This is a genomic window from Mesorhizobium sp. M0751 (genome assembly GCF_040320265.1).
GTDB lineage: Bacteria > Pseudomonadota > Alphaproteobacteria > Rhizobiales > Rhizobiaceae > Mesorhizobium.
In genome coordinates, this window is record NZ_JAMYPH010000032.1 from 1 (window position 1) to 45,006 (window position 45,006).

Consider the following 45,006-nt stretch of genomic DNA (forward strand, 5'->3'; position numbering starts at 1 on the left):
GAACGCCCAGGCAGCGCTCTCGGCGCTCAAAAAAGCATATATCTCTCAAATCGCATATCTATGCGCCTTCTCTGCAAAGGCCTCCTTGTGGGAGAAGGTGGCCGAGCGAAGCTCGGTCGGATGAGGGGTGCTCCAGCTTGGCAAAGGCGGTGCTCCGTCCAGCACCCCTCAACCGTCTCGGCGCTGCGCGCCGATCCACCTTCTCCCACAAGGGGAGAAGGGAAGCTCCTACCGTCCTGGCCGACCAGTCTTGCCGGGGTGGCGCTTTTCGCGGCGAGAGTCGGCGGGATCTTCGTAGGAGCCGATGCCGGTGCGCTGGCGGACAATGGGTTTTGCAGAATCGTCGCGATCCTTCGCGCCCCCCTCTGCCCTGCCCTCTTTGCCACCACTTGGCATCTCCCCCACAAGGGGGGAGATTGGCTGCGGTTTCGCCGGCACTTTTCCCTCGACCGGCTTCTCGGTCCGCCGCACCGTCATCTCGTCCAGTGAGTTCTTCCTGAACAGCGGTTTGGTCGGTTCACCCGGTATACCGAAATCCGAGCCGTGCGCCTCCTGCGCCGACTGTTTCTTGAACAGCGAACGGGACACCGCGCCTGACGGTGTCGGCATATCGGTGCCAGGCCCCATATCGTCCAGCGACGGCTTGGCGAACAGCGGCTTCTTGACCGGCACAGCGCCGTCGGCGCCCATTTCGTCGAGCTCCGGCTTGCGGAAGAGGTTGGGCCGGGCAGCCTTGGCCGCCTCTTCGGCGGCATGTGCCTCATCGAGCTTGCGGAAACGCTCCTGTTCCTCTGCTGTACGATGTTTGGCCACGCCCTTGTTGTGCTTGCCCTTCTCGCGGCCCGAGACCGGACTTTCCATGTCGGCATATTTGGCCAGCGGGTCGTCGGAGATGGAGAGCTCCATCTCGCGCAGCCGCTTGATCTCGTCGCGGATGCGGGCCGCCTTTTCGAAGTCGAGATTGGCGGCGGCGTCGCGCATCTGCTTGTCCATCGCGTCGAGATGCGCTTTCAGATTGTTGCCCATCATCGCGCCGGCGCTGTCGGTGAACTGCGAGATGTCGGCGCGGACATGGTCCTTCTCGTAGACTGAATCCAGGATGTCCGAAATGCGCGACTTGACCGATTCCGGGGTGATGCCGTTGGCCGCGTTCCACTCCATCTGCTTTTCACGACGGCGGTTGGTCTCGGCCATCGCCCGCTCCATAGAGCCGGTGACCTGGTCGGCATAGAGGATAACCTTGCCGTCGACGTTGCGCGCGGCGCGGCCGATGGTCTGGATCAGCGACGTCTCGGAGCGCAGGAAACCTTCCTTGTCGGCGTCGAGAATGGCGACGAAGCCGCATTCGGGAATGTCGAGGCCTTCGCGCAGGAGGTTGATGCCGACCAGCACGTCGAAGGCGCCGAGGCGCAGGTCGCGCAGGATCTCGATGCGCTCCAGCGTGTCGATGTCGGAGTGCATGTAGCGCACGCGAATGCCTTGCTCATGCAGATATTCGGTCAAATCCTCGGCCATGCGCTTGGTCAGCACGGTGACCAGCGTGCGGTAGCCTGCCCTGGTGGTCTCGCGGATTTCGCCCACGACATCGTCGACCTGCGTCTTGGCAGGGCGCACTTCGACCGGCGGGTCGATCAGGCCGGTCGGGCGGATGACCTGCTCGGCGAAGACGCCGCCGGACTGCTCCATCTCCCAACCGCCGGGCGTTGCCGAAACCGCGACGGAAAGCGGGCGCATGGCGTCCCACTCCTCGAAGCGCAGCGGCCGGTTGTCCATGCAGGACGGCAGGCGGAAACCGTACTCGGCCAGCGTCGCCTTGCGGCGAAAGTCGCCGCGATACATGCCGCCGATCTGCGGTATGGTGACGTGGCTTTCGTCGACAAAGACCAGCGCATTGTCGGGGATGTATTCGAACAAGGTCGGTGGCGGATCGCCCGGCTGGCGGCCGGTGAGATAGCGCGAATAATTCTCGATGCCGGCGCAGGAGCCGGTCGCTTCCAGCATCTCCAGGTCGAAGCGGGTGCGCTGCTCCAGCCGCTGCGCCTCAAGCAGGCGGCCGGCCCGTTCAAGCTCTTGCAGGCGATACTTCAGTTCTTCCTTGATCGACTTGATGGCTTGATTCAAGGTCGGGCGCGGCGTCACATAGTGCGAATTGGCGTAGATCTTGACGCTCTTCAGCTCGCCGGTTTTCTGGCCGGTCAGCGGATCGAATTCGGTGATCGCCTCGATCTCGTCGCCGAACAGCGAGATGCGCCAGGCACGGTCCTCGAGGTGGGCTGGGAAGATCTCGATCGTGTCGCCGCGCACCCGGAACGAGCCGCGGACGAAGTTGATGTCCTGGCGCTTGTATTGCTGGGCGACGAGGTCGGCGAGCAGCGCGCGCTGGTCGAGCCGGTCGCCGATCTGCATCTGGAAGGTCATCGCCGTATAGGTCTCGACCGAGCCGATACCGTAGATGCAGGACACCGAGGCGACGATGATGACGTCGTCGCGCTCGAGCAGCGAGCGCGTCGCCGAATGGCGCATGCGGTCGATCTGCTCGTTGATCGAGGATTCCTTCTCGATGTAGGTGTCGGTCCGGGGCACATAGGCCTCGGGCTGGTAATAGTCGTAGTAGCTGACGAAATACTCGACGGCGTTTTCAGGGAAGAATTTCTTGAACTCGGAATAGAGCTGCGCGGCAAGCGTCTTGTTGGGCGCCAGGATCAGAGCGGGGCGTTGCGTCTCCTCGATTACCTTGGCCATGGTGAAGGTCTTGCCCGAGCCGGTGACGCCGAGCAGCACCTGGGTGCGGTCGTTGCTGCTGACGCCCTCGACGAGATCCTTGATCGCCGTCGGCTGGTCGCCGGCCGGCTCGAAATCCGAGACCATCCTGATGGCGATGCCGCCTTCGGATTTCTCCGGCCGGGCAGGACGGTGCGGCGTCCACAGCACGCCGTCCTTGTGCAGCGGATTGCCGGATTCGATCAGCGCCGACAGCGCCGCGACGGTGGCGGTGACGCCGCCCGAGGCCATGGTCTCGGCGTCTTCGAGAGAGATATCGAGGCCGGCGACAGGGTTGAGACCGGCCGCAGTGCGCTCCCGCGCCGAAGCCGCGCCGCCCATCGAGGTGCCGCGTGCCGTACGGGCGGGGGAAGAGGAGCGCTCCGGGATCTTTTTCGCCGGCTTCGCTAATTTGCCGCCGACTTTGCCGGAAACGCGCCCTTCCTTCTCGGCTTCCTGCTCGATCTGCTCGGCCCAGTCGGCGATCGAGCCGGTCAGCGGCGCGCCGCTGAACTCGGCCTGCGGCGCCTCGGCAAAGCCGCCCTTGTATAGGGGCTCCGAGGCATCGAGAAAATCGGTCAGCGGACTGCGTCGCTTGGGCGGCGAAGCGCGCTCGTCATTCGCCGGCGGCGGCGTTTTCTTGTCGGAGAGTCTGGCCATGGCCCGAATATGGGAGGTATCGGCCAAAATGGAAAGAGCGGAGTGGCGGGTGGCGCGAGGCGCAATTTGGCTGCTGACAGCAGGCTGTCAGGAGTGACGTCGAACCACGCCCTCAATTAAACCACAGCGCAAACGTCAGAAACCCGGCGCCGCCGAACTGGCGCTGGATCTGGTTGAACTCCTCGCTGGTGAGAACCTTGCCGCGTTCGAGATAGGGCGCGATGGCCGGGCCGGTGATCGACAGCACCAGGTCGAAGGGTTTTGGCTCGTCGAAGAAGCGCTTCATGTTGATGCCTTTGTCGGCGATGCGAAAATGCGGCAGCAAGCTGCGGCCTTCCAGAAGATCCTCGGCCATGGCCAGGGCGGCGAGCCAGGCCTGCACCTGCTGCTCGCCGACGTCGAGGCCGGTCAGCGGGCTGGCGCCTTTCTGCTGCGGCCCGGGCAGCCATTCGCGGTCATTGTCGGTTTCGGCGCGGATGGCTTTCCAGTCCTCGCGCGACAGCCGGATCATTTCCATGAGATGGCGGCGTGCCGCTTGCCGGCGCTCAGGCTCGACCACTTGCCAGTTGATGAGATGCACCAGGGAGATGAAGTCGGCGAGGCGCCATTCGGACGTCAGAATGCCGCCGCCCATGCCGCCGTCCAGCGGCACGAGCGTGTCCTGCAGCGGCAGTTTTGCGCGCGGGAACAGCATGTGGAAGGAGCCGTCGAACGTGTTCCTGAAATCATGCGCCAGCCAGAAGTCGGCCTGCGCCATCAGGAACTCGGCATAGCCCTGCAGCCAATAGCCGTCGGCGCGGTCGAAGCGGAAGGTGAGGGCGGGTGCGGCCACGTCTGGCGCACCGCCGCCGCGTGACAGAGACGCCATGATCGCGGCGGCGCTTTCGTCCGGCGCGATCGTGCCGTCTTCGTTGAGGTCGATGCCGAGGCGGGTGAGGTCGATGACCATACCGATGTCCGCGTCGGCGGGCACCGAACCCAGCGTGGCTGCGGATTTCTCCAGCCGGTCGCGGAAGGCAACGAGAATGGCGCGGAATTGCTCGTAGGTCAGCGGCTCGGGATTGGCATTGTCCGGCACCGGCAGCCGCATCAGCGGCAGCATGAAGGATTGCGGGCTTTCGAAACCGTGGCGGTGCAGGCCGCCGGCCAGGATCTCCAGCGCGGTGAAGAATTCGCCGGCGCCGGCGGCGTAGGCAGCTGCCGGATCGCCGGGCGCTGCGGTTTCCAGCGCGGCAAGGGCGCTGTCGCGTTCGGCTACGGTTTTTGCCTCGAACAGGGCCGCCGCTTCGGGAGCCGCGGCGCTGGGTGAAGCCAGCGGCAGGAGAAAAATGATGGCGCACGCCACCAGCCTGGAAAAACGCTTCATCGTGATCGCCCCTTTTTTCGCTCCGCAGTGGATCATACACGCATTTGGTTCGCTGCGCCTGTGGCCCTGTGGTTCACCGATGACAGTCGACGCTTCAATCAATCCGGCGGACGGTCTACACAAGGCAAACGATTGGGCGTCTCGTGTCGAACTATCCGCTTTCCTACAAGCTATCCTGGCTGCCACGCTTCCTCTGGCCTTCGCTCGATGGCGACGCGCGCGGGTTTGCACCGGCGGCCGCAGTCCTGCTCGAACCGCTGCCGGCGCAGACGGTGCGGCTGGCTTTCGTTGGCGATATCTCGGCGGTGGCCAATCGCCGCGCGCCGGACTGCGATCCGGCGATTGCGGCACTGCTTGCCTCGGCCGATCTAGTGGTCGGCAATTGCGAAAGCCCGGTGGTGGAGCGGCCGAGCGCTGTTTTGGGTACAAGGTTTGGCACGCATCACGCGATGAGCGAGCGGTTCCTTGCCGAGGCCCTGGCCGCCGTCGGCATCCCGCGTGAAAAACTGGTACTGTCGCTGGCCAACAACCATGTGCTCGACCAGGGTATTGCCGGCTTCGACGAGACCGTCGCCGCGCTGGAGCAATTAGGCATCCGCACGATCGGCACTGCGGCTCCGGTCGAGCGGTTTGCGGTTGGTTCGCTGACCATTGGCCTTGCCGCCTTTACCTTGTGGCGCAATACGGGCGCGGCTCAGTTCGCGGGCCGAGTCTCGATGCAAGGCGATCCGACGCAATGGCCGCGCGACGCCGCTTCGGGTGTCGACCTCCTCTGCGCGGTGCCGCATTGGGATTGGGAATTCCGGCATTTTCCGCGTGCGAAGACGCGGGCACTGGCGCGGCTTCTGGCCGAACATGGCGTCGGCCTGGTCGCCGGACATCATGCCCATGTCGTGCAGCCGATCGAGCGGATCGGCAAGACGCTCGTTGCCTATGGGCTCGGCGATTTCATCGGCACCGCCTTCGCGCGGCAGCCATGGCCGGGCCGCATCGGCGCCATTCTCGTCGTCGACATCAGCGCCGATTCCGGCACGCGCGGGGCCATCGCCGCCTACCGGCTGCATGCCTTCATGCGGCTGCGCGCCGGCGATCACGAGCGGCTGGTCCCGGTCGAAGCGCTGGCGGGAAAATCGAGGCAAAGGGTTCTGGCCCGCCTCGATGCGATCTTCGGTGCCGTGCGCTGACGGCCGCGCTGACGCGGTCCACCAAACCGGCTATCATGCTCAACGCGGGCAGGCTTGTGGCGGCGGTGGGTGATGGAAACTGCGGATTGCATGCCGAGCGAAGCGGTGATCGCCGGCCTCAGGAAGAACATCGAGGCCTATGAGGCCGAAAGAGCTTCGGCCCATCGCCGGACGCGCTGGCGGGTGCCACTTTTCATCGGGCTGGTGCTGGTTTTCGTGGTGTTTGTGGCCTGGCTCTTCAACGGGGTTGCCGACCCGAACGAGCAGTGGTTCTCGACCCCGCATGTATTCCTCTATATCGGCGGATTCCTGGCGGCGATCCTGCTCTATTTCCGGGCGATCAAGCCAGCGAGCAAATTGCAGCAGTCGTTTCGCAACAGTTTGCTGCCGATCGTCTTCGGCTTCATCCAGGACGTGCGCTATCAGCATGGCGTAACGCCGAACTCCTTCGATCGGCTACCACGCGAGACGATTGGCGCGTTCAACCGTTCATATTTCGAGGACATCGTTTCCGGTCGGTACGAAGACTTTGCGTTCGAGCTCTATGAGGTGACGCTGCTGGAGAGGAACGGCAAGACCACATGGCAGGCCTTCAAGGGCGTCATTATCGCGTTCGACACCATTGCGCCGTTCCCGGGAATATTGGTGGCGGCGCGCCGTGCCAATATGGTGGTCGGTTTCTTCCGAGGCATGTTCGGCGGCAAGACAGAACAATTGTCATGCGGCGTACCCGAACTCGACGCCGCCTATGAGTTCCACACCGACAACATCGAAGCGGCGCGGCCGCTGGTGACCGGCCGGCTGGCGCAGGCGCTCGAATGGCTCGGCGAAACATGGCCGAAGGAACCGGCACGCGTCGCGCTCAACGGCAGCGACGGCTTTCTGCTGCTTCCGCAGACGAAGAACTTCTTCGAACTGCCGGACATCTCTGTGCCGCTCGACTATGCCAAGCATGTTGCGCCGATGATCGCCGACATAGCCACCATCCTGGCGACCGCGGCACTGGTGCGCAAGATCGGCGTGAAGGACGAGGAGGCGGGTTAGTCCGGCTGGGCGGTCAGCAATCGAAGCCGCGTTGGCTACGCATGTAGTCGACTTCTTCCTTCGACATCGACCTGAACATCACACAAACGGTGAAACTGCCAACCTGGTGACCGTTTCTGGTGTATCCCCAGTCGGAAATATCGTCTCGGTTGAATTCGATATACTGGCCAGCCACGACGTTGTGGACACTATGTGGCTCATTCGCCAATATCCCCACGAATCCGTTTTCGGTCCGCTGGAACGGGATGACCCAGAAGTGTTCGGTGACGTTTCCGTCCTTGATCATCACCTTCAGTTTGAATGTGTCCGTTCCAGGTGGCGGTTTCTGGGATAATGCCAGGAATTCATCCAAGCTGGCACGTGCCTGTGCAGTCGCCGCCGCCATATCTGGATCGTCAGGCGCGACTGCGACGACGCTGTCGTCGCCCTGACTGGAATCCTGAGCCTCGGCGGATATCGGAGCAAGCGCTAGCATCAGGGACAGAATCGCGCGGGACAGGTGCTTCATGGAATGGCGCCCTTACAATGGTCAGCATCATCATGGATCCGTTCGTATTTTCAATCATAGCGCGAAAAATACATTCACTGCAACCATAAGAAAATGCTCCTGATGCCGCAACTGCCGCTCTAGTTCTGCTACGCACTCCGGCTATGGTTTTTGCCGGAAGCTCGCGCTATCTCTGAGGCGGCGAGGGGTAGCATGATCGAAGAACGCAAGGGGTTTCGCCTATCGCGGCGGCTGCTGCTGGGTGCGGCGGTGGTCGGCGGCGCGATGCTGTGGGGCGGCACGACCGTGGCGCGGCTGGCGCGCGGTCCGTCCGGGCAGAAGAATTCCGGACGCATCGCCGACATTGACGGAATTGACCTGGCGCAGAAGCCGCTGGAGGGCCCGCCAGCCTACGATCCGTTGCTGCCATGGCTGACCAAGGGCGGCAACATCAACGATGCCAGCGGCCTGTCGATGACGCCGGTCTACGGCGTCGTTGAAGTCAGCGAGGAAGACCACATCGCGAGCGCGCTGGCCTTTGCCCGCGCCAATGGCCTGAAAGTCTCGGTCGCGGCGGTGCGCCATTCGATGGGCGGCCACGCCTTCGACGATAATGCACTGGTCCTCGACATGCGCAAATTCAACAAGGTCAGCGTCGATGCGGCGGCGAAGACGATGACCTTGCAGCCGGGCGCGCGCTGGCACGACATCCAGAACCTTTTGCACCCGCGCTTCGCGGTGAAGGCGATGCAGTCGACCGACATCTTTTCGGTCGGCGGCTCGCTGTCGGTCAACGCGCATGGCATGGACCACCAGGCCGGCTCGGTCGCCGGTTCGATCCGTTCGATGCGAGTGATGCTGGCCGACGGTTCGGTGACAACCTGCTCACTGACCGAAAACACCGAGTTGTTCCGCCACGTCGTCGGCGGCTACGGCCTGTTCGGCGTGGTGCTGGAGGCGACACTCGACATCGTCGACAACGCCGTCTACCGGACCTCGCGCGAGATCATCAAATCGGACGACTTTCCAAGGTTCTTCGCCGAGGTTCTGGAGCCAAACAGGACGATCGGTCTGTTTTATGGGCATCTGTCGACTGCGCCGGGTAATTTCCTCGAGGATATGATCGTCTACCGCTATGACAAGGTGGCCGACCAGCCGCCTTCCGACCAGCCGGCAATCGGCGAACCGGGTTCGGTCGGGCTCAAGCGGGTGATCATCAACCTGGCGAAATGGGGCAGCCTGTTCCAGGAGCTGAAATGGTTCACCGAAAAGACGCTGGAGCCGCAATTCGAGAGCTGCACGGTGGCGCGGACGACGGCAATGGCCGAGGGCGAGGCATGCCTCGTCACGCGCAACAATCCGATGCACGATTCAGTGCCGTATCTGTTCAACGATCTGCTCGACGAGACCGACATCCTGCACGAATATTTCATCCCGCGGGCGGCCTATAACCCGTTCATCGCGGAAGCGCGCGAGATCCTGCGCAACCAGAGCCTGCCGGTGCTCAACGCGTCGGTGCGCATCGTCCACAAGGAGGATGTGGCGCTGAATTATGCGCCGGAGCCGGCCTATTCGCTGGTGCTCTACATCAATCAGCCGACAGACGCCGACGGCAATGCCAGGATGCGGGCGCTGACAAGGGCGCTGATCGATGTGACGATCAAGCATGGCGGGCGTTTTTTCCTGCCCTATCAGCTGCACTACACAGGCAAGGAACTGCTTGCCTCCTATCCGGAACTGCCGTCCTTCCTGGCGAAGAAGCGGCAATACGATCCGGGCGAGCTGTTTTCGTCGATTTTTTATCGCGCCATCAAGGCATTGATCGGCACGGCCTGAAGCGCCGGTTACAGACCGTCAGGCAGCTTCGCCGCCAGCCAGTTCGCCGAACGCCTGGCGATGCCGATCGTTGCCGACGCGGCGCGGCCGAGATCGGTCTTGACCACGGCGTAGCCGGCCTTCGTGCGGTAGAGCACGGCGCGGCCGCCATCAACCGCCGCTTCATAGGCGACCGGCCGGGCGGCTTCCGTTTCCGTCGCCGTTGCCTGCGTTCCGACCGCAGCACTGGGCCGATGGCTCAGCTCCGGTGGCAGCGGGTCTGTCGCGGCCGTGCTGGCCGTCGTCAATTCAGGCTCGGAAGCGGTCGCCGCGAGCTGCGATGACGAAGACGAGTTCTGTGTCCGGCAGATGCCGGAGACCAGCGGATAGTCGAAATTGCGCTCGTGCAGCATCTGGCTTTTCATCGCCGCTTCGCATTCGGCGATGGTCGACCATTTGGCGGGCGTCTCGCCGATATATTCGCAAAGCCTGGCGTCGCAATCGCAGCCGACGATGATGGTCATGGCGACAAGGGCGGTCTTGATCACGGTCTTGTCCCTCCGAGTTGCCCGGCGCATGTGCGCAGGACAAATTGCTGCGGCGTCATCAATCGTTGCGGAACAAGGCGGGATTTGGCCGCGATTGTGGAATGAGCGTGGCGGAGCCTCACGCAACGTCTTGCCGGGGCGGGCTGTGACCGAAAGGCCTCAGTAATCGTAGACGTGCTCGAGCCTGGCGCCCGCCGTCATCAGCGCCGGCAGCACGAGGTGCAGCTTGCGCACGGCGACGGTCAGGCCGGTGCGGCGCGTCGAAGGTTCCGCCGGAAGCGGGTAGCTGAACAAGGTGCGTGCGCCTTCGGGAACATTGATCTCGTCATTGGAAAGTATGGTGATCATGATCTCGTCATTGCCGCCGATCTCGACGAAGGAGACGCCCTTGCCGATCAGGCGCGGGATCATGTCGGTGAACACCTGGTAGCGCCTGGTGACGAAGACCGTGCCGTCGGCGCCGAGATCGCGCTCCAGCAAGGTGTCGGGCTCGTTGCGCGTCACCTCGCTGACCGGACCCTTGGCCCAGACGTGAATGTCGAGCAAGGCCGGGTCGGTGGTGGCGGCGAGCGCCGACTTGATCAGATCGGCGTAGCCCTGCTTGATCGTGTCGGCGAGGCCGAAGGCGAGCTTGCGTTCACTGGTGCGGCCAGCGCTGTCGTCCGCTGCCGGCTGGACGGCAAACAGGCCGGCACGCTTTTCGGCATAGGGAAACTGGTACCACGGCACCTGGTCGAGAAAACCGGCATAGTCCGCCGCCACCTTCGCCTGGTAGATGTCGACCGCGGTGCGCTTGCCGGCTGTCGCTTCGGTGACGCGGCCGACCGTATTTTCATAGGCCCACTGGATGGCGTGCTCGATCGTGTGGCTGGTGCCGATGATCACCAGCATCTGGTGGTTGTCGAGGTTGAACTTGTAGGTGGAACTGGCGCGGATGACCATCGCATAGTCCTGCCAGAAGCGGCCGATATAGGAGAGATATGGAAAACCGCTCGGCTGGTTCTTGTCGACGAAGCCGGCATATTCGCGGGCGGCGTAGACGATGGCCCATTCCGGATAGGTGAGAAAGGTCGATTCCTCCGGCCGCTGGTAGCCGGGGATCTCGGCACGGACCTTGTCGGCCAGCGCCTTCGGCGGGGCACCCTCAGTGACGCCCGGCAATGGTGTTGTGTCCAGCGACGGCGTCGTGAGAAAGCCGTAGGCCAGCCCGGCGATCGGGATCAACACGACAATGACGACGACCCAGAGGATCGCCTTGATGATGCGCTTCAGCCAGCGGAACAGGAACATGGCCGGTCAGGCCGTGGCGAAATGGTCGTACACACGTTTCGACAGCCAGAACCCGACATAGACGGCGAAGCCGCCGATGACGATGTGCGGCAGGTTGGCGAAGAAGCGAGCCGGGAATTCGATGTCGTTCAGGGAGCGGAAGCCGTTGATGAAAATGCCGCCATCGAGGCAGCCGGAACCGGTGACCAGGCCGAGCACGCCGTCGAACAGATAGACCGAGCCGAACAGCTTGAAATAAAACACCGCCTGGCGGTGCGAGATGAAGGCGGCGGCCAGCGCCCAGACGCCGGAAAAGGCGTGCAGCAAATCGTCATACCATTGCAGCGAGAACAGGCCGAACAGATTGCCGCCGGCATCGTTGAAGGCCGGCACATAGCCGATGGCAACAACGCCGAAGAACAGGAAAGCATAGGCAACGGCAAGCTTCTGGATGAGCGTCATGAAATGTCCCCCTGCCGTCAGCCCTTTTAAACGGCCCCCGACGGCAAATGGATAGTAGCTGATTTTGGCGCAGGGTGAAGCGTCGCCGGCAAAATCGTCAGGCGGGGCCACAAAGACAGTCGGCGCCGGGATTTCTCCCAGCGCCTCCCTGTCAGATCAGGACACGGTCGCGGCAGCAACTTCCGAAGGATGTCGCGCCATGCCGGCCTTGATTTTGACGGTCCTGCCAGTCGCCGCCCGAGGGCAGCGTCCGTTCCGGACCCCGCCGGTCTCCGCTCTTGCGAGCTTTGCCCAGCGCGCCATCGAAGGTTTTTGCCGTCCTTCATGGCAGCATCGGTCCGCCGTCGGCGTTCGCACGCTTTCCGCGGCCCCGTAGGTCTCGGCGTCCATCCCTCCAACAAGCAAGCCTGTTCTCGTTCAGGGCCGTACGGGCCTCAGGAAATCCGCCGTTCCGCTTTGCCTTTCGGCGTGGCGATCGGTAGCCGCCTGAGATGGGTTTAATGTACGTCGGATAAGTGTTTAGCGGAACTGCCGCATGCCTGTGGATAGCGGGATTATCGGGGACTGACCCTGCCACGATAGCGACTTTGCGATCTCTGCCGCCGCCGGCCGGGATTTGCCGCCTCGATCCTGAAACCGGGGTGTCGGGCAATCGACCCTTGCCCCGCGGGCCGGCGCGGGCTTCAATGCCGGCAAATAATTGGAAGGCGTGTTCGATGGCCTTGGGGAGGGCGGGCTTGAAGGTCGCGGTGGTTCTCAATCCGATCGCCGGCGGCGGAAGGCTCAAGCGGCATTGGCCCGAGGTTGCGGCTTCGCTGAAAAGACATTTCGGCGATTTCGAGCTGCGTGAAACGCAGGCCGAGGGGGATGCCGAACGGCTGGCGCTCGACCTTGCCGCCATCGGCTTCGAGCTGGTGATCGCGGCCGGCGGCGACGGCACCGCCAGCGAGGTCGCCGACGGGCTGCTGAAGGCTTTCCGGGAAAGCGGCCGGACGGCCGAACTCGGGCTGCTGCCTTGCGGCACCGGCATCGACTTCGCCCGCGGGCTCGGCCTGTCGAACGATGTCGATCTGACGCTGAAGCGGATTGCCGAGGCCAAGCCGCGCAAGGTCGATGCCGGCTGCATCAGCTATGTCGACGACCACGGCGCGCTGGCCAGCCGCCATTTCATCAACATCGCCAGCCTCGGGCTTTCCGGCGCTACCGACCGCGCGGTCAATGCCGACAAGCGCAAGGGCAAGGTTTCGGCCAGGGCGCTGTTCTACTGGCGCACGGTCTGGGAATTCCTCCGCTACCGCTTCCAGGAGGTTGCGATCACCATCGACGACGGTGCCCCGGTCGAGGCGCGCATGGCGCTGGTGGCGGTGGCCAACGGCAAATTCTTCGGCGGCGGCATGATGATTGCGCCGGACGCCGAGCTTAACGACGGCGAGTTCGACATCGTCATCCTGCGCGCCGCCGGCAAGCTGAAGCTGATCTGGGACATCCGCCTGCTCTATGGCGGGCGGCACCGCAACCATCCGGCGATCACCATCCTGCGCGGCAAGAAAGTGGTTGTCGAGCCGCTCGGCGATGTGCAAAAGAACGCCGCGCTGATCGACATAGACGGCGAATCGCCAGGTCGCATACCGGCGACCTTCGAAATCCTGCCCGGTGCCTTGACGCTGAGATATTGAATCAAGTCGTTGAGACTTTGAATCAGGTCTTCCCGGCCTTGCTTCCGACGATCTGTCCAATCAACTGAAATCAATTGATAATCTGGCTAATCTCAGCTTCGAGCTTAGCCGGGAAACCAGATGCGCGCAGCTCGGTGCCGACCGCATCCTCGAGCAGCTTCACGATCATGGTCGACCAGGCGCTGCCGCCATAGGCCTGCTTGCCCTGCTGAAAGATCGCATCGATATGTGATGCAAGCGCGAGCGGCACGCCGAATTTTTCGCCCATGCCGAGCGCGAAGCCGAGATCCTTCAGTGCCAGGTCGATGGTGAAGCCGATGTCGTAGGAGCCGTTCAGCACCAGCTGGCTTTCGGTCTCGTGGACGAAGCTGTTGCCCGAGGAGGCGACGATGGCGTGATAGGACTGGGCAAGGTCGAGCCCGCTTTTCTTGGCCAGCATCAGCGCTTCGCCGGCGGCAACGAGATGGATGAAGGCCAGCATGTTGGTGATCACCTTGATCGCCGCCGCCGAGCCGACCGGACCCATCAGGAAAGACCGGGCGCACATCGCCTCGATGGCCGGCCGGTGGCGGGCATAAAGCGCTGCCTCGCCACCGACCAGCGCGGTAATCTTTCCGACAGCCGCCAGATGCACGCCGCCGGTGACCGGGCATTCGAGCGTCTCGACGCCTGCTGCTGAAGCCAGTGCCGCGAGCCACACGATCTCGTCCTGGCCATTGGTCGACATCTCGATCCAGCTGCCGCCGCTGGGCAGGCCTTCGAGCAATCCGTCGGGGCCGGCCAGTACCGCCTCGCTGACCTTCGGCGAGGCCAGGCAGGTGATGGCATTGCCGGCGCGGGCGGCGGCGTCGGCCGGGCTGTTGGCGGCTTCGGCGCCGAGCAGCACAAGGCACTCGACGGCGGCGGGGTCGCGATCGTAGACGCTGACGGCAAAGCCGTTGCGGATCAGGCTGGCGGCGAGCTGGCCGCCGAGATGGCCAAGACCGATGAAGGCATAACCCTGACGCGTGCTCACGGCATCAGCGGCGTCTGCATCATCTGCAAATGCAGGTCTTTGCCGGTCCAGGGATGCGCTTCGCAGACGGCTTCGTCGAGCTCGACGCCGAGGCCGGGCTCCTTCGACGGGATGACGTTACCGTCCTGCCATTCGATCTTCTTCTTGAGCAGCTTCGCGTGAAAACCGTCCCACTGCTTCAGCGATTCCAGAATGAGGAAGTTGGGCAGCGTCACCGCGAGCTGAATGTTGGCGGCGCCGACGATCGGTCCGCAATAGCAGTGCGGCGCGATCTGGATGTGATAGGCTTCGGCCATGGCGGCGATCTTCTTGGTTTCGAGAATGCCGCCGGAGCGGCCAAGATCGGGCTGAAGAATGGTCGCCGCACGGTTCTCGATGACGCGGGCAAATTCGAATTTGGTGGTAAGTCTTTCCCCTGTTGCGATGGGGATCGAAGTGCCCCTTGCGACCTGAGCCATGACCTCGGGCATGTCGGGCGGCACCGGCTCCTCGAACCACAGCGGATCGTAGGGCTCGATAGCACGGGCCAGGCGCAGCGCACCCGATGCGGTGAACTGGCCGTGCGTGCCGAACAGGATGTCGGCTCTGGTGCCAACCGCCTCGCGGATCGCTTTGACCATGCGGGCGGAGAGGTCGATGTCGACGAGGCGCGGCTGGTGGCCGTCGAAGGCGGTGTAGGGGCCGGCCGGGTCGAGCTTGACGGCGTTGAAACCCTGCTCGACATATTCGAGCGCGCAGGCTGCAGCCAGATCGGGATCGTTGTAGACGTTCTTGCCGCGGGCGTCCTCGGAGTGGACGCTGCCGCTGTGCGGGTAGAGGTAGGTATAGGAACGCAGCGTTTCGTGCACCTGGCCGCCAAGCAGCTTGTAGACCGGCTTGCCGGCCTCCTTGCCGATGATGTCCCAGCAAGCGATTTCGAGCGCCGAGAAACAGCCCATGCCGGACACGTCGGGGCGCTGGGTGAAGCCGGATGAATAGGCGCGGCGGAAGAAGGTCTCGACGTCGTGCGGATCGCGGCCGACGAGATAGCGCTCGGCCATGTCCTCGACCATTTTTGCGGTGACATGGGCCGAGAAGGTGGCGTTGTAAGCCTCGCCATAGCCGACCACGCCGCCATCGGTGGTGAGCTTGACGAAAATGAAATACTTGCCGCCGATGCCGGGTGGCGGATTGCCGACCACCCAGGTCTTGACGTCGGTGATCTTCATTTCTGATCCTCCAGAACCAGTTCGGCGCCCTTCCATCCGGTCATGATCGCGGCGGCGTTGGTGTTGCCGGTGATGTTGTCGGGAAAGATCGAGGCATCGATGACACGCAAGGCGTCGATGCCGTGCACCCTGAGGCGCGGATCGACGACGGCGCGTGCCGCGTCAGGCCCCATACGGCAGGTCGAGACCGGGTGATAGACGGTGCCTGAGCGCTTCCTGAAATCCTGAATGAGATCCGGATCGGAGGTGATCGAGGGACCCGGCAAAACCTCCTCCTCGATGATCTCGGCCATCGCCGGCATCGAAGCAATCTTCCGGACGAATTTCACCGCCGCCAGCATTTCGGCGACATCCGCCTCGGTCGAATAGGCGTTGGCGACGATCTTCGGATAGTCATGCGGATTGCTGGAGCGGATCATGATCTCGCCACGGCTCGATGGACGGCAGTTGGACAGGCCGATGGAAAAGCCCGGCCACGGATCTGGCGTCAGGATCGGGCGCTCGCCGCTCTTCGGGATGACGGTCGAGAACGCCTGGAAATAGAGCTGCATGTTTGGCCGTGCCGCCGCCGGGTCGGTGCGAAAGAAGCCGCCGGCGTTGTTCATCGATAGCGACAGCGGACCGGAGCGCATCAGGATGTATTGCATGCCGACCATGAGCTTGCCCCACCAAGGGCGCAGGATCTGGTTGAGCGTCGGCAGCTTGCCCTTGAAGGTATAGTTGATGCCGACATGGTCCTGCAGGTTCGCCCCGACATTCTCATTGGCATGGACGACGGGAATGCCGAGAGCGCCAAGCAGGGCCGACGGGCCGACCCCGGAAAGCTGCAGCAATTGAGGCGAGTTGATCGAGCCACCCGACAGGATGACCTCGCGGCCGGCGCGCGCGGTCTTCGTCTTGCCGTTCTGGAGATACTCGACACCGACGGCACGCTTGCCCTCGAACAGGATTTTTGTCGCCAGTGCATTCATCTCGACGCGAACGTTTTTGCGCTTCATCGCCGGGCGCAGGAAGGCGCGCGCCGCCGACATGCGGCGGCCGTTCCTGGTGGTGATCTGGTAGACGCCGACGCCTTCCTGCGAGGCGCCGTTGAAATCCGGGTTGAGCGGCAGTCCGGCCTGGTTGGCGGCGGCGAGATAGCGCTTGGTGAGCGGATGGACGGAGGTCGAGCAATCGGTGACGTGCAGCGGCCCGCCGACGCCGCGCCACTGGTCGGCGCCGGCCTGGTTATCCTCCAGCGCCTTGAAGGCGGGCAGCAGGTCGTCGAAGCCCCAGCCCGGGTTGCCGGCCGCTGCCCAAGCGTCGAAATCCTCACGCGCGCCCCTGATCCAGACCATGGCGTTGATTGAACTCGAGCCGCCGAGCAACTTGCCGCGCGGCCAGTGGTCGGCATTGCCGGCAAGGCCCGGATCCGGCTCGGTCTTGTAGTTCCAGTTGACCGCCGGGTCGAAGAAGGTCTTGCCATAGCCGAGCGGCATCTGCACGTAGAAGCGGCGGTCACTGCCGCCGGCCTCGAGCACCAGCACCGAGAAGCGGCCGGAAGCCGACAGCCTTTCGGCCAGGACCGAGCCGGCCGAGCCGGAACCGACGATGATGAAGTCATAGGTCTGCATGGTGGATAAAGATGGCCCTAATTTTCGCCCAGCCTAGACGCGGCAGACCGCCGCCATCATCGGAGCATCCGGCATCGCTTGTGAAAAAAGCGACCGGGACCTGACCTGAAGCGGTTCTGCCATCGACAAGCAGGCAGACCCATCACAGTTTGAAATCATAGCGCATGATCGGGCGGGCCGGCGTCCTGCGGGCAACGACCTTGAACCCGGCGCGCGCGAAGGTGGAGGCATATCCGCTGCCGGAAGCGCTCGGCGATACGTCAGCGTCGAACGGATAGGCTTCGAGTGCCGGAGCATTTGCGCGCCTTGCGACTTCCAGAGCCTCTGCAATCAGTTGGGATGTTACGCCCCGTCGGCGGTATTGTTTTCGCACGTAGAGGCAGGACACGGACCAGACCGGCCTGTCGTCCACGCGCTTGAGCTGCCACAGCCGATCGAGCCAGGGCAGGGCATCCCGCGGTGTCACCTGGCACCAGCCGACAGCCACATCGCCGTCGAAAGCAAGCAACCCCGGAGGCGGACCATGCTGGACGGCTTGCCGGAACGCTGCCTTGTTTTCCTCGCCGGGCCGCTTTCGATAAGATCGACCGATCCGCGCGTACATACACCAACAACGACTGCAGACGGCGCTGTCACCGAACAGGTCCTCGAGCGCCGGCCACAGATCGGGCGTCAATGGGCGAATGCTGAGTTCCATGTCAGCCGTCATTCGCTATCGATGTTGCCCAGTCTAGCCCGCACTGCGCGCTAGCGCATCATAGGTTGCGGTCCATGCGGGCGATGTTCGAAACGGGGATTCGCTCAGCATCCCCGCGGTCCTCCGGCTCAGCGCAGAAAACCGAGCACGGCCTCTATGAATTCGGCGGGGTACTCGACATTCGACAAGTGGACCGCGGGCAGGACAACCAGTTTTGCGCCGGGCACCGTCGCCGCGATCAGCTCGCTATGGCTGGCGGCTGTCACCGTGTCGTGGCGGCCGGCGATCACCAGCGTTGGCCTGGAAATCAGCGCTACGGTTCGGCGAAGATCCGCATCGCGAACCGCCGCGAACAAACCAGCCAGGCCTTGCCGGTCGATGGCCAGCAGCATGGCGCGAAATTCTTCGATGACGGGCGCGTTGGCCGCCAGCATACGCGCAGGAAACCAGTTGCCCAGGAACGTCTCGGCGGTTTCCGACATGTCCGGCGCCTGCAGCACGGCGGCAATCCGCTCATCGAACTGCTTTGCCGGTCCGAGGTAGGACGAGGTGTTGCTCAGGATCAAGCGCTCGATCCGCTCGGGCGCGTGTATGCCGAGCCACTGCCCGACGAAGCCGCCCAACGACAGGCCGAGGAAGTGCACGCGTTCAATGCCCAGGGCGTCGAGCAACTCGATCACGTCGCGGCCAAGCCGGTCGAGCGAATAAGCGCCGGCCGGAACGCTAGACCCTCCATGGCCGCGAAAATCATAGCGCAGAACACGGAAATGCTTCGACAGATCGTCGACCTGCATATCCCACATCCGCAACGTGGTGGCGATGGAATTCGACAGCATCAGCACGGGTTTCCCGGCGTCGCCGTCGATGCGGTAGGCGATGCGTGTGCCATCGCCGACGGTCACGAAACCCAGCTCATTCATGGTGAATACACCTTCCTCCTTGGAGCGTTGAATGTGGCAAAGCCTAGCTGCGACGTGCTCTTGATGATATTACAAAGATAGGACGATCTCTGTAATAGAAGCTGACATGGCCGAATTCACCCTGCACGACCTGCAATGCTTCGATGCCGTGGTCCGCTGCGGCGGCTTCCAGCCTGCGGCGGCCATGCTGCATCGCTCGCACCCGGCTGTGTTCGCCGCCGTGGCAAAGCTGGAGCGGCAACTCGACCTCGTTCTTTTGGATCGCGGCGGCTATCGCGTGCGCCCCACCGAGGCAGGGCTGTCGTTCCATCGCAGGGCACAATCGCTGCTGCGCGAGTTCGAGGGCTTGCGGCTTCATGCTGCTCAGCTGTCAATGGGCGAAGAAAGCGAGATCCATGTGGTGATCGGCGACCTGTGCCCGCGCCCGCAGGCACTGGGCATGCTCGGACGGTTCTTCGCCCAGTGCCCGGGCACACGCCTGCATCTGCACTTCGAGGCGGTGGGCGGGCCGTGGGAGCGCCTCTTCGACGACGAAGCCGATTTGATCCTGCACTGGATCGACAAGAGCGACCCGCGCGTGGAATGGATCGATCTGTGCAAGGTGCCATTCGTTCCGGTAGTGGCGTCGGGCTTTCTGCCGGAGCGGATCAAGCACCCCATCACGCCGGATCAGATGCACGGGTTCACCCAATGTGTCATGCGCGACACGGCCCGCCATTCACCGCAACAAGACTACTTCATGATCGAGGGTGCGCCTCAATGCATGGTGGCCGATCAGGGCATGAAGAAGGAAATCATCCTGCAGGGTCTCGGGTGGGGCCACATGCCCCGCTTCCTGATCGAGGAAGAGCTGCGCGACGGACGCCTGCAATCCATTGCCGGTCGTCATCTGCCAGGCCGCACCGAGGAGTTGGTGGTGGCGCGCCGCCGCGACCGGCCGCACGGGCCGATCTCGAACCGTCTGTGGGATCATATCGAGCAAGAGGCGCCGACGTTGGGGGCGGTTCCGGTAGAGGGCGAAATGACACCCTAAGCGGCCATGACACGTTTCACATGACAGGGATTTTAGCCGGTTTCGCCACACAACGGTCGCGGGACAAACACCTTGCAGACGGCAGAGTGCGACCCTTTCCGGTCCTCGGCGGCGGACGCGATGAACGGCTCGATTGAGCCCGAAACGAACTTCTGCCACATCGGTAACCTGCCGCCACCTCCTCAGCAAGATATGTGCTATTCTGAGGATATGCCCGCGCCCTCCGACCGATCACCCGACAAGTCGCCGGAAGACGGTGCAGTTGCATCGGATCCGTATGCGGAGCTAGCCAATCGCGGAGATTGGTCCAGGCTTCACCGCGAACTGTCAGACAGAGACCGCCGCAGTGAACTTGGCGGCGCCGAGCTCCAGCGCCTCGGGGAAGCCGCCTACATGCTTGGGCGCGAGGAGGAATTCGTTCGGGACTACGAGAGGGCCTTCGAAGAGCATCTCCGGAACGGACGCGAACGATCTGCAGCGCGTTGCGGCTTCTGGATCGGGCTCACCCTGATGTTTCGCGGAGAATTCGCCCAAGGCAGCGGATGGCTGACCCGTGCCAACCGGCTGGTCGCGGATCATGCGCCGGAATGTGCAGAACACGGCTACCTTCAGCTTCCAATGGTCGAACAATGCCTCGCCGCCGACAGTCCGGACGAAGCATTCGCGCACGCAACACGTGCAGCGGAGATCGGACAGCGCTGCGAAGATTCGGACCTCTTGGCTATCGCGCGCCACCTTCAAGGCCGGATATTGATCCTGCGCGGCGACTATGTGCGCGGCTTCGAACTGCTGGACGAGGTGATGGTTTCGGTCATCTCGGGCCGGCTCTCACCGATCGTTACCGGGCTGGTCTACTGCAGCGTGATCGAGATCTGTCAGAAATTTCATGCCACGAGCCGGGCGAGGGAATGGACATCGGCGCTGGTCGGATGGTGCTCGGGACAGCCCGACATCGTTGCCTTCACCGGCCGATGCCTGATCCACCGGGCCGAAATCCTGATCCTCGACGGCCACTGGGACGAGGCCGGCCGTGAGGCCGGTGTCGCCAGCATCCGCCTTCAGCAGGGGCCCTCGAAGCACCACGCCGGTCCGGCATTCTACCAGAAGGGCGAGGTCTTTCGCCTCCGCGGCCAATGGGACGAGGCCGATGCCGCTTATCGCGCAGCGAGCAGGCTCGGGTTCGATCCGCAGCCGGGGCTGGCGCTTATGCGATTGCAGCAGGGGCACGAGCAGTCGGCCCTTTCGGCGATCCGCCGCGCACTGCAGTCGGTCGACGACATGCCCGGCAAACTCCGCCTCTTGCCGGCTGCGGTGGAAATCACTCTCGCTGTCGGTTCTGCCGATGACGCCTGGGAACTGTGCGAAACACTGCGCGACTGCGCGCGCCAATATTCCGGGGATGCAGTCCGCGCCGCAGCCGCCGAGGCTACCGCGCGGGTGCTGATCCATGCTGGTCGAGCCGCGGAGGCATTGGCCCATATCCGGCGCACAGTGGAGATCCTCTGGGACCTTCGGGCGCCCTATCATCTTGCCCGGATGCGGGTGCTGACAGCGCGGGCCTGTCTCGCAACCGGCGATACTGAAGCGGCGCAGACCGAACTGGACGAAGCGATAAGACTTTTCCGCGAGCTCGGCGCGCGCCCCGACGAAGCCGTTGCCGGCAAGCTGCGGGCGACCATGACGGCGACAGGCAGCGAAGCTCTCACCCCCAGACAGACGCAGGTTCTGCGCCTGATCGCGTCAGGCCTGACCAACCCGGAAATTGCCGGCGAGCTCGGTTTGAGCCAGCGGACGGTAGACCGTCACGTTAGCGATATCCTGACGCGGCTGAACGTGCGCACGCGCGCGGCAGCCACGGCCTTTGCGATCGAGCACGGCCTGATCGGCATGGGCGTATCTGGCTAATCTTACCCAAGCCAAAATTTCTCGCTGCGTGGGTATTTACGCCGAAGCGGGCAACCGTGGCGCGGGTCTAAACTTCATGGTGTGGTAAAGGCCACAGGAGGTTTTCCCGATGCAAACGAATAATAGCAGCATGAGCGGGCCGGGCGGTGTCTGGCTCGCCACCGGAACGCTGCTGCTGGCGGCTGCGCTCGTCTTTCACGGGCCACCGGACGCGGATTTGTCCGTTCAGATGCAGAATATCGCCGAAGGCCATGGGCGATGGGCTACGGTCCATTGGACGGCGGCAGCGGCGCTGTTCCTGATCGCCGGCGCTTCGTTCCTGAACCTGGCGCTCAACCCCCGGGTCCGGCATTCGCCGATGCTGAGTTCCGCCTGGATGGTGATGGCTCTCGGCGCCCTGACCACGTTCTCCACCGCAGTCGCCGAGGCATCGGTGGTCGCGGTCGCGGCCGACCGGGGTGACACCAACGCTTTCATGACCTGGTGGGCGTTTTCCGGCGGCATGGGTAACGGATTCTGGGCGCTGGCCTTGGCGACAGCGCTTGTCGCGTATCACGACGCCCGCGACAACGTCGGGATACTGCCGCGATGGGCCGCGATCGTCGGCTCGGCGTTCGGTATCCTTTCGGCAACCGGGTGGACACTCGGTGAGCAGCTCGGGATCGGCATCGGAGGTCCGATCTGGCTGATTTCCTCGCTTCTCATGTGCCTGTGGCTCGCGTGGTACGGGCTGTCCTCAAGCAGCGTCCGGTCGGGGCAACCCACGGCGTAAAGCGCCTGATCCAGCATCATCTTGAGACAGGAGGAAAAAATGTCCCTTCAAACGAAGGAAATCGAGGCGACGATCCACGACATCCACGAATTCTTCAGCGACTGGGTGGCGGGCCGATGTCCTGGCGACGACGCGACGTTCAAGAAGAACGCGCTCGACCGGATCAGCGACGATTTGGTCGCCATCATGCCAGGCGGCAGGACGTTCGGGAAAAAAGACTTCGCAGGTTACATGAAGAGCATCTACGGATCGAATCCGGCCTTCCGTATCAAAATACGCGACATCCGGACCAGCCATCAAAGCGCCGACCTGGCGATCGTGAACTACCACGAATGGCAGCGCGACGCGAAGGACTCCGATGAACCGAACAATGGCCGGGTCACGACGATGGTGGTCCGCGATCACGGCTACAGCCGCGGGCCCGAGATCCTGCAGGTTCATGAAACCTGGCTCCCAGCCGATGTCGTTCAGTCCGCGGATTTCGCGTTCTGAAAAGCCTCGGTCCGAAACGGGCAGAGAAAGGAATTGCGCTGGCAGGACCATCGGCTCTGCCGGCGTCATGGAGCCAGAACTTTGCTTCTTTTCAGCCCGAATTGATCCACATTCACCTGCCCTTCCAGGCATCGGTCATGCTATCCGCGAAGGCAACGCCTACGCCTACGTCCCGACGCCCTGGCCCGTTTTGTGAAGCACGCCTATCGGCGAGGGCTTGGTTCTGTCGCGCCATCGGGCGCGCCAGCCTTCTCGTTGCAGCCTTTTAGAGAACTGCGAACTTCGGTTACAAGATTGCCGGAGCAGGAGCATGGAACCATGAAATGGAGACGAGTCTTGGCCGCTTCAACTGTGCTCGCGATCGTGCTCGTCGTTGGATATTCTGAAGGTTACACAGGTCGGTTCCTGTGTCGCAATTTCAAGGACGGCTGGTTTGAAAGAAGTGGGTTTATGGCGTGCTATAGAGCGCCATAGCCCACATCGATTTGACCGTTTTCCGCCGATATTGTTGAAAAGTCACCCAGCCAACCGCCTGACACATTCCGTTAGAATCTCGTTTCAGGACGAGGTTGATCGCGTATCACGAATACGCCGCCAGCTCGGCTACGGAATGCAATCCTACTGGTTGCGCTCGTCTAGCTTCGCGCCGCATCTTTTCAACACTGTCGACCGATAGCCGAACTTCAGGCCGCGACCTGTTCAGTGGCGCGTTGACCTGTTCGTGCCATGACGGTACGGGATCGGGACAATCGGCTTCGAGAGGATTGGCCAAATGGTGCATTACGCGGACGGGCGGCCGATCGGCGATCTGACGCTCAGGACGCTGGCCATGCCTTCGGACGCCAATGCGGCAGGCGACATTTTTGGCGGCTGGGTGATGGCGCAGATGGATCTCGCCTGCGGCATCCGCGCCGCCGAGCGCGCCAAGGGCCGCGTGGTGACGGCGGCGGTGAAGGAAATGTCCTTCGCCAAGCCGATGAAGATCGGCGACACGCTGTGCATCTATACGCATGTCGAACGCGTCGGCCGCACCTCGATGACGCTCAAGGTCGAGGCCTGGGCGCAGCGCTATCTCTCCGATCTGATGGAGAAGGTCACCCATGCCGACTTCGTCATGGTGGCGCTGGACGGCGAAGGCAAGCCGAAGGCAGTTCCGGCGGAAGGCTGACCGGCCTGATTCCAGAAGACGGATATAAACAGCCGTCTCTCCCGCGCGGGGGATGCGGGCAGCGATCCCGCGTGGTCTTTGACTAACGGGTTCCCGCATGCGCCTGCAGCGCGACCGGCGGGATATTGGGAGGAAAGACAATGCGTCAACACATGCTGAACGCTGCCCTGACGAGTGCCTTTGCGGCCTTGGTCTGCCTGTCGTCCGCAAATGCTTTTGCCGAGGTCAAAAAAGGCGATCCAGGCGCCACCTGCACGTCGGAAAACCGCACTATCAACGGGCAGGCGGCCAAGTGCGAGATCTGCTCGGCGACGAAATGCGATACCAGCGGCACGACGGTGAGCAATTGCCGCAAGGAGACGACCACGACCTGCACGATTGGCGGGCGGGTGGTCAGTCCCAACCCGAAATGGAACCGGATCGAGAAGCTGCCGAAGAGCAAGATGCAGTTACAGCAGTAGGGCTCGTCCAGGGTTATCCCAGGCAGGTTCAAACCCTTGTAGCGCAAGGGTTCAGCTGTGCATGGCGTCGAACTTCTCGCGCGCGGCCTTGACGCGCTCTGTGTTCTTGCGCGCCCATTCGCCGAGCGCATCGACCGGCACAAGCAGCTCGTAGCCAAGATCGGTCAATTCGTAGTCGACCCGCGGCGGGATGGTCGGGAACACCGTGCGGGTGACGAAGCCGTCGCGCTCGAGCCCGCGCAAGGTGGTGGTCAGCATCTTTTGCGAAATTCCGCCGACGGCGCTGCGCAGCTCGTTGAAACGCAGTGGCCCGTTGCCGAGCTTGCCGACGACGAGCACCGTCCATTTGTCGCCGACGCGCTGCAGGATTTCCGAGATGGCGCGGCAGTCCTCGGTGCGGTGCGGGTGCCTTGGTAACAAAAAAGTGCCTCCTTGCACATTGAGCGGGTAGTTACTCATATAGCTCAGGTATCTAAACGATACCAGTATTCCCGTAAGGAGAGCCCCCTCTATGTCAAAACCCAAAATCGCCATCATCATTGGTTCGACCCGCGCGGCCCGCTTTGCCGACGTCCCGACCCAATGGATTGCCAAGATCGCCAAGTCGCACGCCGACATCGACGTTGAAGTCGTCGACCTGCGCGATTTCCCGCTGCCGTTCTTCGATGAGGTCGCATCCTCCGCCTGGGTGCCGTCGCAGAACGAAGTGGCGCAGCGCTGGCAAAAGAAGGTCGCCGGATTCGACGGCTTCATCTTCACCGCCGCCGAATACAATCATGGCCCGACGGCCGTGCTGAAGAACGCCATCGACTACGCCGCCAACGAGTGGAACAAGAAGCCGGCCGGCTTCGTCGGCTATGGCAGCGTCGGTGGCGCGCGCGCGGTCGAGCAGCTGAGGCTGCATGCGGTCGAGTTGCAGATGGCGCCGGTGAAGTCCGCCGTCCACATCGCCTGGTCCGATTTCCTTGCGGTCAGGCAAGGTGACAAGAAGCTCGACGAGTTCGAGCACCTCAACCAGGCGGCAACCGCGCTGGTCAACGACATTGCATGGTGGGCCAGGGTGCTGAAGACGGCGCGTCAGGCCGATGCCGTCGCCGAGGAAGTCAAGGCGGCCTGAGCACAGGTTCGAACAGTCCTCCCAAGGATTAATTCTCCCAGGCATTGGGGCGGCGCATGCGCCGCCCTTTTTGTTCACACGCCATGGGCGTCCTGCGTTTGCCGTGGCCTGATGATGCAATCGGCAAGGCGGTCCATCTCATTCAGTTCGTCGGCGTGATGCTGGCCCCACTGGCAAAGTGCCAGCAGGATGGGCTCGAGGCTGAGGCCGAGCCGCGTCGCCGAATATTCGACGCGCGACGGGATTTCGGCGAAGATCTCGCGGCGGACGAGGCCGTGCTCTTCCATTTCGCGAAGCTGCTGGATCAGCACTTTCTGGGTAATGCCGGGCATCAGCGCCTGCAGCGCCGACAGCCGCCGCGGCCCGTCGAAGAGATGGTACAGAATGACCGCCTTCCAGCGGCCCGAAATCACTTTAAGCGCGCGCTCTGCGGGCAGCATTGGCAGCCTCTTGATCAGCTTGGCCATGGTCACCTCCCGGTCAGTCGCGAACAAATCGGTGTGTAGTCGAAGCCAGGCAGATAGTGGCAAACAGCGGCCGATGCCAACAGCGATCGGTGCATACGATGAGAGCCATTCAACTGAACCGTTTCGGCGGGCCCGACGTTCTCAACATAGTCGCGGTGCCGAAGCCTGAGCCGCAAGCCGGCGAGGTCCTGGTCCGCGTTCATGCGGCCGGGGTGAATTTCTTCGAAGTGCTGATGCGTAGGGATCGCTATGCGGTGACGCCGCAACTGCCGATGATCCCTGGCGTCGAGGCCGCCGGGATCGTCGAGGCGCTCGGGCATGGGGTGGAGGCTTCCTTGCTCGGCATGCGCGTCGCCGCGCCGTTGTTCGCCTCGAGCCGCCCGTTTGGCGGCTATGCCGAGTATGTGACGATCGACGCAAGCCTGGCCGTGCCCTTGCCGGATTCGCTCTCGTTCGAAAACGCGACGGCATTGATGGTGCAAGGGCTGACGGCGCTGCATCTATCGCGGCAAAGCCCGCCGGCCGGCAAATCGGTGCTGGTCGCGGCTGCCGCGGGCGGCGTCGGTTCGTTGCTTGTCCAGCTTGCCAAGCGCGCCGGCGCGAGCCTCGTCATCGCGGCAGCCGGCAGCAAGGCCAAGCTCGACCTTGCTTTGTCGCTGGGGGCCGACGCTTCCGTCGACTACAGCAAGACGGATTGGTCGGAGCACGTCCGGGCAGCGACAGGCGGCGCTGGCGTCGACATCATCTACGACATCGTCGGCGGCCCGCTGACGGCGGTTGCGCTGGAGGCTTTGGCGCCTTGCGGAGAGTTGGTGTTTGCCGCACTGGGGAGATACAGGCTCGGCGCCCCGCAGATGGAGGCGATGATCGGTCGCAACCAGTCGCTGAGGGGTTTTGCCCTGCTGCCGCTACTGTCTACGGACGGACTCCGTGACGGTCTTTTGGAGCTTTTCGATCTGGCCGCGAGCGGTGAGCTCAAGGTGACCAACGGCGGCCGCTTCCCGCTCGACCAGGCCAGCCACGCGCATCGCCTGCTGGAGGAGCGCGGCGCTACCGGCAAGGTCGTCTTGATACCTTAGTAGGTGCTCGGCAGGAGCCGAGGATCCGGGCGTGTGCCGTATAGGCCGTCAGCGAACCCGGTAGAACGGGTTCGGCAACAGGAACAGCTTCTCGGCATGCCCGCCGAACAGGTCGGATGGCTGGTCACCGACATTGGCAATTATCGTGTAGCCGGCCTTTTCGATTTCGGCCCTTATGGGTGCCTTGAAATCTGCGGCAGAACCATTTTTGCCCCCAGGCTGGACCATGTAAAGGTGCTCATAGCCGGCATAGCCGGCCGACTGCAGGTTCTGTTCGGTTGCCTGACGCTGGTCCTCCGGACGTCCGGTGATGAAGAATACCGCGACTTTCGCCGTTTGCGCCTGCCGGAAGACCTCCAGCACCGGGTCAATGGCCGGATCCTTCGCAAGCTGGTCCCAGGCGGCCCAGCCACAGGGACCGTCGATTGCGATGTCGCAGGCGCCGCCGATCGGGCGGCCGAAATTGTCACGTGTGATCACTTCCCAGTTGGCCAAAGCCGTCTCGTCGATGTCGAGCACCAGGGCGGGGCGAGGCACCTCCATTGCGCGCTTGACGACCCAGTCGCCGGCCTGCTTCGCCACAGCGGCAAGGTCGCGATCATAGTCGCCGGAATCATGATAATTGGCAGCCGCCAGCATCGCATCGCCGACATTGGCTGGCTGGGACGGGCTTGTGAGAAGGAGCGAGTCGGAACGCGCCGGCCCAGGAACATTTGTGCCGATCATCAGCACGATTGCTCCGACACGCGCAATTCTATTCCAGCCAATCGCCCGCATCACGAGACTTTGCGGTCACGAGAAGTCGGCTGTCAAGCGAGGTCTTCCACGGTAGTGTCTCAGTTTGAAATCTGTCTCGCCTGAACGTGTCTTAATAGCCAGACGACATATCGTTCCATATCAAGCCTGCGAGCGGTTCCAAGTACACTTGCCCAGGTATCCTGAGGACTGGCGCCAGACGCGATCATGGCCGGTGCGTTGTGAAATGAGTCAGCGAGCATCCGTGCTTTGGATAGATCATCGGTCGCGCGAATTTCGACGAGAACGATGCCAAGCGCCATCAGAATATTTTCGTTCGTGATGGGTTTAGGATCAATCAATTGAGACGCCTTTCTTCCCGTACGGTGCGCGCACTATTGGCTTCTCGGCTTCCTTGGCTCCGATTAGCGCAACGATATCGCCGATCTCCCAAAGCTTGCCAGTCACGCCAGCGGCCATCGCCGGCGTCATGCGCAGTGAAGCATGAATGCGGACAAAGTTGTAATACATGAAATGGAGGGCGACCGCGTTGGCGTGAGCCTACAGGTCCTCGAAACTGCGACGCTGAATTGGACATTCCAGATGCCGAATGTCTCTATGGGTTGCTGCAAGCTACACGATTTCCGCCGTCGCGGTCTTTCCCTCCGACAGGTGACGCACCGCCGAAACCGCCGGCGGAAGTGCGTCACCCGAAATCATAGCCACCACGGCCTTTGCCGTGCCCTACGCCGCCTGAACGATCTCGACCAGTTCAACGTCGAACACCAGATCCCGTCCCGCTAACGGATGATTGCCGTCGAGCTTGACGCTGGTGTCGTCCACGCCGACGACTGTTACCGGCATCGGGCGCCCCTCTGGGGTTCTGACCTGCAATCGAGTGCCGATATCGACGTTGATGTTGTCTGGTACGCGGGCGCGATCGACGGTCATGACCGCTTCGGGGCGGTGGGGGCCGTAGGCGGCGTCGGCGGGAATGGTGACGGTGCTTTTCGCGCCCACCTCCATGCCCTCGACATGGGTTTCGAGACCGGCGATCACTTGTCCTTCACCCAGCGTGAATTGCAGCGGTTCGTTGCCGGAAGAATCGAACTGAGTGCCGTCAGCCAGGCGGCCATTGTAATTGATGCGCACGGTGTCGCCATTCTTGGCCTGTGTCATGATAGCCATCCTTTGAAAGTTTCGAGGGGCCGGCCAAAGCTCACGGTCCCGTCCTCGATCATCCACGCACTTAGGTGCGCGGCGCGAAACGCTAAAACTAGGGACCTGGCTGCCGATGTAAACCCCGATTGAGCGACGCCGGCATGATGCCGCCGGCGCTCGCTGCCTTCGGCAGGAGTGCGCCGGTCTAGCGGTCATGCCGGCTCAACCCATTCAGGCGGCGTGCAAATGGCGGCTAGATCAGGTGATGGCCGCCATCGATGCGGATTGTCTCGCCGGTCGTGAAGTCGCTTTCCATGAGGTAGACATAGGCGGCGGCGATGTCCGCAGCGGTCGGAATTTTTCTCGACGGCAAACGGGCAGCCATATCGGCAAAGAAGCCGGATTTGGCTTCTCCAACGATCACGCCGCAAATGGGTTGAGCAGAAGGGCGAGAGAACAGGATCGTCTACATCGAGCGGCTACTATCGGCTCGCCCGAAACGCGGTGATGATCCAGGCACGCGAGTCGAAAAGCACACCGTCCGCGGTCAACTGCGCGTCGAGCAGATCGCGCAACCGCCGCAGCGCCGCCGCGGCATCCACATCCGCGCGGGCCAGCGGATCCTTCACCAATTGCAGGCCAAGCAAAGCGTCATAGGCCGCATCGACGTCCCTGCCGTAGAAGACCGGCTCATGCACTTCGGCGAAGTCGATCGACACAAATCCGGATGCACGCAAGATCTCCGCGGTGATGGCGGGATCGCCAAGCGAAAACGGGGTGGCGGCGCCCGCCGATATGGCGGTCCCCGGCGCAATTGCCCGCTGAATGGCAGTCGCCCATTCGTTGCGGTTCTGGCCCTGCCATACCATCCATACAAGACGCGCCCCTGGTCGCATCGCCCGGGCGATGTTGGCGAACGCCGCCGCCGGATCGGCAAAGAACATCACGCCAAACCGACTGATGCACAGATCGAAGCCCGCCGGCGGAAACACCAGCAATTGCGCATCGCCGCGCTCAAAGGCGACGTTTCGCAATCCCTCTTCCGCGCTACGCCTCCGGGCGATCTCGAGCATCTGCGCCGATACGTCCACGCCAAGCACGCTGCCTTCCACCGCGACACGGGCGGCATCGCGAGAGGATTGTCCCGAACCGCATCCGATGTCGAGCACGCGATCGCGCGTTCCCGCCTTGACCGCAGCCCTGAAGACCTCGTTGTGCCGTCGCAGTTCGGCGTCGTAAAAATCAGCGCAGTTCAACACCATCGCACGCCTGCCTGGAGATGGGGCCGGCAGCATTTCCGGCCGCTCCGCTCTGATCTTTTCGCGTCGGGTCAGCCCAGGACTGTCAACCGCGCCGTGCCACCTCGATCGCAGCAACGTCTATTTTCTTCATCTCCATCATGGCGTCGAATGCGCGCTTTGCTTCATCGCCGCCGGCGGCCATCGCTTCGGTCAGCACGCGCGGCGTGATTTGCCAGGAGATGCCCCATTTGTCCTTGCACCAGCCGCAGGCACTCTCCTGGCCGCCATTTCCGACGATGGCGTTCCAGTAGCGGTCGGTCTCCTGCTGATCGTCGGTGGCTATCTGGAAGGAGAAGGCTTCGTTGTGTTTGAACGCGGGCCCGCCATTAAGGCCGAGACAGGGGATGCCGGCGACCGTGAACTCGACGGTCAGCACGTCGCCGGCCTTGCCGGACGGGTAGTCGCTTGGCGCGCGGTGGACGGACTTCACCGAACTGTTGGGAAAAGTCTCGGCATAGAAGCGAGCCGCAACCTCGGCGTCCTTGTCGTACCAAAGGCAGATCGTGTTCTTGGCGATTGTCATTGCTGGTCCCTTTGCTTTCGAAATCAATCTGGGCTTTTGAAATCAACCCGGGTTTTCACAGCCGGCCGCGGCGTTGCACCACGAACATGGAAATGCGCTCGTGCCATCGACGTTCCGAAAGCAACACCTGCCCGGAATCAAGGTACCACGGCTGGTGCTTTCAGGACCAGATGCGGCCAGTGACTCGAACCGGCGATGGTCGGCCTGGTCCGACCCGCGGCCTCACTTTTTGTCTGGGGCAGCGACGCTTTGCTCAAGGTCGCGCTGGCTTTCCGTTGGCGCGCCGTTGCCTCAGTAGGCGCATGAGCAAGTTCCGTCTGTCCTTGCGCGGGACGAGTTCGATGTCGCTGACAAGTTTTGCGCCGCCTTTGTGCCGCTCCAATGTGATCTTGCGGCTGTGGAAGGCTTCCAGCTCGGCGCGATGCGCTACGCTTATGATGGTGACCTTCGGCAATTCGCGAATGATCATCTCCATCATCTTGTCCTGGCTCTTCTCATCGAGCGCCGACGTTGCCTCATCCAGCACGATGATATCGGGGCGGTGCAGCAGAAGACGCGCGAAGGCGAGGCGCTGCTTTTCGCCACCCGACAAGGTCTGGTCCCATGGCGCATCCTCCTCGATCCTCTCGTTGAGATAATCGAGTCCCACCTTGTCGAGGGCAGCCTTGATCTTATCCAGCGTCCAGTTGTCGGCGGCGCCCGGATAGGCGACTGCGCGGCGAAGCGTCCCGGTCGGGATGTAAGGCCGTTGCGGCAACATGAACAACCGTCTGTCAGCGCGGATGTTGACGCTGCCGCTACCCCATGGCCACAGACCCGCGACGGCCCGCACCAGCGTGCTCTTGCCCGAGCCGGATTCGCCGGCGACGAGCACCCGTTCGCCCGGTTCGATCACGACCTCGGTTTCCTTGACCACGGCGGTGCCGTCGTCGAGCGACACGGAGAGATTGTTCAGGCTGAGCATCGCATCGCCGCCGGTTTCGCCGCGCTGTATGCGTCCCAGCGTGTTGCTCTGCTCCGCCCGCTCGAGCCCGTCGAGCGACATCATCAGCGAGGCGATGCGCCGTGCAGAGGCGTTCCAGTCGGCGAGACGGGGATAGTTGTCGACCAGCCATCCGAACGCGCCCTGCACGATGGCAAACGCCGAGGCAGCCTGCATGACCTGTCCAAGTGTCATGCTGCCTTCGAGGAACTTTGGAGCGCAAAGCAAGACCGGCACGACAGGCGCAAACAGGCTCGACCCCTGCGACACCAGCGCCGTGCGCATGTGCTGGCCTGCAAGGAGCGCCCATTGCCTGAGCACATGGCCGAACGTCTTGTCGATGCCGCTACGCTCTTCCTCCTCGCCGCCGAGCAATGCGATGCTCTCGCCGTTTTCCCGCACGCGCGTCAGCGTGTAGCGGAACTCGGCTTCAGCCTGATTTTTTCCCTCGGAGAGGCGGACGAAATGGCGGCCGATGACCGCCATCGAAGTGGACGTGATCGCGGAATAGAGCACCGCGGTGATGACCAGGAAGCCGGGAATGGTGACGGTCGAACCTGCGATCGGCAGGGTCAGGGCGCCGCCGATCGTCCAGAGCACCACGATGAAGGTCGAGGCCGACAGAAATGCGACGATGACACCGGCGATGAAATCGACGGGCGATTCGGTGGCAATCCGCAAATCCTCGGCGATGCGGGCTTCGGGGTTGCTGTGGTCGCCGCCGACGAGATTCAGCTGATAGTAGCGGCCGCTCGCCAGCCAACGCGCGATGACCGCGGTGGTGAGCCAGGAACGCCAGCGGCGCTGTATCCTCATGCGAAAGAAGACTTGTGCCACCACAAGGCTGGCGCTTCCGAACACGAGTGGCAGGAACACGGCGCTCAGCCAATATACGGTATGGGCATCGCGTTGCTCGATGGCGTCGAAAATTGCGCGATTCCAGACATTGATCCCATATTGGAAGCCGACATTGGTGACGATCAGAACCAAAAGCCCGATCGTCAACGGCCAAGCGACCCTGTCGCCACTGCTGCCCCAATAACCGCGCGCGCTGATCCAGAAGCGCTTAAGCAGGTATCTCTTGCGCGCCCGCTCGGCCTCTTCCGGCGTCAGCTCAGGATCGGGTTCGATGACATCCGGCGGCGGCGTGGGCTCGCCGACGACCTCTGACGCGACTTCGACGGTCGATTGTTTCTCGCGGCGCGACTTCTCGGCATCGCGCGATTGGGCGCCGTCAACCGATTTCGGCTTTAATTTAGCCTCGGGCATCCGGCGATAACGGCTTAAAAATCAGAAGGTTTCATAGCGTCAGCCGCCGAGTGTCGCGAACTGTAGCCTCCACGGAATGGCGCCAACGTTAATTGAGCGCTGTCCATCCAGTCACAAGAATAAGGGCAAACGTGACCAGCGCTCCAGAGACGTACAAGATCGTCCTGACACTACCTCCCTTGGCGGCGTTTCCGCCACGCAGGTAGACTCCCAGGTGGAGGAGGCGTATCGCCAGGTGGGTCCAGACCAATATCGCCAAAGTGGCCGCTCCAACGCCAACCATCATCGCTAGCGCCGCGGGCAGGATAAAGGGCGCCAGCCGAGTTCATGTGAACGCGGTCTACCCTATAGAGCCGATTGTCGTCGTCTACCGGGACTACCGGTCCCGCCAGCGCTCCTGCAAATCCCTTGGACGAACCCGAGTAGACTGCCAATACTACCGATAGCAAACAGAGCACGAGCACGCCGAGAATGCTTAACCAATAGACTTCCATGTTGTCTCCGCTCCCTGGAATCGCAGTGAACCCGACGGTGCTTGCGAGTCATGCTCGCGAAGGCGGGGACGGTCAGGCCGCCGCACCAGGGAAAAGGTCCTGGAATCGCCGCAGGTACAGCGGCCAGCCTTGATCGCTATCAACCCCAACGCGCACGCCCTCCCAGCCTTCGCCATGGCGTTCGAGGTTCCGGTGCTCGATCTCAACCCGGGTTCTGTTCTCCGTCTCAGCCGTGAACCTGACTTCCCATTCGCTGGTCTTGTTCAGGTCGCTCTCAATCTGCCACCGAGGACTGATGTCCCAGCTCAGAACCAGCCGGCCGGGGGGATCGTAAGCCAACACACGAGCCCAGCGGCATTCGCTGCCGTCCACGCCGCGATCGTAAACGTGGCCCCCGACCCTGGGTTCGAAGATCGTCTCTGCGATCGGCACGGCAAGAAGATTGTGCTCGCGAGGTTTGAATCTCCCGAATTCCTCGGTGAAGACCTTGAAGGCACGCTCGATAGGTGCCTCGACAATGACGAAATGCCTTACGGGCGCGGTTGCAGGATACTTGCTCATGGCTGGTCCTTCTTTGGATGCTCGACTGCCAATTTGTAGCCTGCCAGGGTCTTGCTCCAGAACTGATCGATTTCCGCGCGCAGACTTGCCAGGCCGTTCGGATCGATACGGTATATTCGTTCCTTGCCAGAGCGCGTGTCGGCCACGAGCCCGGCATCCTTGAGTACTTTCAAGTGCTGAGAGACCGCCGGCCTGGTCACAGGCAGCACACGAGCAAGTCCGCTGACCGAACAAGGCTGCTCGACCAACAGTTCGAATATCGTGCGCCTCGTCGAGTCTCCGAGCGCTGTCCAATATTTCGCGTTAGTGGCCACTAACGCGAACTTAAATCGATGGGCCTGCTCTGTCAACCTGGAGGGGTCGACGGTGTGGAATCTCAGCCCCGGGTCGCTCAACCCGGTCAAGGGAAAAACTGTTGCTCGCGTTTTCGGGAATTGCTCACATGTCGGCCCCGAATTCCGGAACAAGGGTGCGATTTTGCCGTTGAGCCAGAAACTGGAAGCGACCCGCATGTCAGAATTGCCGAATGAAGAGATCGAAGGACGGCTGAACGCCCAGCGCGAGACTTTGGCGCTGGTCGTCGCGCTGCTTGCTAGCCTCGATACGGCACCCGAGCGAATATGGGCCGAACTGGAGGCCCGTTTTCAGTTTCAGAACAGTCAGGAGGACCGCGGTGTCCTGCCAAGCAGCGCATTCTCCATCGAGGCTGCGAAGATGCGGGAGTTCAAGCTGATCGCCGAAGAGGCGCGAGCGCGCAACGCGGAATGGAACGGCAGGGACAAGCCACAGGGCGCCGGCTGAAAACCTGGCGAATGGATGCAGGACCGGCTATTTTTGGCGAACAGGCGTCAGCTTTGCTCCAAAAATGCACGCGCCAACTCTTCCCATTCCTCGTCAAGCGTTGAGGTCGACGGCGCGGCGTTGCTGCGGCGATACCAATATTCCGCATTCGACTGGTCGCCTTCCTTGCGGTGGAGATAGGCATGCACGTGCATGCCCGCCGTATCGTCGCGCTGCTGCGCGCATTCGTGCGCCTTAGCCCAATCGCCCTTTGCATCCCACCACAGCGCCTGCAGGGCAGGGCTCAAGCCGGCTGGCGGCTGTGGTTTGGCGATCGAATCCCTGAAGGCTCGCAGATCCATTTTTCACCATAGCGACGGTACAGGGCGCCGATAATAACCGCGCCGGCAGCCGACCGCCAGCGTGCATCGGGCGGGATGACCGGAATGGGTGCCGGGAATGCTGAGCGCGGATGTTCGATTGCCGCGCGGACGCTTGATGCGATGACGTGCCTCCTATCGCTGCCGCGAGCCGCTCAGGATCACAGGCGAGGTCACGGAGTGGCAGGGCCACGCCCCCGAGCGGCTGAAGGAGATGAAGGACCATCTCGAACGGCTGAAGGCGCAAGGCATCGAGGCGATTAATTGATCGCGAAGTCCCGCGATTGCCAAGCTTGGCTCTGACCTACGGTCGGCGGCAGCCGCCGCAAAATACTGCTCCACGTCCGCAATGGGTCCGCGAGATGTCGTTGCTTGCAGGGGCTGGAGAGCGGAGCCTCCTTTCATCTCGTCGCGAACGTAATGATTTCGGGGCTCGAAGGGCCAAGCGGGCTGCCGTCAAAGCCGCCGAATTGCTGTTCGATCCGTAGCCCTGCGTTCCCCAGCAGGCTCGATAAGGCGTCCGTGTCGAGGAAGCGCAAGGTGCTGCGACTAACTTGCGGAAGGCTCGGATGCTTTCCGCCGAACCTGTGGGTGAACGTCACCGTCTGTCCATCGAACGGCATGATCACCTCTGTTGTGATCTGCACCAGAGACCCGTCAGGTAGCTCAACGACGACCGCATTTTCGGGTGTCCAGCGTTCCCACGCCCGCACCGAAGGGTTCCGCGTTTCGAACGCGAAGCGTCCGCCTGGCACAAGGGCGTGTCGCGCAGCCGCCATGAAATCCCCCAGGTCTTCGTCGCTGACAAGGGTCTGGAATGCGTGCCCCGTCATCACAATGAGATCAAACTCGGCTGTCCAGCCGGCCGATTGGAGATCGCCGAGGACCCATTCGATATCCGTGCGCGTTCGTGCGCGATCCAACACGCCGGGTGCTGGGTCGATGCCGCAGAGCCGCCCTGAATGTCCGGCCAGGCGTGCCTCGTGAAGGAGGGTGCCCGTTCCACATCCGACATCAAGCACCGCGTCTGCTGTTAGAATGCGGGGCAGGTAGAAATCATAGTCGTCGCGCGCAGATCTCGGGTGCCAGGCATCGTAGACGGCAGCGAGATATGCGTCGGCGAAAAGCTGGTCGACCATAGGCGGTATTCCCAATCAAGTTTGACTGTGCGAGCGGTGTCGCCGCGAGCATATAGCCATAAATCGCGCCGCTTCTTACCGCACGACCTCGCGGTGGCCGCCGGGCAGGCGGGTGGCGATGAGCTTGTCGATGCGGCGGCCGTCGAGATCGACGACCTCGAAGCGCCAGCCTTGCGCGTCGACACATTCGCCGGTCGCCGGCAGATGGTGCAAATGCGACAGCACATAGCCGGCGACGGTTTCGTAGTCGCGGTTCTCGGGCAGGTCGATGCCGAGGACCTCCGCCATCTCGTCGGCCTGCATGTAGCCGGCGAGCAGCCATGAGCCGTCCTCGCGCTTGACGGCGTTTTCCTCTTCGCCGGCGTCGAGATCGGAACGGAAGACGCCGGTGATCGCTTCCAGAATGTCGGCCGGGGTGACGATGCCTTCGAAATGGCCGTATTCGTCATGCACCAGCGCCATCGGCACGTCGGATTCCTTCAGCGTCGCAAGCACGTCCAGCGCATCGGCCTGGTCATGCACGATCGGGGCCGTGCGCACGTGCCGGCGCGGGTCGAGGGCGCGACCGCCCAGCATCGCGGCCAGCACGTCGCGGGTCTGGACGACGCCGATCATGGCGTCGACGCCGCCGTCGCCGGCCGGCAGGCGCGAATGCTGGGTGTCCATCAGCAGCTTCCTGATGGCCGCCTCGTCGGACTGCAGATTGATCCAGTCGACCTCGGTGCGCGGCGTCATCACCGCGCGCACGGCACGGTCGCCGAGCCGCATGACGCCGGCGATCATGCGCCGTTCGTCGGATTCGATGGTGCCGTGGTGCTCGGCTTCGGCGACCAGCATCTTGATCTCCTCGTCGGTGACCTTATCCTCGCTCTGACCGTGCTGGCCAAGCAGCCACAGCAGGGCGCGGCCGGAAAAATCGAGCAGGAAGACCAGCGGCGCCGAAACGCTGGCGAGGATGGTCATCGCCGGAGCGACCCTGACGGCGACCCGTTCGGGGTCGCGCAATGCGATCTGCTTGGGCACCAGTTCGCCGATGACCAGCGAGCCATAGGTGATGATGGCGACGACAATGCCGACACCGAGCGGGTCGGCAAGGCTTTCGCGGACGCCGGCCGACGCCAGGAAGGTGGCCAGCCGCTCGCCGAGCGTGGCGCCGGAAAAGGCGCCTGACAGGACGCCGACCAAGGTGATGCCGATCTGCACCGAGGACAGGAACTTTCCCGGATTGGCGCCGAGCGCCAGGGCCCGGCCGGCGCCCTTGACGTTGCGGTCGATCATCGCCTTGAGGCGCGCCGGCCGCGACGAGACGATGGCGAGCTCGGACATCGACAGAAGGCCGTTCACGCAGATGAGGACGACCACGATGGCAATTTCAGCATAAAGCATGCCGGTCCATAGCATTGCCGCGAGGTTTTCGAAAATAGGACGGTCGCGCTTTTTAAATTTAGCGAGCGGAGCAGTCAGGCGGCCCCCATGCCGCATCCCAGGGCGGCCCGGAAAAATGCTCGATCAGGGCGTCGACGACGACGCGCACCTTTGGCGCGAGATTGCGTGTTACCGGCCAGATGGCATGCACCACGGTGTTTTCGACAAGACAGTCGGACAGAACCATTTCGAGCTCGCCGCGCCTGATGCTGTCGGCCGTCAGCCATGTCGGCAGATAGACGATGCCGCAGCCGGCCAGTACCGCATCGAGCATCGGTTCGCCGTGGCCGAGCACCAGCCGCGCCTTGGGCGCGAACTTTTCGAGGCGGCCGTCGGCATGCCTGATGGTCCAGGGATGGACCGTGCCGTCGCGGCCGTAGCCGATGAGACTGTGCCTGGCCAGGTCTTCGATCGAGTGCGGCCTGCCATGGGCGTCGAGATAGGCGGGGGCGGCGACGATGGCCGAACGTTGGGCATAGATGCGGCGCGCGGCGATCGACAAGCTGTCGTCGAGGTCGCCCATGCGGACCGCCAGGTCGATGCCTTCCTCGATCAGGTCGACGCGCCGGTCGTTGAGCGAGATTTCCATCGTCAGGTCCGGGAATTTTTTGGAAATGTCGAACAGCAGCGGGGCGACGCACAGCCGGCCGAAGGCCAAAGGCAGATCGACGCGCAGCCGCCCGGAAGGCACCTGCTTGCGCGATGCCAACAGCGACTGGGCGGCTTCGATCTCGGCCAGTGCCCTGACGCAGGCTTCGTAATAGCTCAGGCCCTCACTGGTCGGGCTGAGGCTGCGGGTGGTGCGGTTGAGCAGGCGGACGCCCAATCGCTGTTCCAGCTGTGCGATCGACTTGCCGACCGCCGATTTCGTGACATGCAGCCGTGCGCCGGCGCCGGTGAAGCTGCCGGCCTCCACCGCGTGAACGAATGCGACGATGCCTTGCAAATTGGCCGATTCCAATGAAGCGCTCCTATTGTAGAATTTTGCTCCTTAATCTGTTGCGGAACATGCCACATGGAAGCACTTTTCTCCATAGTGAAACGGCGTAAATGTCTCGCGCAACCATCAACCACGGAGCGCGAACCAAATGAGCACCGAAAACAGATCCTGGCAGATGACCGGTTTCGGCCTGTCCAGTTTGAAGCCGGCTGAGGGAAAGCTGCCCCAACCCGGGCCGCATGATCTTCTGGTACGCGTCACAGCGGTATCGCTGAATTACAAGGACAGGATGATCGTCGATGGCGTGCTGATACCGGACCTCAGCTTTCCGTTCGTGCCGACATCGGACGCGGTAGGCGAAGTGGTCGCCACCGGCAGCGAAGTCAGCCGCTTCGGCATCGGGCAGCGCGTGCTCGGCCAGGTGATCGCCGACTGGCCGGACGGCGACGCCCCGCCGGTGCTGCACAAGCATACGTTGGGTTCGTCACTGCCCGGGACGCTGTCCGAGCATGTGCTTTTTCACGAGGATGCCGCCGTGGCGGCGCCGCCGTCGCTCAGCGACGTCGAGGCATCGACGCTGCCGATCGCGGCGCTGACGGCGTGGTTCGCGCTGGTCGAGGCGGCCAAGCCGATCCCGGACGAAACCGTTCTCATCCAGGGCACCGGCGGCGTGTCGCTGTTTGCGCTGCAGTTTGCCGCCGCCTTCGGCCTGCGCGCCATCGTCACCTCGAGCAGCGACGAGAAGCTCGATCGGGCGAAGGCGCTCGGCGCCTGGAAGGGGATCAACTATCGCAGCCAGCCGGCATGGGACGAGGCGGCGCGCGAACTGACAAACGGGGCCGGCGTCAGCCATGTGCTGGAAATGGTCGGCGGCGACAATGCGCGGCGCTCGCTCAATGCGCTGGGCGCCGACGGCAGGCTGTCGCTCATCGGCCTTCTCGGCAGCATGGAGCTCAGTTTCCCGATCATTCCGTTCCTGCGCAACCGGATCGTCGTACAAGGCATATCGATCGGCCACCGCCGTGCTTTCGAGCGGATGAACCAGGCGATCGAGACGCTCGCGATCAAGCCGGTGATCGACAAGGTGTTTGGCTTCGACGAGGTGCCGCAGGCATTTGAGCGTCTGGAGACGGGACCGTTTGGCAAGATCGTGATCACCGTGCCCTGACCTCGTCGGGACGAAAATGGCTGTCAGACGGGAAGGCCGATTGCGCGCCTACGGCAGTTGCAGCAGGACGCCGATGATGGCCTTGCCGTCGGTGAAATAGGCATCGCCTTCGCCGTTGCGCCCGGTCTTTGTGGCGCCGACGCCTGGTATCTCGCTGGTCGAGATCAGCATGCCGGCGGCGGAGAGATCGCGCATCAGCGCATCGCGCTCGGCGTCGATGTCGGGGCCGATGTGATGGGTGATCGCGCCGGTGTCATGGCTGAGGCCGACGCCGCGGTCAAAGCTTGCCGAGCCAAGCCAAAGCGGGCGGCCGTCGTCGCCGGTTGAATCGGTCTGCCAGAAGCGGACGTGGTGGCGCCGGTCGGCGCTGTCGCCGACCGGTTTTTCGAAGGCTAGGTCCTGGGCGCGTCCTTCGAACAAAAGCCGGCTGACCGGCGCATCGGGATAGGGGCGGTTAAACAGCACGCTTTCGCCGATCTCGATCGCGGTCTTCAGCGTGACCGCGTCTGCCGTATCCCAGCCGGCGACGGCAAAGGCATGGACAAGCTCCTTCTTGGTGCCGACCAGGCCGACATTGATCGGATCGCCCGGAATGCCTTGCGGCGTGTGCGTCACCATCTCGAATTGCTGATTGCGAAAATTGCGGTCCCGCAACGTCCAGAACTCAGGCGCGGCGAAATAGGCGAGCGAAAGATAAGCGGCACAGCATGCCACCAGCCAGGTCGTTGCACGTCGTCGAAGGCTTCGTTGGCTCAAGAGGCACCACCCAAGCGTCTGCGCACCATCTTAATCGGCGCAGCAGGTCTTGGGCAGGGGCCGCAATCAGCGGCAGGCGCGGTAGCCGTTCTTGCGGTTCTTGATGTCGAAATGGAAATGGTTGCGGTGGTCGTAATTGTAGCCGGGGCCGAGCACGGTGGTGAAATACTGGCAGCCGTCGGCGCGCACATTGTTGAGGAAGCCGCGTGTGCGGAAGGCGAACAGGCCGGGCTTGCGGACGTCGATGTCGTCGCCATTGTTAAGCTCAATGCTCATCACGTCGAGCGCATTGCCCTTGCCGTGTTCCGACAAGACACCTTCGCCGGCAATCCTGCGGCAGGAATAGCTCGAGCCCTGGTGGATGGTCTTGACGCCTGAAAAATAGCGCCAGCGGGCCGACGGGACGAGTTCGTTCCTTGTCCAGCCGGCAAAGGTGGCGGCCATGTCGCAGGTCAGCGTCGCCGCCGGCTTCATCTCGACGCTGCCGATGGCCGAGACCTTGACCGGATAGTCGATGCCGCACTGGCCTTCATGGATTGGCGCAACGTCGGTGTAGACGACGCCGAGGCGCTTCAGTTCCTTGCGGCAATCGATCTCTGCGGCCGGCATCTGTTCGGCCGGCGACATCGGGTTATCCATGCGCGGATAGGCGGCCGTCATATAGGGGTTGGACGGGACGAGGCGCTGCATACCCGAATATTGCGGCCCGGAATCTTGCATGCCAGAATCTTGCGGGCCGGAATATTGTGGGTCGGAATTGGGCGGGACGGCAGCCGTCTGGCTGCCGACGTCGACGGCCGGCTGCAGCGACAGCACGCTGCCGGTGTTGCAGGCCGAGACCGCCGCAATGGCAAGCAGGGCGGCAAGCCTGCCGGCCATGCGCGCGCGTCCTGTGTGCCGCGCAGCGGCAAACGCAGCGCGAAATAGCCCGGCCATCGGAAGGGTTTCCTGTCCCAGATGGCACAGACTCTAAACCTGAAGAGTAAAGGAAAAATCAGCGGCGCCGTTCACGTCTGCGGCCAAATTGCGGCGCCCTCCATCGGCACCCGACATCATTTGCAAAACGTGCCGCCATTGCGGCGCGGTTCGAGGTCGAAGTGGAGATGCAGCGAATGATCGGCATCGCTGCCGGGGCCAAGCACGGTCTTGAACGGCCCGCAGGCCGCCTTGCGCACTGTATCCAGGAATTTCGCGTCCTTCTGTGGCGGCGCTGGACCGACATCGATCTCTTTGCCGTCGGAGAGCGTGAAGCTGGCGATGTCGAGCGCGTTGCCGAAGGCGTGCTCCGACAGTTTGCCGCCGGCGTGGCGCGGCCGGCAGACGAATGCGGAGGCCTGGCCGATCGATTTGATATCCGTGCCGAACTCGGCCTTTGCGGCAGGCTGGATGACGGACGCAGCAAAGCGGGCGGCCGCTTCCGCCATTTGGCAGTTGAGCTCGGGGTCCGGGCCGATGGCGATGGATTTGCCGAGCGTCTTCAGCACGATCGGGTAGGGGATCGAGCAACCGACCGCCGTATCATGCTCGGGCTTGCGCTCCTCGAAATCGACGCCCATCGACTTCAGCCGCCTGCGGCAGGCCAATTCCTCGGCCGGCATTTCTTTTCCGGCAATGGCGGCCGATCGAGGATCTGGAAGGATTTTTTGCTCCGCCCTTTTGTCTGCCTCGGACGGGTTTGGTGGCGCGCCCGGTGGGCTTGCCGGCGGCTCAGCCCGCGCCGGCTTTTCGGGCGGCTGCGGTGCAATCGCCGGCGGCTCCGGCTGCTCGGTCTTTGGTTGGCCATTTTGGGGCTGGCCGTTCTGAGATTGACCGCTTTGCGGCTGAGTGGCCTGGGGCGGCTCAGCCGCCGGGGCATCCGCCGGGCGCGGTTCGGGGACCGGGATCTCGGTTGGTGGCGGGGGAGTGACTTGCTGGTTGAGCTGCGGAACCGGTGCAGTTTGCGGCAGCTCGGGCGTCTTGGCTAAAACGGGTCCCGTCAGCGGCGTAGCCGCAACGGCCAGCAGCAATCTGCCCAATCTGAAAAAGCCAAACGCCGCCATTACGTCGCAACGGCCAGAATGCAGGGAAGTTGCCTTGGGCGAGGAGGGCGACCGATCACAATCGGTAACCGCGTCGTCACGCGCCGATCGCTTCCAGGCCTTCCTCGAGCCAGTCCGCCAGCAGCGGCATGCCGAGTAGATATTTTGCCGTGCGCTTGTTGGCGCGCTCGCGGGCGGCGGTCAGCGCGTCCATCCATTCCGTTGCGTCATAGTCGCCGCGGCCGACCCAGGCCAACGCAATCAGTTCGGCCGCTTCGTCGACATTGAGATCGTCGATCAGCTCGCGCAGTTCTTCTTCGGTGAGATCTTCGGAGCTTTCCTCGGCAAGACCGTCATGATGGTGGTTGTCGTGCGCGTTGCCGTCGAGCTCTACCTCGTGCTCGGCGCCGTCGGCATAGTCTTCGTTGACGGCTGCGCTGAGCGCCTTCGCCTTCAGGATGAACAGGCGCACGGTGTCGGGACCGATCGAAAGCTCCCAGTCTCGTTCAACGCGTTGCTGCACCGGCCGTCTCCCTGCTTCGTGCTCGGTCGGCCCGATGATAGCGGATTTGCAGCGCTCGTCACGTTCTCTTGCGCGGCGGCGTTAATCGTGAAGCATGATTTCCGATGCCCTCCGTTCCCGGGATAAGATGGCCTTCCTGGGAGAGATCGCGGTTTTGAGATAGGATGGCATTTTCCGGGGACGAAACGGCTTCGGCCCGGCGTTAGTGTTGCATTGTCAGGTTCAAAGGAGAGTTCGATGCGCAGACGATTGCTGATTTACGCGATGGCCATCGCCGCCCTGCCGCTGATTGCGGCTCCGGCGTTTTCGGCTGGTGAAGGCGGGGGAGGTGGCGGTGGCGGCGGCGGCAATGGCGGCGGCGGCGGCCAGAGCCAGTGCAAGAAGGGGCAGGCCTGGGACAAGAAGCAGAAGAAATGTGTCTCGCCAAAGCAAGGCATGCTGGATGACGACAGCATCTATGATGCCGGTCGCGCGCTGGCGATGGATGGACGCTACGACGAGGCGATCGCCGTGCTCAGCCTCGCCGCCAACAAGCAGGACCCGCGCATCCTCAACTATCTCGGCTATTCGCACCGCCATTCCGGCCGCGTCACCGTCGGCCTCGGCTACTATGAGGAAGCTCTGCGCATCGACCCGAATTACACGCTGGTACGCGAATATCTCGGCGAGGCGCACCTGCAGATCGGCGATCTTGCCGGCGCCCAGGAACAGCTCCGCGAAATCGAGAAGCGCACGGGCAAGGGATCTCGCGAATACGGCATGCTGTCGGAGCAGATCGATCATTTCATGAGGAGCTGATCCGACCTCCGGAACGCTGCTCATAACCGGCTGCGAGCGATCGCAGCCGGTTTTTTGCTGGGCTGGATGCTGCCCCGAACCCGGAATTTGGCATCACGGCACACGTGATGCGCCCCTTGACGTGAGGTCAGCCGCGCAATCGGTGGACGATTTTTCAAAATCCGACTTTTTGGACGTGAAAAACCCGCGAAGATTGCTATATCTTGCAGGATTGTGGTGAGACGGTTCCGTTAGCGAGGCTGCCGGACCGTTTTCTTTTTGTACCATCGACAAGGTCGCTCCCGATTGCGGGGGCGGCGGCAGGAAAGGTCAGGCATTATGAACAAGGTCCCGATGACAGGCGAGGGGTTCGCGTCATTGAAGGAAGAACTGCGCTGGCGCCAGCAACAGGAGCGGCCGCGTATCATCGAGGCGATTTCCGAAGCGCGCTCGCATGGCGACCTCTCCGAAAATGCCGAATATCACGCGGCAAAAGAGGCACAGAGCCTCAATGAGGGCCGGGTCAACGAACTCGAGGACCTGATCGCGCGGGCCGAGGTGATCGACGTCACCAAGCTCAGCGGCGACAAGGTCAAGTTCGGCGCCACCGTGGTGCTGGTCGACGAGGATACCGAGGAGAAAAAGACCTACCAGATCGTCGGCGACCAGGAAGCGGACGTGAAGTCCGGCCGCATCTCGATTTCCTCGCCGATCGCGCGCGCGCTGATCGGCAAGGAAGTCGGCGACGCCATCGAGGTCAACGCACCGGGCGGCGCCAGGGGTTATGAGATCGTCCAGGTGCAGTTCATCTAGGACCTTTTGATAATTCTACTCTGGCGGCCGACTAGCGCGGTTT

The 45,006-nt window shown here is 62.9% G+C and carries 48 protein-coding genes and 1 pseudogene; 16 read left to right on the forward strand and 33 right to left on the reverse strand.

The window, feature by feature from the left end; genetic code table 11:
* Positions 1 to 228: 228 nt before the first annotated feature.
* Entirely contained in the window at positions 229 to 3,420 is a 3,192-nt protein-coding gene (uvrB, locus tag NKI19_RS30110) for an excinuclease ABC subunit UvrB (RefSeq protein WP_352489025.1), read from the reverse strand.
* Positions 3,421 to 3,532: 112 nt separating this feature from the next.
* On the reverse strand, positions 3,533 to 4,786 hold the full coding sequence (locus NKI19_RS30115) for a hypothetical protein (RefSeq protein WP_352489026.1): 1,254 nt from the start codon (positions 4,784 to 4,786) through the stop codon (positions 3,533 to 3,535).
* Between the two features lie 143 nt (positions 4,787 to 4,929).
* Between NKI19_RS30115 and NKI19_RS30120 the strand changes: the two genes are divergently transcribed.
* Positions 4,930 to 5,970, forward strand: coding sequence for a CapA family protein (locus tag NKI19_RS30120; protein WP_352489028.1), 1,041 nt, complete (start codon positions 4,930 to 4,932; stop codon positions 5,968 to 5,970).
* A 72-nt stretch (positions 5,971 to 6,042) separates the two neighbouring features.
* Entirely contained in the window at positions 6,043 to 7,014 is a 972-nt protein-coding gene (locus tag NKI19_RS30125; RefSeq protein WP_352489029.1) for a hypothetical protein, read from the forward strand.
* 13 nt (positions 7,015 to 7,027) lie between these two features.
* Here the strand turns inward: NKI19_RS30125 and NKI19_RS30130 are convergent, their stop codons facing one another.
* The gene (locus NKI19_RS30130; protein WP_352489031.1) at positions 7,028 to 7,522 is read right to left on the reverse strand and encodes a YegJ family protein; all 495 of its coding nucleotides are present in this window, start codon (positions 7,520 to 7,522) and stop codon (positions 7,028 to 7,030) included.
* A gap of 192 nt (positions 7,523 to 7,714) precedes the next feature.
* On the opposite strand from NKI19_RS30130, the gene NKI19_RS30135 reads away from it, so the two are divergent.
* A complete protein-coding gene (locus NKI19_RS30135) occupies positions 7,715 to 9,337 on the forward strand; it encodes an FAD-binding oxidoreductase (RefSeq protein ID WP_352489033.1) in 1,623 nt (540 codons plus the stop codon).
* An 8-nt stretch (positions 9,338 to 9,345) separates the two neighbouring features.
* Here the strand turns inward: NKI19_RS30135 and NKI19_RS30140 are convergent, their stop codons facing one another.
* From NKI19_RS30140 to NKI19_RS30150, 3 genes are all read right to left on the reverse strand, one after another.
* Positions 9,346 to 9,864, reverse strand: a complete 519-nt coding sequence (locus tag NKI19_RS30140; protein ID WP_352566644.1) for an RAD23 family protein — start codon at positions 9,862 to 9,864, stop codon at positions 9,346 to 9,348.
* A gap of 159 nt (positions 9,865 to 10,023) precedes the next feature.
* On the reverse strand, positions 10,024 to 11,154 hold the full coding sequence (locus NKI19_RS30145) for a hypothetical protein (RefSeq protein ID WP_352566646.1): 1,131 nt from the start codon (positions 11,152 to 11,154) through the stop codon (positions 10,024 to 10,026).
* Between the two features lie 6 nt (positions 11,155 to 11,160).
* Positions 11,161 to 11,595, reverse strand: coding sequence for a DUF4383 domain-containing protein (locus tag NKI19_RS30150; protein WP_023719157.1), 435 nt, complete (start codon positions 11,593 to 11,595; stop codon positions 11,161 to 11,163).
* Between the two features lie 737 nt (positions 11,596 to 12,332).
* Here NKI19_RS30150 and NKI19_RS30155 point away from each other — a divergent pair.
* Positions 12,333 to 13,271: a diacylglycerol/lipid kinase family protein gene (locus NKI19_RS30155; RefSeq protein ID WP_352489037.1), complete on the forward strand. Its 939-nt coding sequence runs from the start codon at positions 12,333 to 12,335 to the stop codon at positions 13,269 to 13,271.
* 70 nt (positions 13,272 to 13,341) lie between these two features.
* Here NKI19_RS30155 and NKI19_RS30160 read toward each other — a convergent pair whose 3' ends face one another.
* The 5 genes from NKI19_RS30160 to NKI19_RS30180 form a co-directional block, all read right to left on the reverse strand.
* On the reverse strand, positions 13,342 to 14,286 hold the full coding sequence (locus tag NKI19_RS30160; protein WP_352489038.1) for an NAD(P)-dependent oxidoreductase: 945 nt from the start codon (positions 14,284 to 14,286) through the stop codon (positions 13,342 to 13,344).
* The gene (locus NKI19_RS30165; protein ID WP_352489040.1) at positions 14,283 to 15,494 is read right to left on the reverse strand and encodes a mandelate racemase/muconate lactonizing enzyme family protein; all 1,212 of its coding nucleotides are present in this window, start codon (positions 15,492 to 15,494) and stop codon (positions 14,283 to 14,285) included. Before NKI19_RS30165 ends, NKI19_RS30160 begins: the two co-directional genes overlap by 4 nt.
* Positions 15,491 to 17,107 carry a GMC family oxidoreductase gene (locus NKI19_RS30170; RefSeq protein WP_352489041.1) on the reverse strand — a complete coding sequence of 539 codons (1,617 nt, stop codon included), beginning with the start codon at positions 17,105 to 17,107 and terminating at the stop codon, positions 15,491 to 15,493. Before NKI19_RS30170 ends, NKI19_RS30165 begins: the two co-directional genes overlap by 4 nt.
* Positions 17,108 to 17,249: 142 nt before the next feature.
* Positions 17,250 to 17,816: a GNAT family N-acetyltransferase gene (locus tag NKI19_RS30175; protein WP_352489043.1), complete on the reverse strand. Its 567-nt coding sequence runs from the start codon at positions 17,814 to 17,816 to the stop codon at positions 17,250 to 17,252.
* A gap of 116 nt (positions 17,817 to 17,932) precedes the next feature.
* On the reverse strand, positions 17,933 to 18,724 hold the full coding sequence (locus NKI19_RS30180) for an alpha/beta fold hydrolase (protein ID WP_352566648.1): 792 nt from the start codon (positions 18,722 to 18,724) through the stop codon (positions 17,933 to 17,935).
* A gap of 106 nt (positions 18,725 to 18,830) precedes the next feature.
* Between NKI19_RS30180 and NKI19_RS30185 the strand changes: the two genes are divergently transcribed.
* Positions 18,831 to 19,757: a LysR family transcriptional regulator gene (locus NKI19_RS30185; protein WP_352489047.1), complete on the forward strand. Its 927-nt coding sequence runs from the start codon at positions 18,831 to 18,833 to the stop codon at positions 19,755 to 19,757.
* Positions 19,758 to 20,084: 327 nt separating this feature from the next.
* Here NKI19_RS30185 and NKI19_RS30190 read toward each other — a convergent pair whose 3' ends face one another.
* Complete coding sequence (locus tag NKI19_RS30190) at positions 20,085 to 20,498, reverse strand: hypothetical protein (protein WP_352489049.1); 414 nt, start codon at positions 20,496 to 20,498, stop codon at positions 20,085 to 20,087.
* Between NKI19_RS30190 and NKI19_RS30195 the strand changes: the two genes are divergently transcribed.
* The 5 genes from NKI19_RS30195 to NKI19_RS30215 all read left to right on the forward strand — a co-directional run bounded on the left by NKI19_RS30195 (position 20,475) and on the right by NKI19_RS30215 (position 24,555).
* Complete coding sequence (locus NKI19_RS30195) at positions 20,475 to 21,662, forward strand: LuxR C-terminal-related transcriptional regulator (RefSeq protein ID WP_352489051.1); 1,188 nt, start codon at positions 20,475 to 20,477, stop codon at positions 21,660 to 21,662. The two genes, NKI19_RS30190 and NKI19_RS30195, sit on opposite strands and share 24 nt — an antisense overlap.
* A gap of 130 nt (positions 21,663 to 21,792) precedes the next feature.
* Positions 21,793 to 22,434, forward strand: coding sequence for a hypothetical protein (locus NKI19_RS30200; protein ID WP_352489052.1), 642 nt, complete (start codon positions 21,793 to 21,795; stop codon positions 22,432 to 22,434).
* Positions 22,435 to 22,473: 39 nt separating this feature from the next.
* Positions 22,474 to 22,926 (forward strand): hypothetical protein, encoded by a 453-nt coding sequence (locus tag NKI19_RS30205; protein WP_352951269.1) that lies wholly within the window; start codon positions 22,474 to 22,476, stop codon positions 22,924 to 22,926.
* A gap of 772 nt (positions 22,927 to 23,698) precedes the next feature.
* The gene (locus NKI19_RS30210; protein WP_023678380.1) at positions 23,699 to 24,094 is read left to right on the forward strand and encodes an acyl-CoA thioesterase; all 396 of its coding nucleotides are present in this window, start codon (positions 23,699 to 23,701) and stop codon (positions 24,092 to 24,094) included.
* Positions 24,095 to 24,234: 140 nt separating this feature from the next.
* Complete coding sequence (locus NKI19_RS30215) at positions 24,235 to 24,555, forward strand: hypothetical protein (RefSeq protein ID WP_352489054.1); 321 nt, start codon at positions 24,235 to 24,237, stop codon at positions 24,553 to 24,555.
* A 51-nt stretch (positions 24,556 to 24,606) separates the two neighbouring features.
* On the opposite strand, the gene NKI19_RS30220 is transcribed toward NKI19_RS30215, so the two are convergent.
* The gene (locus NKI19_RS30220) at positions 24,607 to 24,975 is read right to left on the reverse strand and encodes a winged helix-turn-helix transcriptional regulator (protein WP_023678378.1); all 369 of its coding nucleotides are present in this window, start codon (positions 24,973 to 24,975) and stop codon (positions 24,607 to 24,609) included.
* A gap of 91 nt (positions 24,976 to 25,066) precedes the next feature.
* Between NKI19_RS30220 and NKI19_RS30225 the strand changes: the two genes are divergently transcribed.
* On the forward strand, positions 25,067 to 25,672 hold the full coding sequence (locus NKI19_RS30225; RefSeq protein ID WP_352489055.1) for an NADPH-dependent FMN reductase: 606 nt from the start codon (positions 25,067 to 25,069) through the stop codon (positions 25,670 to 25,672).
* A 74-nt stretch (positions 25,673 to 25,746) separates the two neighbouring features.
* Here the strand turns inward: NKI19_RS30225 and NKI19_RS30230 are convergent, their stop codons facing one another.
* Complete coding sequence (locus NKI19_RS30230; RefSeq protein WP_352489056.1) at positions 25,747 to 26,139, reverse strand: winged helix-turn-helix transcriptional regulator; 393 nt, start codon at positions 26,137 to 26,139, stop codon at positions 25,747 to 25,749.
* Between the two features lie 98 nt (positions 26,140 to 26,237).
* On the opposite strand from NKI19_RS30230, the gene NKI19_RS30235 reads away from it, so the two are divergent.
* Positions 26,238 to 27,218 carry a quinone oxidoreductase family protein gene (locus NKI19_RS30235; RefSeq protein ID WP_352489057.1) on the forward strand — a complete coding sequence of 327 codons (981 nt, stop codon included), beginning with the start codon at positions 26,238 to 26,240 and terminating at the stop codon, positions 27,216 to 27,218.
* Between the two features lie 48 nt (positions 27,219 to 27,266).
* Here the strand turns inward: NKI19_RS30235 and NKI19_RS30240 are convergent, their stop codons facing one another.
* The 11 genes and pseudogenes from NKI19_RS30240 to NKI19_RS30290 all read right to left on the reverse strand — a co-directional run bounded on the left by NKI19_RS30240 (position 27,267) and on the right by NKI19_RS30290 (position 34,558).
* Complete coding sequence (locus NKI19_RS30240) at positions 27,267 to 27,944, reverse strand: HAD family acid phosphatase (protein ID WP_352566650.1); 678 nt, start codon at positions 27,942 to 27,944, stop codon at positions 27,267 to 27,269.
* Between the two features lie 110 nt (positions 27,945 to 28,054).
* Positions 28,055 to 28,315, reverse strand: coding sequence for a hypothetical protein (locus NKI19_RS30245; RefSeq protein WP_352489059.1), 261 nt, complete (start codon positions 28,313 to 28,315; stop codon positions 28,055 to 28,057).
* A pseudogene (locus NKI19_RS30250) lies at positions 28,308 to 28,511 on the reverse strand (IS1 family transposase); the annotation flags it as partial. The gene NKI19_RS30245 and the pseudogene NKI19_RS30250, both read right to left, overlap by 8 nt.
* A gap of 186 nt (positions 28,512 to 28,697) precedes the next feature.
* On the reverse strand, positions 28,698 to 29,132 hold the full coding sequence (locus tag NKI19_RS30255; RefSeq protein WP_352469784.1) for an FKBP-type peptidyl-prolyl cis-trans isomerase: 435 nt from the start codon (positions 29,130 to 29,132) through the stop codon (positions 28,698 to 28,700).
* Positions 29,133 to 29,367: 235 nt separating this feature from the next.
* Entirely contained in the window at positions 29,368 to 29,538 is a 171-nt protein-coding gene (locus NKI19_RS30260) for an SDR family oxidoreductase (protein WP_352566651.1), read from the reverse strand.
* Positions 29,539 to 29,596: 58 nt separating this feature from the next.
* Positions 29,597 to 30,376 carry a class I SAM-dependent methyltransferase gene (locus tag NKI19_RS30265; protein ID WP_352489140.1) on the reverse strand — a complete coding sequence of 260 codons (780 nt, stop codon included), beginning with the start codon at positions 30,374 to 30,376 and terminating at the stop codon, positions 29,597 to 29,599.
* A gap of 82 nt (positions 30,377 to 30,458) precedes the next feature.
* Positions 30,459 to 30,932: a VOC family protein gene (locus NKI19_RS30270; RefSeq protein WP_352489142.1), complete on the reverse strand. Its 474-nt coding sequence runs from the start codon at positions 30,930 to 30,932 to the stop codon at positions 30,459 to 30,461.
* A gap of 259 nt (positions 30,933 to 31,191) precedes the next feature.
* The gene (locus NKI19_RS30275) at positions 31,192 to 33,189 is read right to left on the reverse strand and encodes an ABC transporter ATP-binding protein/permease (RefSeq protein ID WP_352489060.1); all 1,998 of its coding nucleotides are present in this window, start codon (positions 33,187 to 33,189) and stop codon (positions 31,192 to 31,194) included.
* Between the two features lie 88 nt (positions 33,190 to 33,277).
* Positions 33,278 to 33,475 (reverse strand): hypothetical protein, encoded by a 198-nt coding sequence (locus tag NKI19_RS30280; RefSeq protein ID WP_352489061.1) that lies wholly within the window; start codon positions 33,473 to 33,475, stop codon positions 33,278 to 33,280.
* 280 nt (positions 33,476 to 33,755) lie between these two features.
* Positions 33,756 to 34,244 (reverse strand): SRPBCC family protein, encoded by a 489-nt coding sequence (locus tag NKI19_RS30285; RefSeq protein WP_352489062.1) that lies wholly within the window; start codon positions 34,242 to 34,244, stop codon positions 33,756 to 33,758.
* Positions 34,241 to 34,558 carry an ArsR/SmtB family transcription factor gene (locus NKI19_RS30290; RefSeq protein ID WP_352489144.1) on the reverse strand — a complete coding sequence of 106 codons (318 nt, stop codon included), beginning with the start codon at positions 34,556 to 34,558 and terminating at the stop codon, positions 34,241 to 34,243. Before NKI19_RS30290 ends, NKI19_RS30285 begins: the two co-directional genes overlap by 4 nt.
* Between NKI19_RS30290 and NKI19_RS30295 the strand changes: the two genes are divergently transcribed.
* Positions 34,506 to 35,045 carry a hypothetical protein gene (locus NKI19_RS30295; RefSeq protein WP_352489147.1) on the forward strand — a complete coding sequence of 180 codons (540 nt, stop codon included), beginning with the start codon at positions 34,506 to 34,508 and terminating at the stop codon, positions 35,043 to 35,045. The genes NKI19_RS30290 and NKI19_RS30295 overlap by 53 nt on opposite strands.
* Before the next feature lie 47 nt (positions 35,046 to 35,092).
* Here the strand turns inward: NKI19_RS30295 and NKI19_RS30300 are convergent, their stop codons facing one another.
* The 4 genes from NKI19_RS30300 to NKI19_RS30315 all read right to left on the reverse strand — a co-directional run bounded on the left by NKI19_RS30300 (position 35,093) and on the right by NKI19_RS30315 (position 38,929).
* Entirely contained in the window at positions 35,093 to 35,386 is a 294-nt protein-coding gene (locus NKI19_RS30300) for a hypothetical protein (RefSeq protein WP_352489063.1), read from the reverse strand.
* A 419-nt stretch (positions 35,387 to 35,805) separates the two neighbouring features.
* On the reverse strand, positions 35,806 to 36,543 hold the full coding sequence (locus NKI19_RS30305) for a class I SAM-dependent DNA methyltransferase (RefSeq protein WP_352489065.1): 738 nt from the start codon (positions 36,541 to 36,543) through the stop codon (positions 35,806 to 35,808).
* 75 nt (positions 36,544 to 36,618) lie between these two features.
* Positions 36,619 to 37,929 carry a hemolysin family protein gene (locus NKI19_RS30310; RefSeq protein ID WP_352489066.1) on the reverse strand — a complete coding sequence of 437 codons (1,311 nt, stop codon included), beginning with the start codon at positions 37,927 to 37,929 and terminating at the stop codon, positions 36,619 to 36,621.
* Positions 37,930 to 37,987: 58 nt separating this feature from the next.
* The gene (locus NKI19_RS30315) at positions 37,988 to 38,929 is read right to left on the reverse strand and encodes a LysR family transcriptional regulator (RefSeq protein ID WP_352489067.1); all 942 of its coding nucleotides are present in this window, start codon (positions 38,927 to 38,929) and stop codon (positions 37,988 to 37,990) included.
* A 127-nt stretch (positions 38,930 to 39,056) separates the two neighbouring features.
* On the opposite strand from NKI19_RS30315, the gene NKI19_RS30320 reads away from it, so the two are divergent.
* Complete coding sequence (locus NKI19_RS30320; protein ID WP_352489068.1) at positions 39,057 to 40,076, forward strand: zinc-dependent alcohol dehydrogenase family protein; 1,020 nt, start codon at positions 39,057 to 39,059, stop codon at positions 40,074 to 40,076.
* Positions 40,077 to 40,124: 48 nt separating this feature from the next.
* Here the strand turns inward: NKI19_RS30320 and NKI19_RS30325 are convergent, their stop codons facing one another.
* The 4 genes from NKI19_RS30325 to NKI19_RS30340 form a co-directional block, all read right to left on the reverse strand.
* Entirely contained in the window at positions 40,125 to 40,832 is a 708-nt protein-coding gene (locus NKI19_RS30325; RefSeq protein ID WP_352489069.1) for an LssY C-terminal domain-containing protein, read from the reverse strand.
* Positions 40,833 to 40,898: 66 nt separating this feature from the next.
* Complete coding sequence (locus NKI19_RS30330) at positions 40,899 to 41,768, reverse strand: extensin-like domain-containing protein (RefSeq protein ID WP_352489070.1); 870 nt, start codon at positions 41,766 to 41,768, stop codon at positions 40,899 to 40,901.
* Between the two features lie 116 nt (positions 41,769 to 41,884).
* Positions 41,885 to 42,871, reverse strand: coding sequence for an extensin-like domain-containing protein (locus tag NKI19_RS30335; RefSeq protein ID WP_352489071.1), 987 nt, complete (start codon positions 42,869 to 42,871; stop codon positions 41,885 to 41,887).
* Between the two features lie 76 nt (positions 42,872 to 42,947).
* Positions 42,948 to 43,373 (reverse strand): DUF3775 domain-containing protein, encoded by a 426-nt coding sequence (locus tag NKI19_RS30340; RefSeq protein ID WP_352489072.1) that lies wholly within the window; start codon positions 43,371 to 43,373, stop codon positions 42,948 to 42,950.
* 237 nt (positions 43,374 to 43,610) lie between these two features.
* On the opposite strand from NKI19_RS30340, the gene NKI19_RS30345 reads away from it, so the two are divergent.
* Both NKI19_RS30345 and greA read left to right on the forward strand, forming a co-directional pair.
* A complete protein-coding gene (locus NKI19_RS30345) occupies positions 43,611 to 44,171 on the forward strand; it encodes a tetratricopeptide repeat protein (RefSeq protein ID WP_352489073.1) in 561 nt (186 codons plus the stop codon).
* A gap of 318 nt (positions 44,172 to 44,489) precedes the next feature.
* A complete protein-coding gene (gene greA / locus NKI19_RS30350) occupies positions 44,490 to 44,963 on the forward strand; it encodes a transcription elongation factor GreA (RefSeq protein WP_023719113.1) in 474 nt (157 codons plus the stop codon).
* Positions 44,964 to 45,006: the final 43 nt, after the last annotated feature.

What these genes read in the sequence shown, in the direction of transcription:
- greA (WP_023719113.1), top strand. Translation starts at nt 44,490, where the DNA reads ATGAACAAGGTCCCGATGACAGGCGAGGGGTTCGCGTCATTGAAGGAA.
- NKI19_RS30330 (WP_352489070.1), bottom strand. Translation starts at nt 41,768, where the DNA reads ATGGCCGGGCTATTTCGCGCTGCGTTTGCCGCTGCGCGGCACACAGGA.
- NKI19_RS30240 (WP_352566650.1), bottom strand. Translation starts at nt 27,944, where the DNA reads ATGATCGGCACAAATGTTCCTGGGCCGGCGCGTTCCGACTCGCTCCTT.
- NKI19_RS30200 (WP_352489052.1), top strand. Translation starts at nt 21,793, where the DNA reads ATGAGCGGGCCGGGCGGTGTCTGGCTCGCCACCGGAACGCTGCTGCTG.
- NKI19_RS30275 (WP_352489060.1), bottom strand. Translation starts at nt 33,189, where the DNA reads ATGCCCGAGGCTAAATTAAAGCCGAAATCGGTTGACGGCGCCCAATCG.
- NKI19_RS30265 (WP_352489140.1), bottom strand. Translation starts at nt 30,376, where the DNA reads ATGGTGTTGAACTGCGCTGATTTTTACGACGCCGAACTGCGACGGCAC.
- NKI19_RS30165 (WP_352489040.1), bottom strand. Translation starts at nt 15,494, where the DNA reads ATGAAGATCACCGACGTCAAGACCTGGGTGGTCGGCAATCCGCCACCC.
- NKI19_RS30280 (WP_352489061.1), bottom strand. Translation starts at nt 33,475, where the DNA reads ATGATGGTTGGCGTTGGAGCGGCCACTTTGGCGATATTGGTCTGGACC.
- NKI19_RS30125 (WP_352489029.1), top strand. Translation starts at nt 6,043, where the DNA reads ATGGAAACTGCGGATTGCATGCCGAGCGAAGCGGTGATCGCCGGCCTC.
- NKI19_RS30320 (WP_352489068.1), top strand. Translation starts at nt 39,057, where the DNA reads ATGAGCACCGAAAACAGATCCTGGCAGATGACCGGTTTCGGCCTGTCC.
- NKI19_RS30255 (WP_352469784.1), bottom strand. Translation starts at nt 29,132, where the DNA reads ATGACACAGGCCAAGAATGGCGACACCGTGCGCATCAATTACAATGGC.
- NKI19_RS30170 (WP_352489041.1), bottom strand. Translation starts at nt 17,107, where the DNA reads ATGCAGACCTATGACTTCATCATCGTCGGTTCCGGCTCGGCCGGCTCG.
- NKI19_RS30335 (WP_352489071.1), bottom strand. Translation starts at nt 42,871, where the DNA reads ATGGCGGCGTTTGGCTTTTTCAGATTGGGCAGATTGCTGCTGGCCGTT.
- NKI19_RS30225 (WP_352489055.1), top strand. Translation starts at nt 25,067, where the DNA reads ATGTCAAAACCCAAAATCGCCATCATCATTGGTTCGACCCGCGCGGCC.
- NKI19_RS30175 (WP_352489043.1), bottom strand. Translation starts at nt 17,816, where the DNA reads ATGACGGCTGACATGGAACTCAGCATTCGCCCATTGACGCCCGATCTG.
- NKI19_RS30345 (WP_352489073.1), top strand. Translation starts at nt 43,611, where the DNA reads ATGCGCAGACGATTGCTGATTTACGCGATGGCCATCGCCGCCCTGCCG.
- NKI19_RS30135 (WP_352489033.1), top strand. Translation starts at nt 7,715, where the DNA reads ATGATCGAAGAACGCAAGGGGTTTCGCCTATCGCGGCGGCTGCTGCTG.
- NKI19_RS30305 (WP_352489065.1), bottom strand. Translation starts at nt 36,543, where the DNA reads ATGGTCGACCAGCTTTTCGCCGACGCATATCTCGCTGCCGTCTACGAT.
- NKI19_RS30180 (WP_352566648.1), bottom strand. Translation starts at nt 18,724, where the DNA reads ATGAATGAGCTGGGTTTCGTGACCGTCGGCGATGGCACACGCATCGCC.
- NKI19_RS30310 (WP_352489066.1), bottom strand. Translation starts at nt 37,929, where the DNA reads ATGCTTTATGCTGAAATTGCCATCGTGGTCGTCCTCATCTGCGTGAAC.
- NKI19_RS30150 (WP_023719157.1), bottom strand. Translation starts at nt 11,595, where the DNA reads ATGACGCTCATCCAGAAGCTTGCCGTTGCCTATGCTTTCCTGTTCTTC.
- NKI19_RS30215 (WP_352489054.1), top strand. Translation starts at nt 24,235, where the DNA reads ATGCGTCAACACATGCTGAACGCTGCCCTGACGAGTGCCTTTGCGGCC.
- NKI19_RS30185 (WP_352489047.1), top strand. Translation starts at nt 18,831, where the DNA reads ATGGCCGAATTCACCCTGCACGACCTGCAATGCTTCGATGCCGTGGTC.
- NKI19_RS30230 (WP_352489056.1), bottom strand. Translation starts at nt 26,139, where the DNA reads ATGGCCAAGCTGATCAAGAGGCTGCCAATGCTGCCCGCAGAGCGCGCG.
- uvrB (WP_352489025.1), bottom strand. Translation starts at nt 3,420, where the DNA reads ATGGCCAGACTCTCCGACAAGAAAACGCCGCCGCCGGCGAATGACGAG.
- NKI19_RS30235 (WP_352489057.1), top strand. Translation starts at nt 26,238, where the DNA reads ATGAGAGCCATTCAACTGAACCGTTTCGGCGGGCCCGACGTTCTCAAC.
- NKI19_RS30210 (WP_023678380.1), top strand. Translation starts at nt 23,699, where the DNA reads ATGGTGCATTACGCGGACGGGCGGCCGATCGGCGATCTGACGCTCAGG.
- NKI19_RS30285 (WP_352489062.1), bottom strand. Translation starts at nt 34,244, where the DNA reads ATGAGCAAGTATCCTGCAACCGCGCCCGTAAGGCATTTCGTCATTGTC.
- NKI19_RS30130 (WP_352489031.1), bottom strand. Translation starts at nt 7,522, where the DNA reads ATGAAGCACCTGTCCCGCGCGATTCTGTCCCTGATGCTAGCGCTTGCT.
- NKI19_RS30115 (WP_352489026.1), bottom strand. Translation starts at nt 4,786, where the DNA reads ATGAAGCGTTTTTCCAGGCTGGTGGCGTGCGCCATCATTTTTCTCCTG.
- NKI19_RS30300 (WP_352489063.1), bottom strand. Translation starts at nt 35,386, where the DNA reads ATGGATCTGCGAGCCTTCAGGGATTCGATCGCCAAACCACAGCCGCCA.
- NKI19_RS30205 (WP_352951269.1), top strand. Translation starts at nt 22,474, where the DNA reads ATGTCCCTTCAAACGAAGGAAATCGAGGCGACGATCCACGACATCCAC.
- NKI19_RS30145 (WP_352566646.1), bottom strand. Translation starts at nt 11,154, where the DNA reads ATGTTCCTGTTCCGCTGGCTGAAGCGCATCATCAAGGCGATCCTCTGG.